General features: G+C 73.0%; 40 protein-coding genes and 1 tRNA gene (1 of these 41 cut by a window edge). 23 read left to right on the top strand and 18 right to left on the bottom strand.

The features are described 5' to 3' along the window. A partial coding sequence (locus ACZ4UB_RS29925) for a homocysteine S-methyltransferase family protein (protein WP_468074903.1) occupies nucleotides 1-593 on the bottom strand: 593 nt, incomplete at its 3' end. A gap of 251 nt (nucleotides 594-844) precedes the next feature. On the opposite strand from ACZ4UB_RS29925, the gene ACZ4UB_RS29920 reads away from it, so the two are divergent. From ACZ4UB_RS29920 to ACZ4UB_RS29900, 5 genes are all read left to right on the top strand, one after another. Beyond that, entirely contained in the window at nucleotides 845-1,612 is a 768-nt protein-coding gene (locus ACZ4UB_RS29920; protein ID WP_354383613.1) for an IclR family transcriptional regulator, read from the top strand. A 320-nt stretch (nucleotides 1,613-1,932) separates the two neighbouring features. Further along, entirely contained in the window at nucleotides 1,933-2,715 is a 783-nt protein-coding gene (locus tag ACZ4UB_RS29915) for an MIP/aquaporin family protein (protein ID WP_354383612.1), read from the top strand. Between the two features lie 77 nt (nucleotides 2,716-2,792). Beyond that, the gene (glpK, locus tag ACZ4UB_RS29910) at nucleotides 2,793-4,319 is read left to right on the top strand and encodes a glycerol kinase GlpK (RefSeq protein ID WP_354383611.1); all 1,527 of its coding nucleotides are present in this window, start codon (nucleotides 2,793-2,795) and stop codon (nucleotides 4,317-4,319) included. Between the two features lie 39 nt (nucleotides 4,320-4,358). Continuing rightward, nucleotides 4,359-5,966 carry a glycerol-3-phosphate dehydrogenase/oxidase gene (locus tag ACZ4UB_RS29905; protein ID WP_468074900.1) on the top strand — a complete coding sequence of 536 codons (1,608 nt, stop codon included), beginning with the start codon at nucleotides 4,359-4,361 and terminating at the stop codon, nucleotides 5,964-5,966. A 123-nt stretch (nucleotides 5,967-6,089) separates the two neighbouring features. Next, nucleotides 6,090-7,091 carry a PAC2 family protein gene (locus ACZ4UB_RS29900; protein WP_354383609.1) on the top strand — a complete coding sequence of 334 codons (1,002 nt, stop codon included), beginning with the start codon at nucleotides 6,090-6,092 and terminating at the stop codon, nucleotides 7,089-7,091. Between the two features lie 344 nt (nucleotides 7,092-7,435). Here the strand turns inward: ACZ4UB_RS29900 and mshC are convergent, their stop codons facing one another. The 4 genes from mshC to ACZ4UB_RS29880 form a co-directional block, all read right to left on the bottom strand. Beyond that, nucleotides 7,436-8,665 carry a cysteine--1-D-myo-inosityl 2-amino-2-deoxy-alpha-D-glucopyranoside ligase gene (mshC, locus tag ACZ4UB_RS29895; protein ID WP_468074898.1) on the bottom strand — a complete coding sequence of 410 codons (1,230 nt, stop codon included), beginning with the start codon at nucleotides 8,663-8,665 and terminating at the stop codon, nucleotides 7,436-7,438. 131 nt (nucleotides 8,666-8,796) lie between these two features. Beyond that, complete coding sequence (locus ACZ4UB_RS29890; protein WP_468074919.1) at nucleotides 8,797-9,705, bottom strand: SCO1664 family protein; 909 nt, start codon at nucleotides 9,703-9,705, stop codon at nucleotides 8,797-8,799. Nucleotides 9,706-9,710: 5 nt separating this feature from the next. Then, nucleotides 9,711-10,301, bottom strand: a complete 591-nt coding sequence (locus ACZ4UB_RS29885) for a DUF3090 domain-containing protein (protein ID WP_354383605.1) — start codon at nucleotides 10,299-10,301, stop codon at nucleotides 9,711-9,713. A gap of 94 nt (nucleotides 10,302-10,395) precedes the next feature. Beyond that, nucleotides 10,396-11,118 (bottom strand): histidine phosphatase family protein, encoded by a 723-nt coding sequence (locus tag ACZ4UB_RS29880; protein WP_468074896.1) that lies wholly within the window; start codon nucleotides 11,116-11,118, stop codon nucleotides 10,396-10,398. A gap of 54 nt (nucleotides 11,119-11,172) precedes the next feature. Here ACZ4UB_RS29880 and corA point away from each other — a divergent pair, with 54 nt between their 5' ends. Next, the gene (gene corA / locus ACZ4UB_RS29875) at nucleotides 11,173-12,165 is read left to right on the top strand and encodes a magnesium/cobalt transporter CorA (protein ID WP_354383603.1); all 993 of its coding nucleotides are present in this window, start codon (nucleotides 11,173-11,175) and stop codon (nucleotides 12,163-12,165) included. Here corA and ACZ4UB_RS29870 read toward each other — a convergent pair. Both ACZ4UB_RS29870 and ACZ4UB_RS29865 read right to left on the bottom strand, forming a co-directional pair. Then, nucleotides 12,143-12,970 carry a ferritin-like domain-containing protein gene (locus ACZ4UB_RS29870; RefSeq protein WP_468074893.1) on the bottom strand — a complete coding sequence of 276 codons (828 nt, stop codon included), beginning with the start codon at nucleotides 12,968-12,970 and terminating at the stop codon, nucleotides 12,143-12,145. The two genes, corA and ACZ4UB_RS29870, sit on opposite strands and share 23 nt — an antisense overlap. A gap of 208 nt (nucleotides 12,971-13,178) precedes the next feature. Then, entirely contained in the window at nucleotides 13,179-14,228 is a 1,050-nt protein-coding gene (locus ACZ4UB_RS29865; RefSeq protein WP_468074891.1) for an LLM class F420-dependent oxidoreductase, read from the bottom strand. A gap of 121 nt (nucleotides 14,229-14,349) precedes the next feature. Here ACZ4UB_RS29865 and ACZ4UB_RS29860 point away from each other — a divergent pair, with 121 nt between their 5' ends. Further along, on the top strand, nucleotides 14,350-15,342 hold the full coding sequence (locus ACZ4UB_RS29860; RefSeq protein ID WP_467962493.1) for an aldo/keto reductase: 993 nt from the start codon (nucleotides 14,350-14,352) through the stop codon (nucleotides 15,340-15,342). Next, the gene (locus tag ACZ4UB_RS29855) at nucleotides 15,339-17,630 is read left to right on the top strand and encodes a helix-hairpin-helix domain-containing protein (protein WP_468074889.1); all 2,292 of its coding nucleotides are present in this window, start codon (nucleotides 15,339-15,341) and stop codon (nucleotides 17,628-17,630) included. The genes ACZ4UB_RS29860 and ACZ4UB_RS29855 overlap by 4 nt, the downstream gene beginning before the upstream one ends. Before the next feature lie 52 nt (nucleotides 17,631-17,682). Here the strand turns inward: ACZ4UB_RS29855 and ACZ4UB_RS29850 are convergent, their stop codons facing one another. Next, complete coding sequence (locus tag ACZ4UB_RS29850; protein ID WP_468074887.1) at nucleotides 17,683-18,348, bottom strand: hypothetical protein; 666 nt, start codon at nucleotides 18,346-18,348, stop codon at nucleotides 17,683-17,685. 47 nt (nucleotides 18,349-18,395) lie between these two features. Here ACZ4UB_RS29850 and ACZ4UB_RS29845 point away from each other — a divergent pair, with 47 nt between their 5' ends. Further along, the gene (locus ACZ4UB_RS29845) at nucleotides 18,396-18,584 is read left to right on the top strand and encodes a DUF5703 family protein (RefSeq protein WP_283452490.1); all 189 of its coding nucleotides are present in this window, start codon (nucleotides 18,396-18,398) and stop codon (nucleotides 18,582-18,584) included. 45 nt (nucleotides 18,585-18,629) lie between these two features. On the opposite strand, the gene ACZ4UB_RS29840 is transcribed toward ACZ4UB_RS29845, so the two are convergent. From ACZ4UB_RS29840 to ACZ4UB_RS29830, 3 genes are all read right to left on the bottom strand, one after another. Continuing rightward, entirely contained in the window at nucleotides 18,630-19,466 is an 837-nt protein-coding gene (locus ACZ4UB_RS29840) for a chaplin (RefSeq protein WP_468074885.1), read from the bottom strand. A gap of 168 nt (nucleotides 19,467-19,634) precedes the next feature. After that, nucleotides 19,635-19,868 carry a chaplin ChpH gene (gene chpH, locus ACZ4UB_RS29835; protein ID WP_354383597.1) on the bottom strand — a complete coding sequence of 78 codons (234 nt, stop codon included), beginning with the start codon at nucleotides 19,866-19,868 and terminating at the stop codon, nucleotides 19,635-19,637. 154 nt (nucleotides 19,869-20,022) lie between these two features. Then, entirely contained in the window at nucleotides 20,023-21,348 is a 1,326-nt protein-coding gene (locus tag ACZ4UB_RS29830; RefSeq protein ID WP_468074883.1) for a M20/M25/M40 family metallo-hydrolase, read from the bottom strand. A gap of 167 nt (nucleotides 21,349-21,515) precedes the next feature. Here ACZ4UB_RS29830 and ACZ4UB_RS29825 point away from each other — a divergent pair. Further along, nucleotides 21,516-21,603: transfer RNA gene (locus tag ACZ4UB_RS29825), tRNA-Leu, on the top strand. 227 nt (nucleotides 21,604-21,830) lie between these two features. On the opposite strand, the gene ACZ4UB_RS29820 is transcribed toward ACZ4UB_RS29825, so the two are convergent. From ACZ4UB_RS29820 to ACZ4UB_RS29810, 3 genes are all read right to left on the bottom strand, one after another. Continuing rightward, nucleotides 21,831-23,318, bottom strand: a complete 1,488-nt coding sequence (locus ACZ4UB_RS29820) for an amino acid permease (RefSeq protein WP_468074881.1) — start codon at nucleotides 23,316-23,318, stop codon at nucleotides 21,831-21,833. A 227-nt stretch (nucleotides 23,319-23,545) separates the two neighbouring features. Further along, on the bottom strand, nucleotides 23,546-25,096 hold the full coding sequence (locus ACZ4UB_RS29815) for an APC family permease (RefSeq protein ID WP_468074879.1): 1,551 nt from the start codon (nucleotides 25,094-25,096) through the stop codon (nucleotides 23,546-23,548). Nucleotides 25,097-25,173: 77 nt separating this feature from the next. Further along, nucleotides 25,174-26,130 carry a hypothetical protein gene (locus tag ACZ4UB_RS29810; RefSeq protein ID WP_468074877.1) on the bottom strand — a complete coding sequence of 319 codons (957 nt, stop codon included), beginning with the start codon at nucleotides 26,128-26,130 and terminating at the stop codon, nucleotides 25,174-25,176. A 202-nt stretch (nucleotides 26,131-26,332) separates the two neighbouring features. Here ACZ4UB_RS29810 and ACZ4UB_RS29805 point away from each other — a divergent pair, with 202 nt between their 5' ends. Further along, on the top strand, nucleotides 26,333-26,758 hold the full coding sequence (locus tag ACZ4UB_RS29805; protein WP_468074875.1) for an ASCH domain-containing protein: 426 nt from the start codon (nucleotides 26,333-26,335) through the stop codon (nucleotides 26,756-26,758). 70 nt (nucleotides 26,759-26,828) lie between these two features. On the opposite strand, the gene ACZ4UB_RS29800 is transcribed toward ACZ4UB_RS29805, so the two are convergent. Further along, nucleotides 26,829-28,484 carry an FAD-binding dehydrogenase gene (locus tag ACZ4UB_RS29800; RefSeq protein WP_468074873.1) on the bottom strand — a complete coding sequence of 552 codons (1,656 nt, stop codon included), beginning with the start codon at nucleotides 28,482-28,484 and terminating at the stop codon, nucleotides 26,829-26,831. Between the two features lie 95 nt (nucleotides 28,485-28,579). Here ACZ4UB_RS29800 and ACZ4UB_RS29795 point away from each other — a divergent pair, with 95 nt between their 5' ends. The 8 genes from ACZ4UB_RS29795 to ACZ4UB_RS29760 all read left to right on the top strand — a co-directional run bounded on the left by ACZ4UB_RS29795 (nucleotide 28,580) and on the right by ACZ4UB_RS29760 (nucleotide 34,663). Further along, nucleotides 28,580-29,107 (top strand): NUDIX hydrolase, encoded by a 528-nt coding sequence (locus ACZ4UB_RS29795; RefSeq protein WP_468074917.1) that lies wholly within the window; start codon nucleotides 28,580-28,582, stop codon nucleotides 29,105-29,107. A 61-nt stretch (nucleotides 29,108-29,168) separates the two neighbouring features. Further along, nucleotides 29,169-29,567: a YidH family protein gene (locus ACZ4UB_RS29790; RefSeq protein ID WP_468074871.1), complete on the top strand. Its 399-nt coding sequence runs from the start codon at nucleotides 29,169-29,171 to the stop codon at nucleotides 29,565-29,567. Next, nucleotides 29,564-29,890: a DUF202 domain-containing protein gene (locus ACZ4UB_RS29785; protein WP_468074869.1), complete on the top strand. Its 327-nt coding sequence runs from the start codon at nucleotides 29,564-29,566 to the stop codon at nucleotides 29,888-29,890. The genes ACZ4UB_RS29790 and ACZ4UB_RS29785 overlap by 4 nt, the downstream gene beginning before the upstream one ends. 118 nt (nucleotides 29,891-30,008) lie before the next feature. After that, nucleotides 30,009-30,305, top strand: coding sequence for a hypothetical protein (locus ACZ4UB_RS29780; RefSeq protein WP_468074867.1), 297 nt, complete (start codon nucleotides 30,009-30,011; stop codon nucleotides 30,303-30,305). Between the two features lie 133 nt (nucleotides 30,306-30,438). Beyond that, a complete protein-coding gene (locus ACZ4UB_RS29775) occupies nucleotides 30,439-31,350 on the top strand; it encodes an MBL fold metallo-hydrolase (RefSeq protein ID WP_354383587.1) in 912 nt (303 codons plus the stop codon). Between the two features lie 183 nt (nucleotides 31,351-31,533). Further along, nucleotides 31,534-32,568, top strand: a complete 1,035-nt coding sequence (locus tag ACZ4UB_RS29770; protein ID WP_468074864.1) for a phosphotransferase family protein — start codon at nucleotides 31,534-31,536, stop codon at nucleotides 32,566-32,568. A gap of 11 nt (nucleotides 32,569-32,579) precedes the next feature. Next, nucleotides 32,580-33,842 (top strand): acyl-CoA dehydrogenase family protein, encoded by a 1,263-nt coding sequence (locus ACZ4UB_RS29765; RefSeq protein ID WP_468074862.1) that lies wholly within the window; start codon nucleotides 32,580-32,582, stop codon nucleotides 33,840-33,842. A gap of 176 nt (nucleotides 33,843-34,018) precedes the next feature. Beyond that, on the top strand, nucleotides 34,019-34,663 hold the full coding sequence (locus ACZ4UB_RS29760; protein WP_468074860.1) for an acetate uptake transporter: 645 nt from the start codon (nucleotides 34,019-34,021) through the stop codon (nucleotides 34,661-34,663). 74 nt (nucleotides 34,664-34,737) lie between these two features. Here ACZ4UB_RS29760 and ACZ4UB_RS29755 read toward each other — a convergent pair whose 3' ends face one another. Genes ACZ4UB_RS29755 through ACZ4UB_RS29745 form a run of 3 tightly spaced genes read right to left on the bottom strand, consistent with a single transcriptional unit; the run spans nucleotide 34,738 to nucleotide 38,128 of the window. After that, nucleotides 34,738-35,412 (bottom strand): TetR/AcrR family transcriptional regulator, encoded by a 675-nt coding sequence (locus tag ACZ4UB_RS29755; RefSeq protein WP_468074858.1) that lies wholly within the window; start codon nucleotides 35,410-35,412, stop codon nucleotides 34,738-34,740. A gap of 56 nt (nucleotides 35,413-35,468) precedes the next feature. Beyond that, nucleotides 35,469-37,175: a class I adenylate-forming enzyme family protein gene (locus ACZ4UB_RS29750; RefSeq protein ID WP_468074915.1), complete on the bottom strand. Its 1,707-nt coding sequence runs from the start codon at nucleotides 37,173-37,175 to the stop codon at nucleotides 35,469-35,471. 29 nt (nucleotides 37,176-37,204) lie between these two features. Further along, a complete protein-coding gene (locus ACZ4UB_RS29745) occupies nucleotides 37,205-38,128 on the bottom strand; it encodes an SDR family oxidoreductase (RefSeq protein ID WP_468074856.1) in 924 nt (307 codons plus the stop codon). Nucleotides 38,129-38,239: 111 nt separating this feature from the next. Between ACZ4UB_RS29745 and ACZ4UB_RS29740 the strand changes: the two genes are divergently transcribed. The 4 genes from ACZ4UB_RS29740 to ACZ4UB_RS29725 all read left to right on the top strand — a co-directional run. Next, nucleotides 38,240-39,493 (top strand): exo-beta-N-acetylmuramidase NamZ family protein, encoded by a 1,254-nt coding sequence (locus tag ACZ4UB_RS29740; RefSeq protein WP_468074854.1) that lies wholly within the window; start codon nucleotides 38,240-38,242, stop codon nucleotides 39,491-39,493. A gap of 153 nt (nucleotides 39,494-39,646) precedes the next feature. Beyond that, entirely contained in the window at nucleotides 39,647-41,011 is a 1,365-nt protein-coding gene (locus ACZ4UB_RS29735) for a serine-threonine protein kinase (RefSeq protein ID WP_468074852.1), read from the top strand. A 139-nt stretch (nucleotides 41,012-41,150) separates the two neighbouring features. Then, complete coding sequence (locus ACZ4UB_RS29730; protein WP_354383579.1) at nucleotides 41,151-41,696, top strand: hypothetical protein; 546 nt, start codon at nucleotides 41,151-41,153, stop codon at nucleotides 41,694-41,696. Nucleotides 41,697-41,784: 88 nt separating this feature from the next. Continuing rightward, nucleotides 41,785-42,055, top strand: partial view of a 3-keto-5-aminohexanoate cleavage protein gene (locus ACZ4UB_RS29725; RefSeq protein ID WP_468074849.1) — the start only. The gene runs 431 nt beyond the window's last position; 271 of the gene's 702 nt are visible here — the first part of the coding sequence; the start codon lies at nucleotides 41,785-41,787; its stop codon lies beyond the right edge, outside the window.

Raw genomic sequence — 42,055 nt, 5'->3', positions numbered from 1 at the left:
GAGACGCCCAACGCCTCCATCGCCCGCCGCGCACCGATGATCGAGGACTTCGTCTGGAGCAGGTCCTGCGTCGTCTCCACCAACAACGCGTCCGCACCGCCGGAGAGGAGGCCCTCGGCGTTGATCTGGTAGGCGTCCCGGATCGCGTCGTAGCGGATGTGGTTCAGGGTCGGGAGCTTGGTGCCGGGGCCCATCGAGCCCAGCACCCAGCGCTGCTGACCCGTGGAGGCCGTGAACTCGTCCGCGACCTCGCGCGCGATCCGCGCGCCCGCCTGCGAGAGCTCGAAGTTGCGCTCCGGGATGTCGTACTCCACCAGGGCGGAGAGGTTGGTGCCGAAGGTGTTGGTCTCGACGCAGTCGACGCCGACGGAGAAGTAGGCCTCGTGGACCGTGCGCACGATGTCGGGGCGCGTCACGTTCAGGACTTCGTTGCAGCCTTCCAGCTGCTGGAAGTCCTCCATCGTCGGGTCCTGGGCCTGGAGCATCGTCCCCATGGCTCCGTCGGCGACCACCACGCGGGTGGCCAGTGCCTGTCGGAGGGCGTCGGCACGGGTCTGCGTGTCGGCGGCGGGCGGGTTCGGCAACGAGGCCATGGTTGAGCTCCCTGGGATGCGACGGCTGTCGGCTTTGCACCCCCTCTGTGTCAAGGGTGCACGCGGTCAGGGTAACCGCGCGGAGGCGGCCCCGGTGAGGGTGTCCCACGTGGCGGACTGCATTCTGTGCGCGGGGATCCACCGGGTCTGGCCGGTTCGCCGTGGCTCGAACATTTTCCCCACCATGCGCGGAGTCGGCATCGACCGATACTGTTCAGCATTGTCGAACCACGTCAGCAGGAGGCAGCCCGATGGCACGGAACATCCAGTCGCTCGAGCGAGCCGCTGCGATGCTGCGACTCCTGGCGGGGGGCGAGCGCCGCTACGGCCTGTCGGACGTGGCCTCCTCGCTGGGGCTGGCCAAGGGCACCGCCCACGGCATCCTGCGCACCCTCCAGGCCGAGGGTTTCGTGGAGCAGGACCCCGTATCGGGCCGCTACCAGCTGGGGGCGGAGCTGCTGCGCCTGGGCAACAGCTATCTGGACGTGCACGAGCTGCGCGCCCGCGCGCTGGTCTGGACGGACGACCTGGCCCGGGCGAGCGGCGAGAGCGTGTACGTGGGGGTGCTCCACAAGAGCGGGGTGCTGATCATGCACCACGTCTTCCGCCCCGACGACAGCCGCCAGGTGCTGGAGGTGGGGGCCATGCAGCCGCTGCACTCCACGGCCCTGGGCAAGGTGCTGTCGGCGTACGACCCGGTGGCGCACAGCCAGGCCGCGGAGGCCGAGCGGGAGCCGTTCACGCCCCGTACGGTCACGGACCCGGCCGGCTTCGAAGAGGTGCTGGACCTGACCCGGGCGCGCGGCTGGGGCTCCGACGTCGAGGAGACCTGGGACGGTCTGGCCTCGGTGGCCGCGCCGATCCACGACCGGCGCCGGATGCCCGTGGGCGCGGTGGCGGTCTCGGGCGCCGTGGAGCGGGTCTGCGGCGAGTCCGGGGAGCCGCGTCCGGCGCTGGTGGCGGCGGTGCGCGACTGCGCGCGTGCGGTTTCGCGCGATCTCGGCGCGGGCCGGTTCTGACCTTCCCTTCTCAGCCGGGAGCCCCTCCCTGGCCGTTCCATGCCCATTTCGGCGCGTTCCTGATCATGGGATGGCTGGATTTGGGCGATCGTACCTACTGGTAACGATCCTGCACTTTGGCCTGGCCAACCCTTGACGCGTTCTCCACCTGGGCGGAAAACTGCCGTTCACCGGTCGGCATTGTCGAACACTTAACGGCAATACGCGTTAAGGTGTGGCAAGGCCAAGGAACCGGTGCAGCACTCACCGAGTGCGTGGGACCACCGGAGGGACCCGGTGTTCCGCCCACCCCATGGACGTTTTTGACAAAGGAGTCGCGGGTGTCCAGCTCCGACATCTTCATCGGCGAGACCATCGGTACCGCCCTGCTCACCCTGCTCGGCGGAGGCGTCTGCGCCGCCGTGACGCTCAAGAGCTCCAAGGCCCGCAACGCGGGCTGGCTGGCGATCACGTTCGGCTGGGGCTTCGCCGTCCTGATCGCCGCCTACGTGTCCGCCCCGCTCTCGGGTGCCCACCTGAACCCGGCGGTCACCGTCGGCCTCGCCATCAAGAGCGGCGACTGGAACGACGTACCGGTGTACTTCGCCGGCCAGCTGCTCGGCGCCATGCTCGGCGCCGTGCTGATGTGGGCGACGTACTACGGCCAGTTCCGCGCCCACCTCGCCGACCCGGAGCACATCCGCGACGCCAAGCTGGGCCCCGAGGACCCGCACCCGCACGACCAGGCCGGTCCGGTGCTCGGAGTCTTCTCGACGGGCCCCGAGATCCGTCATGTCGCGCAGAACCTCATCACCGAGATCATCGGCACGGCCGTCCTGGTCCTGGCCATCTTGACCCAGGGCCTCCAGGACGACGGCAAGGGCCTCGGCGTCATCGGCGTCCTGATCACCTCGTTCGTGGTCGTCGGCATCGGCCTCTCGCTGGGCGGGCCGACCGGCTACGCGATCAACCCTGTGCGCGACCTCGGTCCCCGCATAGTGCACGCCCTGCTTCCGCTGCCCAACAAGGGCGGCTCGGATTGGGGATACTCCTGGATCCCGGTGGTCGGACCGCTCGCCGGTGCCGCCCTCGCCGGCGGTCTGTACAACCTCGCGTTCGCCTGATCAGTACCGGCACGTTGCGCACGATCCGCACCGCCCCCTGATTCCGCCTACTCACAGACCTGCCAGGAGCAGCCACCATGACCAGCAGCACCGGCCCCTTCATCGCCGCGATCGACCAGGGCACCACCTCTTCCCGCTGCATCGTCTTCGACCGCGACGGGCGCATCGTCGCCGTCGACCAGAAGGAGCACGAGCAGATCTTCCCGAAGCCGGGCTGGGTCGAGCACGACGCCACCGAGATCTGGACCAACGTCCAGGAGGTCGTCGCGGGGGCCATCGCCAAGGCCGAGATCACCTCGGCCGACGTGAAGGCCGTCGGCATCACCAACCAGCGCGAGACCACCGTCCTGTGGGACCGCCACACCGGCCAGCCCGTGCACAACGCGCTGGTCTGGCAGGACACCCGCACCGACGCCCTGTGCAAGGAGCTCGGCCGCAACGTCGGCCAGGACCGCTTCCGCCGCGAGACGGGCCTGCCGCTCGCCTCGTACTTCGCCGGCCCCAAGGTCCGCTGGCTGCTCGACAACGTCGAGGGCCTGCGCGAGCGCGCCGAGGCCGGGGACATCCTCTTCGGCACGATGGACTCCTGGGTCATCTGGAACCTCACCGGCGGCGCCGAGGGCGGCGTGCACGTCACCGACGTCACCAACGCCTCGCGCACCATGCTGATGAACCTGCACACCCTGGCGTGGGACGAGCGCATCGCGGAGTCGATGGAGGTCCCCCTCAACGTCCTCCCCGAGATCAAGTCCTCCGCCGAGGTCTACGGCCACGTCAAGGACGGCGTCCTCGCCGGTGTCCCGGTCGCCTCGGCGCTCGGTGACCAGCAGGCCGCCCTCTTCGGCCAGACCTGTTTCGCCGAGGGCGAGGCGAAGTCGACATACGGCACCGGCACGTTCATGCTCATGAACACCGGCGACAAGATCATCAACTCCTACAGCGGCCTGCTGACCACGGTCGGCTACCAGATCGGCGACCAGAAGCCGGTCTACGCGCTGGAGGGCTCCATCGCCGTCACCGGCTCGCTCGTCCAGTGGATGCGCGACCAGATGGGCATGATCAAGACCGCGGCCGAGATCGAGACCCTCGCGTCCTCGGTCGAGGACAACGGCGGCGCCTACTTCGTCCCCGCCTTCTCCGGCCTGTTCGCCCCGTACTGGCGCTCCGACGCCCGCGGTGTGATCGCCGGCCTCACCCGGTACGTCACCAAGGCGCACATCGCCCGTGCCGTCCTGGAGGCCACCGCCTGGCAGACCCGCGAGATCACCGACGCCATGACCAAGGACTCCGGCGTCGAGCTGGCGGCCCTCAAGGTCGACGGCGGCATGACCTCCAACAACCTGCTGATGCAGACCCTCTCCGACTTCGTGGACGCCCCCGTGGTGCGCCCGATGGTCGCCGAGACCACCTGCCTCGGCGCCGCCTACGCCGCCGGCCTGGCCGTCGGTTTCTGGCCCGACACCGACGCCCTGCGCGCCAACTGGCGCCGCGCGGCGGAGTGGACCCCGCGCATGCCCGCCGAACAGCGGGACCGCGAGTACAAGAACTGGCTCAAGGCCGTCGAGCGGTCCATGGGCTGGATCGACGACGAAGACGCCAGCTGACCGCACCAGCTGTCGCATCGACGAGGAGCTAAGAGAGATATGAGCAGCCTGCAGAGCGTTCCCTCGCTGGGATCGCACCCGACCGCCGGTTCGAACGCGAGCCGAGCCGAGACCCGCGAGCAGCTGGCCAAGGCCACGTACGACCTGCTCGTCATCGGCGGTGGAATCCTGGGCACCTCGGTGGCCTGGCACGCCGCGCAGTCGGGTCTGCGGGTCGCCATGGTGGACGCCGGCGACTTCGCCGGCGCCACCTCCTCGGCCTCCTCCAAGCTCGTCCACGGCGGCCTGCGCTACCTGCAGACCGGCGCGGTCAAGCTGGTCGCGGAGAACCACCACGAGCGCCGGGTACTGGCCAAGGACGTGGCCCCGCACCTGGTCAACCCGCTGACCTTCTACCTCCCCGTGTACAAGGGCGGCCCGGTCGGCGCCGCGAAGCTGGGCGCGGGCGTCTTCGCGTACTCGGCCCTCTCGGCCTTCGGTGACGGCATCGGCAAGGTCATATCCCCGGCCCGCGCCGCCGCCGACAACCCGGGTCTGAAGACCGACAACCTGAAGGCCGTCGCGGTCTACTACGACCACCAGATGAACGACTCCCGCGTCGCCGTCATGACGGTCCGCGCGGCCGTCGAGTCGGGCGCGGTCGTCCTCAACCACGCCGAGGTCACCGGCCTGCGCATGACGCAGGGCCGGGTCTCCGGCGCCGAGCTCAAGGACCGTCTCGACGGCACCGAGTTCGGGGTCGACGCGCGCGTCGTGCTCAACGCCACCGGCCCGTGGGTGGACCACCTGCGGCGCATGGAAGACAAGCACTCGATGCCGTCGATCCGCCTCTCCAAGGGCGCGCACATCGTGATGAAGCGCAAGTCGCCGTGGAAGGCCGCCATGGCCACCCCGATCGACAAGTACCGCATCACCTTCGCCCTCCCCTGGGAGGACCAGCTGCTGCTCGGTACGACCGACGAGGCCTACGAGGGCGACCCGGCGGACGTGCGCGCCACCGAGTCCGACATCGAGCAGATCCTCGACGAGGCGGCCTTCTCCGTGAAGGACGCCGACCTCGACCGCTCCCTGATGACGTACGCCTTCGCGGGCCTGCGGGTGCTGCCCGGCGGCCCCGGCGGGGTCGAGAAGGCCAAGCGCGAGACGGTGGTCTCCGAGGGCCGCGCGGGCATGCTGTCGGTGGCCGGCGGCAAGTGGACGACGTACCGGCACATCGGCCGCGTGGTCATGGACAAGCTGGCGAAGCTCCCGGGCAGCCCGCTGACCGACGACATGGAGCCGGTGAAGTCCCTGGTGCGCCGGGTGCCGCTGCCCGGTGTCGCCAACCCCAACGCGGTCGCGCACCGGCTGCTGATCGACCGGGACCCGGGCTCGCGGATGGACCCGCTGACCGCGCGCCACCTGGCCTCCCACTACGGCTCGCTGGCCTTCGACATCGCGCGCCTGGCCAATGAGGACCCGGCGCTCGGCGAGCGGATCCACGAGGACGGCCCGGAGATCTGGGCGCAGGTCGCCTACGCCCGTGACCACGAGTGGGCGGAGACGGTCGACGACGTCCTGCGCCGCCGTACGACGGTCACCGTGCGCGGTCTCGACAACGACGAGGTGCGCGCCCGCGTCGAGGAGATGCTGAGCCGCAAGGCATAGCTTCCGCGCAGGTGGGGAAGAGGGGTGGTCCCGGGGACCACCCCTTTTCCGATGGCTGTGGCAGGCACACCGCCAAGGCTTAGGCTGGCCCCCGTAGGCAAGGAACTTCGGAAGGAGACCTGGGTGATCGAGCTTGAGGGCGTGCCCGAGCTGATCGACCCGGTCATGGTGGCCGCGTTCGAGGGCTGGAACGACGCGGGTGACGCCGCCTCCGGTGCGGTGACGCACCTGGACCGGGAGTGGAAGGGCGAGGTGTTCGCGGCGCTGGACGCCGAGGACTACTACGACTTCCAGGTCAACCGTCCGACGGTGTGGCTGGACAACGGGGTGCGCAAGGTCACCTGGCCGACCACCCGGTTGTCCGTGGTCCGGGTGGGCGGCGCCAAGCCGCGCGACCTGGTCCTGGTGCGGGGCATCGAACCGTCCATGCGGTGGCGGTCGTTCTGCAACGAGATCCTGGGCTTCGCCCACGAACTGGGCGTGGAGATGGTGGTCATCCTGGGCGCGCTGCTCGGGGACACCCCGCACACCCGGCCGGTGCCGGTGAGCGGGGTGACGTCCGATCCGGACCTGGCCCGGACGATGGACCTGGAGGAGACCCGGTACGAGGGCCCCACGGGCATCGTCGGGATCCTCCAGGAGGCCTGCACGCACGCGGGTGTTCCGGCCGTCTCGCTGTGGGCGGCGGTGCCGCACTACGTGTCGCAGCCGCCGAACCCGAAGGCGACGCTGGCCCTCCTGAACCGCCTGGAGGACCTCCTGGACATCCGCATCCCGCTGGGCGAACTGCCGGAGGACGCGCGGGCGTGGCAGGTGGGGGTGGACCAACTGGCCGCCGAGGACAGCGAGGTGGCGGAGTACGTCCAGACGCTGGAGGAGGCGCGGGACACGGCGGACCTCCCGGAGGCCTCCGGGGAGGCCATCGCCCGGGAGTTCGAGCGGTACCTGCGGCGGCGCGACGGTGGGCCGGGTCCCGCCGTGGCGGGCGACCCGGGGGACGGTTCGTACCTGCGCGACCCGTCGAGCGGTCGACCGAAAGGCCCGCGCCGCAAACCGGACGCGGCCGCGGAGGACCCCACCGACCCTCCGCCGGAAGACCCCGCCCCGGACACCCCGGAGGCCTAGACGAGGGTCACGGTCTTCCCTCGGACGCGTCCGCGCCCAGGGGGAGGTCCGTTCGATGCGGGGTGCGTAGCGGCCTCGGTGAGGAGCGCGGGGTCGTTCACCGCGTCGGCCAGGTGGACGCCCGGGCTTCCGGCGATCTCGACGAGGTCCGCGAGGGATTCGGCGGGGCCCGTGCCGTAGGTGGCGGGAAGGGCTTCAAGTCCCTCCGGGACCCACTCCAGCCCCGCCGGCGTTTGAGGCGCCCCCGGAGGGCACGTGGAGCCGCACCCGCCCCCCTGAACGCACCGCGGCCCCCACCCGGAAGGGCAGGGGCCACGGTCACGGCCGGCCGGGACCGGCCAGGGTCAGAGGGCCACGCCCAACAGGGCGTCCACGGTCCGCGAGACCAGCCCGGGCGCGGCCTCGTCGGAGCCGCCGGAGGCGATCTGCGCGTCCGCCCAGCGGTCCACGGCCGCCAGCGCCGCCGGCGCGTCCAGGTCATCGGCGAGGGCCTCCCGGACCTCCTCCACCAGCGCGTCGGCCGCGAGCCCGTCCGGCCGGGACACCGCCGCACGCCACCGCTCCAGCCGCGCCACCGCATCGGCGAGGACGCCGTCCGTCCACTCCCAGTCGGCCCGGTAGTGGTGCGAGAGCAGGGCCAGGCGGATCGCCGCCGGGTCGACCCCGGAGCGCCGCAGCGCCGAGACGAAGACCAGGTTGCCCTTGGACTTCGACATCTTCTCGCCGTTCAGCCCGACCATGCCCGCGTGCACGTACGCCTTGGCCATCGGGAACTCGCCCGTCAGGGCCTGCGCGTGCGAGGCGCCCATCTCGTGGTGCGGGAAGGCGAGGTCGGACCCGCCGCCCTGGATGTCGAAGCCCATGCCCAGGTGGTCCAGGGCGATGGCGACGCACTCGATGTGCCAGCCGGGCCGGCCGCGGCCCAGCGAGCCGCCGTCCCAGCTCGGCTCGCCCGGGCGGGCGGCCATCCACAGCATCGGGTCGAGCGGGTTCTTCTTGCCGGGGCGTTCGGGGTCGCCGCCCCGCTCGGCGGAGAGCAGCCGCATCGCCTCGGCGTCGAGGTGCGAGACCCCGCCGAAGTGCGGGTCGGACTCGACCGAGAAGTAGGTATCGCCGTCGAGTTCGTACGCGGCGCCCGCGTCCCGGAGTCGCTCCACGAGCGGCACGATGCCGGGTATGGCCTCGACGGCGCCGATGTAGTGCTGCGGCGGGAGCATCCGCAGGGCGGTCATGTCCTCGCGGAACAGGGCGGTCTCGCGCTCGGCGAGCTCGGTCCAGTCGTGTCCGTCGCGCAGGGCCCGCTCCAGGAGCGGATCGTCCACGTCGGTCACGTTCTGGACGTAGTGCACCTGCCGCTTGGTGTCGAGCCACACGCGCTGCACGAGGTCGAACGCGTTGTAGGTCGCCGCGTGACCCATGTGGGTCGCGTCGTACGGGGTGATTCCGCAGACGTAGATACGGGCGACGGGACCGGGGGAAAGGGTGACCTTCCCCTGAGTCGAAGTGTCGTGGATCTGGAGGTCGCGGCCCTTGCCAGGCAGGGCGGGGACCTCAGAAGCGGGCCAGGCATGCATGCATCGAGCCTAACCGGACGGGTGTTCCTCAAACGAACCGGACCTGCGCTCTTGGCGTGATCGAATCCCTTGCGGTCCGGCCGGTTGTGTGCGTACGTCCGTACGGGCCCGCGGCCCGGTGGCGGCCGGGGTCAGACGGGCGGCCAGGGGATCGAGGGCCACTCCCCGGAGGGTCGGGGATGCTCCCCGGTCCGCAGCAGGTCCGCCACCCGGCCCCGTACGGCGTCCAGCTCGACCGGTGTGATCAGTTCCGCCAGTCGGGTGGCGAGCGGCGCTCCCTCGGCCAGCAGGGCGGCCAGGGAGGCGAGCACCGCGCGCGCCTCGTCGGTGAGCGGCTCCCCCGCCCAGCCCCAGAGCAGGGTGCGCAGCTTGTCCTCGGTGTGGAAGCTCACGCCGTGGTCGATGCCGTAGAGCCGGCCGTCGGGGGCCGGCAGCAGGTGGCCGCCCTTGCGGTCGCCGTTGTTGATCACGGCGTCGAGGACGGCGAGGCGGCGCAGCCGGGGGTCGTCGGCGTGCACGAGGAGGGCGGTGCGGCCCTCGCCGACGTCGGCGAGGGCGACGGGCTTCCAGCCCTCCCCCGCTTCCTCGCCGTCGACCAGCGCGAGCAGCCTCGCCCCGGCCGGGCCCTCGGCCTCCGCGGCGTCGTCGGCGTCGGCGTCGTCCTCGGCGGGCTCCGCGGCCTCGATCCAGTGCTGGACCATGCCCTCGCCGTAGGGCCCGTCGCGCAGCACGGTCGCCGGGACCAGGCCCCAGCCGGTGGCCTCGGAGACCAGGAAGGCGGCGCGCTCGCGCTGGGCGAGGTTGCCGTCGGGGAAGTCCCACAGCGGCCGCTCGCCCTTGACGGGCTTGTAGACGCAGTCCAGGCTCACCCCGCCGTGGGTCACGGTGCACAGCAGCACGGCGTTGGACGCCTCGCGGATCCGGCCCCGGACGGTCAGCTCACCGCGCGCGAGCACGTCGAGGAGCGCCTCGGTCGGCTGCTGGGGCTGGTCGCCGTGCCCGTCGTCCGGCTGGTGCTCCCGCGTCACGTCGTCCCCCATCGCGTTCACGCCCCGCGCCGGTAGCCGTTCTGGCGCGGACAGACGTGCCCCTCGGGGTCCAGGGGCAGGCTGCACAGCGGGCACGGCGGGCGTCCCGCGTTGACCACGTCGAGGGCCCGCTTGGCGAAGGCGCGGGCCTGCGCCCCGGAGAGCCGCACCCGCAGCATGGGCGGGCCGTTCTCCTCGTCCTGGAGCAGCCGCTCCTCCGCCTCGGCGAGGTCCTCGTCCGAGTCGGCGTCGAGTTCCACCAGGGCCTGCGCCTCGACGATCATGCGCTGTTCCTCGCCGTCCCAGGCCAGGGCCATGGTGCCGACGCGGAACTCCTCCTCGACGGGTACGTCGAGGGGGGCCGTGTCCGCGGCCTCGGTGGAGGCCACGGCGGGGACCGGGGCATTGCCCCCGGTGCGCCGCACGACTTCGTCCAGCAGCTCGTCCATCCGCTCCGCGAGCGCCGCGACCTGGGTCTTCTCCAGGGACACGCTGGTCACGCGGGGGCCGGTGGAAGCCTGGAGGAAGAAGGTTCGGCGTCCGGGCAGGCCGACCGTGCCGGCCACGAAGCGGTCCGGCGGGTCGTAGAGGAACACCTGACGGGGCACGTCCAGTCTCCGGTTTCTCTGCGGCAGGGGGAGGTCTGCGCACGTGTGTCTGTGCTGATGTATCGGGGCCAGTCCACCCTACTGCGCCGTTCGATCACGCAGCGCCCGCGCCGCCTCCCACGACGGCGTTCCCGCCGTCTTCGGCGCCTTTGTCCGCGTGCTCCGGCGCACCCTCCGCCGCGGGTCGAGCGCCGAGGCCGGCGAACTCCCCGGTGTCGCCGAGCCGGAGCAGGAAGGGGCGGGTCGGCGTGTAGCGGATCGCGGTGATCGAACAGGGGTCGACGTGGATGCGTTGGAAGAGGTCGAGGTGCATCCCGAGGGCGTCGGCGACGAGCGACTTGATGATGTCGCCGTGCGAACACATCAGGTACGCGGCGTCGGAGCCGTGCTCCTCGTCGATGCGCGCGTTCCACTCGCGGACGGCGTCCACGGCGCGCGCCTGCATGGCGCGCATGGACTCGCCGCCGGGGAAGGCCGCGGCCGACGGGTGCTGCTGGACGATCCGCATCAGGGGTTCGTCGGACAGTTCGGAGAGTTTGCGCCCGGACCAGTCGCCGTAGTGGCACTCGCCGATCCGCTCGTCCGGGTGCAGCGGCAGGTCCGGCCGGGCTGCGAGCAGCGGTGCCAGGGTCTGGCGGCAGCGCTCCAGCGGGCTGGTGACGGCGGCGGCGAGCGGCAGGTCCGCGAGGCGGCCGGGCAGCGCGGCGGCCTGTTCGGCGCCGCGCTCGTCCAGCTCGACGCCGGGGGTCCATCCGGCGAGCAGCCCTGCGGTGTTGGCGGTGGACCGCCCGTGTCGTACGAGGATCAGCGTGGCCATGGCGACAGGGTAAGCGGTCGGCGTGGTGTGCGGCCGGGGCCGGGTCAGGGAAGAATGCCCCGGGTGATTGTGGACTGTGCGATTTACCGGGACGGCCGCCGTACCGAAGGACCCGAGGACTTCTCGGACGCCCTGGCCGAGGCCAGGGCCGCCGGCGACGCCTTCCTGTGGGTCGGCATGCACGAGCCGTCGGCGAAGGAGTTCGAGCACGTCAGCCGGGAGTTCGGGCTGCACGCGCTCGCCGTCGAGGACGCGCTCACGGCGCACCAGCGGCCGAAGTTGGAGGTCTACGACGACTCGCTCTTCGTCGTCCTCAAGCCGGTCCTGTACGACGACGCCACGGACACGGTGACCACGGGCGAGCTGATGGTCTTCATCGGCGACTCGTTCGTCGTGACGGTGCGGCACGGCGAGGGGGCCGCGCTGACCGCCGTGCGGCGCCGGTTGGAACAGGAACCGGAGGTGCTCAAGCACGGGCCCACGGCGGTGTTGTACGCGGTGGCCGACGCGGTGGTGGACCACTACATCGAGGTGGCGGCGGAGCTCCAGGCGGACCTGGAGGAGCTCGAGGCCGAGGTGTTCGCGCCGAATCCCTCGGACGCGAAGAACACGGCGGCGCGGATCTACGGCTTCAAGCGGCAGGTGCTGGAGTTCCGGCGGGCGACCAGCCCGCTGCTCCAGCCGATGGACCGGCTGGCCTCGGGGAACGTGCCGTTCGTGCACGACCACTCGCGGCCCTTCTTCCGGGACGTCTCCGACCACCTGACGAAGGCGAACGAGTACATCGAGGGCCTGGACCGGCTGCTCTCGGACGCGCTGGCGGCGCACCTGGCGCAGATGGGCGTCCGGCAGAACGACGACATGCGCAAGATCTCGGCGTGGGCGGCGATGGCGGCGGTGCCCACGATGGTCGCGGGGATCTACGGGATGAACTTCGAGCACATGCCGGAGCTGACGCACGCGTGGGGCTATCCGGGCGTGTTGATCGTGATGGCGCTGCTGTGCGTGGGCCTGCACCGCATGTTCAAGCGGCGGGGCTGGCTGTAGGGACCACCACCGGGTGGGTCCGGCCCGCACCTCCCGGGCCGCTGCCGGTGCCGAGGGCGTCGCGGTGCTCCGGCATCCGCAGGTCCACCATGCGGTGCCAGCCGGCGAAGCGCTCGTAGGCGTGGACGGAGCGGATCCCGGCGGCGAGCGCGGCGGACTTGGCCGGGGGCCAGCGCAGCAGGCGGCCCATGTGGGCCATCACGGCGAGGCTGACGTCGCGGTAGACGGTGATCTCGGCCAGGGCGCTCTGGCGCAGTACCCGCTGGATGGTGCGTCCGTGGCCGGCGGCGGCGAGGCGCAGGAGTTCCTCGTGGCAGTAGGCGAGGTGGTTGTCCTCGTCGGCGCTGATCATGCGCACGGCCCGGCCGATCTCGGGGTGGTCGCCGAAGTGGCGCACGAGGAGCTTCATCTGGTCGGCGGCGCGCTGTTCGGTGACCCGGCTGTGGGCGAGGTAGACGACGATGTCGCGCTCGGTCAGGGGTTCGGCGCGGCGCAGCTTCTCGTGGGCGAGCCCGATGCCGAGCCGCTCCAGCTTCATCGTGTAGTCGGTGTCGGCCGGGACGGTGACGGCGTGCAGTCCCCGGTGGCGCAGCAGGGCGTGGAAGATCCGCCCGTGCTTGTCCTCGTCGGCGCCGTGCCGCACGATCCGGGGCGCGAGGGTGCGCATGCCGTCGGGCACCAGCGCCGCGATCCGCGCGTTCTCCCAGCCGCCCTGGGACTCCCCGCTGGCGGCGATGGAACAGAACAGCTGGAAGGAGTCGTCGTGTTCGAGGATCTCCCGGAACAGGCTGCGAGCAGAGAGCATGGGACGGAACACCTCCGGGGAAGCGGGACTTCACTCAAGTCCCGATCCCGGATGCGGGCAACCGTAGGTAGCCCGAAGGGGTAGGCCCGGGGGCGTAACCCACCGGGCCCCCGGCGCGTTGTTCGCTGTGCCGGCCGTGGCGGGGAAGACCCCCCGAGCCCCCACCACGGCCGCAGACTTCCTCCCGGCCCCGCCCCCGGGACGTGCGCTACGCGAGTCCGGCCCGCTCCAGGGCCTCGGTGCCGGCGCGCAGGGCGGTGAGGCGCTCCTCCAGGGTGAAGCCGGCCGGGGCCAGCGTCAGGGTGGTGACCCCGGCCTCGGCGTAGGCCGTCATCTTGTCCGCGATCCGCTCCACGGAGCCGAGCAGGGTGGTCGAGTCGATCAGCGAGTGCGGGATCGCGGCGGCCGCGCCCGTCTTGTCGCCGGCCAGGTACTTGTCCTGGATCTCGGCGGCTTCCTTCTCGTAGCCCATGCGCTGGGCGAGCTGGTTGTAGAAGTTCTGCTTGCGGCTGCCCATGCCGCCGACGTACAGGGCGGTGTAGGGGCGGAACATGTCGGCGAGGGCGTTCACGTCGTCGCCCACGGCGAGCGGGACGGTCGGACAGACGTCGAAGCCGTCCATGGTCAGCCCGACCTTCTCGCGGCCCGCCCGGATGTGGGTGAGGGCGGTGGCCTCCAGGTGCTCGGCGGCCGGGAAGATGAGCAGGGCGCCGTCGGCGATCTCGCCGGTCTGCTCCAGGTTCTTGGGGCCGATGGCCGCGATGTAGAGCGGGATGTGCTCGCGGGTGGGGTGCACGGTGAGCTTGAGCGGCTTGCCGGGGCCACCGGGCAGCGGCAGGGTCCAGTGCTCGCCGTCGTGCGTGAGGCGCTCGCGGCTCATGGCCTTGCGGACGATCTCCACGTACTCGCGGGTGCGGGCCAGCGGCTTGTCGAACTTCACGCCGTACCAGCCCTCGGAGACCTGCGGGCCGGAGACGCCGAGGCCGAGGCGGAAGCGGCCGCCGGAGAGGGAGTCCAGGGTGGCGGCGGTCATCGCGGTCATCGCGGGCTGACGGGCCGGGATCTGGAGGATCGCGGAGCCGATGTCGATGCGCTCGGTCTGGGCGGCGACCCAGGCCAGGACGGTCGGGGCGTCGGAGCCGTAGGCCTCGGCGGCCCAGCAGACGTCGTAGCCGAGGCGGTCCGCCTCCCGGGCGACGGCCAGGTTGTCGGCGTCCATGCCCGCGCCCCAGTAGCCGAGATTGATGCCGAGCCGCATGTCGTCCCCTTTAAGCCGGTACACGTCTGTACTGATGAGTAACGTCGCTGTCCCCGGGACTCTAGCGCGCCGGGCCACCATCCGTCAGTGCCTCAGGCGTCCCGCAGTACGCTCAGCGCTCATGGAGCAGAGGCATCTCGGCCGCACCGGCCTGCGCGTGTCCCGGATCGGCCTCGGCACCCTGACGTGGGGCCGCTCGGCCGGGGGCCAGAGCGAGGAGGTGGCCGCCGAGCAGCTGAAGGCCTTCTGGGACGCGGGCGGCACCCTCGTCGACACCGCCGACGTGTACGGGGACGGCGAGGCGGAGTACCTGCTGGGGCGCCTGTTGGACGGGCTGGTGCCGCGCCGGGACCTGGTGATCGCCACCAAGGCGGGCGGGGTGGCGGATCCGGACCGCCGCTTCGACTGCTCGCGCGGGCACCTGCTGGCGGCGCTGGACGACTCGCTGGCACGTCTGGGCACCGACCACGTCGACCTCTGGCAGGTCCACGCCTTCGACCCCTGGACCCCGTTGGAGGAGACGCTGCACGCGCTGGACCTCGCGGTCAGCAGCGGGCGGGCACGGTACGTGGGGGTGTCGAACTTCTCCGGCTGGCAGTTGGCGAAGGCGGCCACCTGGCAGCGGGCCGCGCCGGGCGTCAGGACACCGCTGGCCTGCACCCAAATGGAGTACTCGCTGCTCCAGCGGGGCCTGGAACGGGAGGTGCTGCCCGCCGCGCTGGACCTGGGCGTCGGGCTCCTGCCGTCGTCCCCGCTGGGGCGCGGGGTGCTGACCGGCAAGTACCGGGAGGGGGTCCCCGCGGACTCCCGGGGGGCCTCGGAGACCCTGGCCGCCTTCGTGGACCCCTACTTGGACGACGCCGCGAGCCGGATCGTGGACGCGGTGGTGACGGCGGCGCACGGGCTGGCCGTGACCCCGCTCCAGGTGGCCCTGGCGTGGATCCGCGACCGCCCGGGGGTCGTGGCCCCGATCGTGGGGGCCCGTACCTCGGCCCAGCTCGCGGCGGCCCTGTCGGTGGAGGCCCTTAGTCTTCCGGAGGAGATCTGCCGCGCGCTGGACGACGTCTCGGCGCCCGTGCACCGCTATCCCGATCCTGACTGGAGCACGCTGTGAGTACGGACCGCACGGACCCGCCGACCGAACCGGTGGCACAGGCCCCCGCCGACGCGGAGCTCGACGCCGGACCGGAAGCGGAGGCTGAAGCGGAACCGGAAGCCGAGGCGGGTTCCGGCGCGGCCGCGGAAGCCGACGGGGCCACGGAAGAAGCGGCCACGGACGACGGCGCGCGCTCCGGCGCGGGCGACGACGGCGACGCCGGAGCCGCGGACGCGGAGCCGGCGGCGGACGCGGAGCCGGCGGACGGTGGCTCGGCGGACGGGGCGGTGCCCGGCCAGGGCGACGGGGTCGACGCGGCCGCCGCGCCGGCGGTCAGCGAGGCCGCGGCCGAGCTGGCCGCGCAGAAGATCGAGCGCGAGCGGATCGCCCGGCGCAAGGCGGAGCGGACCGCGCCGGTCGAGGCCGGGGCCAAGCTCAGCGGCACGGCGGCGGACCTGCTGGCCGCCGTGCGCGCCGTGGAGGGCGGCCAACAGCCCCCGTCCCAGTACTTCGACGACGCCCCGACCGCACCCCGGCGCGTCCCCGCACCCGCACCGGCCCCCGCGGCCGACCGCCCGCGGACCGCGCCGCGGCCCCCCGCCCCCGCGGAGAGCGTCGACGCCGTGCGCGCGCTGCTCGCCCGTACCGGCGGCCCCGAGGCCGTCGCCGTCAAGGCCGCCGAGACCCTCGGCGAGGACGCCGCCGGACGGCTCGCCGAGGACCCCTGGCAGTTGCTGGCCGTACCCGGTGTGCGCCCCACCCAGGCCGACGGCTTCGCCCGCGCCCTGCTCGGTGCGGACTGCGGCCCCGGGGACGAGCGCCGCACGGCCGCGCTGGTGGCCTGGCTGCTGGCCCAGGCGGCCCTGAAGGGCCACACCGCGCTGGAGGCCGCCGTGCTGACCGGCGCCCTCGGCCAGTACGCGGTGCCCGACCCCGCCGGGGCCCTGGAGCAGGCCATCGGCGAGGGCGCCGTGCTCGTCTTCCAGGAGCCCGTGGGCGAGCCCGTCGCCGACGACGAGGAGCAGCCCGTCAAGGTCCTGGTCGGTCTGGAGGGCTGCGCCCTGGCCGAGGAGAGCCTCGCCGACGGCCTGGCGCGCCTGATCAACACCTTCGGCGGGGCCGCCGATCCGCAGCAGTGGGCGAAGGCCGCTGCCGGTCCGACCGGCGCCGAGCTGGTCCGCGCCGTCGCGGGCCACGGCCTGGTCACCCACACGGGCGGCGAGGCGGCCCGCGCGGAGCCGCTGGCCCTGCTGGCGACCGCCCGTGCGCTCGGGCTCCGCGCCTGGCTGGCCTGCCATTCCCCGGCCACCCGTGAGCGCGCGGGCGAGGGCGCCGCGACCGTCGCGGGGCTGCTGGCCGGGACCGAGGGACCGGGCCGGGACCAGGACGGCCAGCTGGCCCTGGACCTGCTCGTCGTCACCGACGCCCCGCAGCTCGACGTGGAGAGCGCCGCCGCGCTCGTGGAGTCCGTGCCCGACGGGGCCCGGCTGGTGCTGTCCGGGGATCCCGGGGTGCTCGGATCCGCGGGCCCCGGGCGGGTCTTCGCGGACCTGCTGGCCGCCCGCGCCTGCCCTCAGCTCGCCTCCCGCGTCCCGGATCCCGGCCCGCTCGGCGAGCTGGTCTCCGGGATCGGCGCCGGGGAGCTGCTCGCTGTCGAGGCCCCCGGCAAGGAGGTCGTCATCGTCCCGGTGCGCGACGCCGGGGAAGCCGTCCACCGCACGGTCCAGTTGGTGGCCGAGTCCGTCCCGCGGGCCTTCGGGATCCCGGCCGAGGGGGTCCAGGTCGTCACCCCGGGCCACGGCGGTTCGGCGGGCACGCGGGCGCTGAACGCCGCGCTCAAGGAGCGGCTGAACCCGGGCCCCGGCCGCTTCGGCGGTTTCGACCCGGGCGACCGGATCGTGTACGTGCCCTCCCCGGGCCGCGCGCTGCCGGGCCGGGTGGTCACGGCCGACGCCGAGGGGCTGCACCTGGACTGTCCCGGCGCGGGCGGGCGGGTCGTCGTACCGAAGGAGGCCGTGGAGTCGGCGGTGCGGCACGGCTGGGCCGTGACGGCGCACCAGGCCGTCGGCGAGCGGTGGCCCGGCGTGGTCGTCGTCCTGCCCGGTGACGCGGCGGACGCGCTGTCGCGGGACTGGGTGTACACGGCCTTCGGGCGGGCCGAGCGGCACCTGTCCGTGGTGCACGGCGTGGACCAGGCGCTGCCGCGCGCGGTGGCGGAGGTCCTGCCGAAGCCCCGTACGACGCGACTGACCGGCCTGCTGCGGGCCCTGACGGCCGCCGCTGCGGCCGGGGAGGCCCGGGAGTGAGCGCGGGCCCCGCCGCGCGCGCTGCGCGACGGGGCCCGGACCGGGAAGCCGGCTAGTGACCCTTGCCGGCTTCCCGCACGGCCGCTTGCAGGTCCGGGTGTTCGGCGTCGTCCTCGTCGAATTCGTCGTCGAAGACGGAGCTCACGTCGAAGCGGTGCAGTACGTGTTCCGGATCGGCGTGGTCGAAGGGCGAGCCGAGCCACTCCCCCGGTTCCGCGGCCTCCTCGGAGGGCACCAGCCAGAGCGTGGAGTCCCCCTCTTCGAGCCCGAACTCCTTGTAGCGGGAGGCGATCTCGTCCGGCTCGTACTCGCCGTAGAGGACGCCGAGCGCGCCCCCGGTCCCGCCGTCGTGGACGCTCTCGGCGTCCCGGTCGTGGGCGGCCACGCGCCCGGCCTGGGCGATCAGCCGCTGCGGTTCGGCGACGACGTAGTCGCGGCGGATCAGCACGCTGAAGGCGGTGGGGTCGGCGGGGCCGGTGTACGGGACGCCGTCCTCGGAGGAAGGGATCTCGAAGGGAGTGACCTCGTCGTAGCGGTCGTAGAGGAGCTCGTCGTACTCCTCGGCGGCGGCGGCGAGTTCGTTGAAAGCGGCGAAGACGGCGGGATCATCGTCTCCGGACCTGCCCTCGACCGCCGCGAGGTGACGGTCCAGCGCGGTCTTGACGGCCTCGGCGGCGGCACGTACCTCGGCAACGGTGGGCAGAGCGGCATCAGACATAGGGCAGACGCTATCCGTAGCGGGGCTCGGTCTGCACAATAGATGCGATGCCGGAATACGAATTTGTCGACGTGTACGTACCGCGCGGGGTGCCACGCAAGGAGGCGACCCGGCTACTGACCGACCATGCCGAGTACGGGAACTGGGAGCTGGACCGGCTCACGCTGCACCGGGACGGGAGTCGCCGGGTGAGACTGCGGCGCCGGATCATCCGTCAGATACGCGCGACCTGGTGACGTGCGGCGCGGGCCCCGCTGCGGGACCCGCGCCGTGATGTCCCGTCAGGCGGCGTTGCGGGCCCGGCGGTAGAGCAGGGCGCCGGCCAGCAGCAGGCCCCCGGCGAGCGGTACGGCCGCGCCGACGGCACCGCCGGTTCCGGTGGCGGCGAGCACGTCGGTTCCGCTCCCGGTCGGGGTTCCGGGCAGGTTGACCGGGGTCCCGGTCACCGGGCCCGCCCCGTGACCGCTCCCGGTGCCGGGGGTGCCCGTACCGGGGGTGCCGGTGCCGGGGGTGCCCGTGTGGCCGCCTGGGGTGCCGGGATTACCGCCGGGGGTGCCGGGGTGGCCGCCAGGAGTTCCGGGGTGGCCGCCCGGGGTACCCGGGTGTCCGCCGGGCGTACCGGGGTTGTCGCCGCCGTGGCCGTCGTGGCCCCCGTGGCCGCCGGGCGTGCCCGGGTTGCCGTCGTGGCCCCCGTGGCCGTCGTGGCCGCCCGGTGTGCCCGGGTTGCCGCCGTGGCCGTCGTGGCCGCCCGGGTGGCCGTCGTGGCCGCCCGGCTCGTCCTCGTCACACGGCTCGTCCGGGTGGTCCTGGCCGGGGTGCTCGTGACCCTGGTGGCCGCTCGGCTTGCCGGAGGTGTTCGCGCAGGCGGTGCCGAAGGCGGGGTTCAGTGCCCCCACCACCGTCACGGTGTTCCCGCAGAGGTTCACCGGTGCGTCGACGGGAGCCTGGAGGGCGTTCCCGGACAGCAGTCCCGGCGAGTTCGCGGCGTGGCCGGAGGCCCCGGCGTCCGCGTGGGCGTATCCGCCGCCCAGGGCGAACATGCCGCCCGCGGCCGCCATGGTGATCAGCGTCTTGCTGGTGGCGGTCTGCCTGCCTCGGATGTGTCGTGCGTGTCGCATGTGTGGCGTGTCCCCAACCCTGGTCTGCTGTGCGCAGCCCTGTACGTTCGTTACGGATCGACGTACTCGGCCGTACCGGCTCCCCCGCCTCGTACGTCGAGAAAGCGCCCGGAAAGCCCTGCGCCCCGGAGCGCTGGAATGCGCTCCGGGGCTGAGGACTTCAGAGCGTCAGTTGTTGACGCAGGTGGTGCCGAAGGCCGGGTTCAGCAGGCCGATCACGGAGATCGTGTTGCCGCACACGTTCACCGGAACGTGGACGGGGACCTGGATGACGTTGCCCGAGGCAACACCGGGGGAACCGATGGCCGCACCCTGGGCACCGGCGTCGGCGACAGCCAGACCCGCACCAGCGAGAACGAGGCCACCCGTGGCAGCCGCAGCGGCGACAACCTTCTTGATCATTGTTCCTCCTAGTAGGCAATGCGGTACCAGCCGCGGACCGCACCACCTGTAACGAGGAGTTCCCACCGGGGCTACGAGCGTATGAGCGCATTCACTCTTCTCAGTGGAATCCGCACATCCTCCCGATTCCCCCGGCGGGTTGGGGCGTTGTCGCTCAGGCGTTGTCGATGAAGCGGTCCAGGACGCGCACGCCGAACTTGAGGCCGTCGACCGGCACCCGCTCGTCCACCCCGTGGAACATCCCGGCGAAGTCGAGCTCGGGCGGCAGCTGGAGCGGCGCGAAGCCGAAGCAGCGGATGCCCAGGTCGTCGAAGGACTTGGCGTCCGTACCGCCGGAGAGCATGTACGGGACGGCGCGCGCGATCGGGTCCTCGGCCCGCAGGGCGCCCTGCATGGCGTCGACGAGCCTGCCGTCGAAGTCGGTCTCCAGCGCCTTGTCCCCGTGGACGTCCTCCCGCTTGACGCGCGGGCCGAGGATCCGGTCGAGGTCGGCGAAGAACTCGTCCTCGTAGCCCGGCAGGAAGCGGCCGTCGACGTGCGCGGTGGCCTGGCCGGGGATGACGTTGACCTTGTAGCCCGCGCCGAGCATGGTCGGGGCCGCCGAGTTGCGCAGGGTCGCGCCGACCATCTTGGCGATGCCGCCGAGCTTGGCGAGCGTCGCGTCCATGTCCTCGGGGTCGAGGGGGGTGCCGAGCGCGTCCGAGAGCTCGTCCAGGAAGGACCGTACGGTCTTGGTCACGCGCACCGGCCACTGGTGGCGGCCGAGGCGGCCCACGGCCTCGCACAGCTCGGTGATGGCGTTGTCGTTGTTCGTCATGGACCCGTGGCCGGCGGTGCCGTCCACCGTGAGGCGCATCCAGTGCATGCCCTTCTGGGCGGTCTCCACCAGGTACAGCCGCAGGTTCTCGTTGACGGTGAAGGAGAAGCCGCCGACCTCGCCGATCGCCTCGGTGACCCCCTCGAAGAGCTCCGGGTGCTTGTCGACGAGGTGCCGGGCCCCGTACGTGCCGCCCGCCTCCTCGTCGGCGAGGAAGGCCAGGACGATGTCCCGGGGGGGCTTGCGACCGCTGCGCATCCGGTCGCGCACGACCGCGAGGGTCATCGCGTCCATGTCCTTCATGTCGACCGCCCCGCGACCCCACAGGCAACCGTCGGCGATCTCGCCCGCGAAGGGGTCGTACGTCCAGTCCGCGGCGTTGGCCGGGACGACGTCGGTGTGGCCGTGGATCAGCAGCGCGGGTCGTGAGGGGTCCTCGCCCTCGATCCGGGCCACGGTGGAGGCCCGCCCCTTGTGCGACTCGAAGATCTTCGGCTCCAGGCCCACCTCGGCGAGCTGCTCGGCGACCCACTCGGCCGCCTTGCGCTCACCGGGACCCGAGTGGTCGCCGTAGTTGCTGGTGTCGATCCGGATGAGGTCCCGGCAGAGGTCGACGACCTCGTCCTCGCCGGATACGGTCCTGCCCGCGCTCGACTGGCTCACGCTGCTTCCTCCCAATGATCGGTACCGCACTGCCCCCATCCTCCCGCCCCGGACGGCTCCGCCCAAGGGCGCTCTCCGGTCACCGGGGGGTGTGATCGGGGCCCCGGAATGTTTGGTAATGTTTTCCCTGTCGGAACGGCCCGCGAGGGCCGCGAGACAGACACCTTGTCCGGGTGGCGGAATGGCAGACGCGCTAGCTTGAGGTGCTAGTGCCCTTTATCGGGCGTGGGGGTTCAAGTCCCCCCTCGGACACCAGCTGGGACCCCACGTTCGCGTGGGGTTTTCTGCTTTTCCGGGTGCCGGCGCGACGGCACCGGGGCCGGCGGTCCAGGTCGTGGCCGAGGTCGGCCACGGTCAGATTGCCGGTCCACAGGTGGTCCCGGTGGGCGTAGGTGGTTTCGAAGCCGACGCGGTCCGGCGGACGTGCGGGAGGGCCCCGCCGGGGTCGGCGGGGCCCTCCTCGTCCGGGTGCTGGGGTGCGGTCAGTCGCGCGGGGGCGCGGCGGCGCGCTCGCGGTCCGTGGCGATCTCGGCGACGCGGCGGCGGACCATGAACCAGCCTCCGACCAGGGCCGCGGCGATGATCGGGAGGAAGAGGATGGTGCGGCGGCCGACGCCGTCGTCGCACCACATCAGGACCAGCACGGCGACCAGGAAGACCAGGGTCACGATCTGCGTGTACGGGGCCCAGGGCAGCCGGTAGGACGGGCGCTCCACGCGGCCCTCGCGGGCCCGGCGCCAGAAGTGCAGGGAACAGAGCATGACCATCGCCCAGGTGCCCAGGATGCCGATGGAGGCGAAGTTCAGGACGATCTCGAAGGCGTCGTCGGGCATGAAGTAGTTCAGGCCCACGCCCATGACGCCGAAGGCCGCGGTGAACAGCACCCCGCCGTAGGGGACCTTGCCCCGGTTCATCCTGGCGGTGAACTTCGGGGCGGAGCCGGACATGGCCATCGAGCGCAGGATGCGGCCGGTGGAGTAGAGGCCGGAGTTCAGGCTGGAGAGGGCCGCGGTCAGGACGACCAGGTTCATGATGCCGGCGGCCCCGGGGACGCCGAGCTTGTCGAAGACCGTGACGAAGGGGCTCTGGTCCGCGGAGTACGCGGTGTACGGCAGGAGGAGCGCCAGCAGGACCACGGAGCCGACGTAGAAGACGCCGACGCGCCACATGATCGAGTTGATCGCCTTCGGCATGATCTTCTCGGGGTTCTCGGTCTCGCCCGCCGCGACGCCGCACAGCTCGACGGAGGCGTACGCGAAGACGACGCCCTGGATCACCAGGAGCATGGGGAGCATGCCCGCGGGGAAGATCCCGCCGTTGTCGGTGATGGAGCCGAGGCCGGGGGTGTGGCCGTCGATGGGGTGGCTCGTGGCGACGAGGTAGATGCCGACCAGGAGGAAGGCGACGAGGGCGCCGACCTTGACGATCGAGAACCAGAACTCCATCTCGCCGAAGTACTTCACCGAGATCAGGTTCACGGTGAGGACCACGGAGAGGGCGATGAGCGCGAGGATCCACGACGGGATGTCGCTGAACATCGACCAGAAGTGGGCGTAGGTGGCGGCCGCGGTGATGTCGGCCACGGTGGTGGTGGACCAGTTCAGGAAGTACAGCCAGCCCGCGGTGTACGCGCCCTTCTCCCCCATGAACTCGCGCGCGTAGGAGACGAAGGCGCCCGAGGACGGCCGGTAGAGGACCAGCTCGCCCAGGGCGCGGACGACGAAGAAGGCGAAGACGCCGCACACGGCGTAGGCGATCGCGAGCGAGGGCCCGGCGTTCGCGAGGCGACCGCCCGCGCCGAGGAACAGGCCGGTGCCTATCGCTCCGCCGATCGCGATCATGTTGATGTGGCGGGACTTCAGGTCCTTGCTGTAACCCTCGTCACCGGCGTCCACGTGAACGGGCTGGGCGGACGCCTTCGGTGCGGCAGGGGCGCGGGACGCGGCCTCTTCCAGGGTGCGGTCACTCATCTATGACTTCGCCTTCGTGGGGTGGACAGGCAGGTCCGGGCCGCCGCGCAGGAGGGTTGGGTGGTCTCGCCTGTGCCCGCGGTCCGGATTTGATCGCCCCAGGAGACCATGTCTGTCGCGCTCCGGCCAAAACCGCCGCTTTACCTTCCAAGGCCCCCGGCTCCCCTCGAAAGGGGTACCGGGGGCCTTGACGGGTCGTGTCGGGCGTACGTCGCCGGGCGGGCGGGTCAGGCGTGCGGGGTGGCCTCCGCGGCCTGGTCGAGGCGGAAGGCCTCGTTGCCCAGGCCGATCCGGGCGTGCACCTCGGGGCGCCGGGAGCGCAGGACCGAGCCGTACGCCAGGCCGCCCACGGCGGCGATCCCGATGATCGCGGGCAGCGCCCAGCTGAGCGCGGAGCCCTCGTCGGCGCTGACCAGGACGGCGAAGTCCTTGACGGTGTAGCCGGCGATGCCGAGCAGGGCGAGGCCGGCGGCGCCCGCCGCGACGAGTCGCCAGACCTGGGCGGAGGCGGTGCCGCGGCGGACGAAGAAGGCGATGACGGCGAAGGAGGCGGCGGCCATCAGGAGGGTGATGCCGAGGGCGCCGACGCTGCCCATCCAGGTGAACAGGTGCAGGACGGGGGCGGTGGGGTCACCGGCCGGGCCGTCGTCGGTGAGGGCGAAGGCGAGGATGACCACGGCCGAGATGACGGTCTGCAGCAGGGACCCGGTGCCGGGAGCGCCGGTGCCCGCGTTGGTTCGGCCGAAGGCGGCCGGGAGCAGGCCCTCGCGGCCCATGGCGAAGGCGTAGCGGGCGACGACGTTGTGGAAGCTGAGCATGGCCGCGAACATGCCGGTGACGAAGAGCACGTGCAGGACGTCGGTGAAGGCGGTGCCGAGGCGGGCCTCGGTGAGCTGGAAGAGCAGGCCGGGGCCGGCGTCGGCGGAGGTCTTGACGACCTCGGAGGGGCCGGTGGCGACGGTGAGGGCCCAGGCGCTGAGCGCGAAGAAGAGGGCGACGAAGCCGACGGCGAGGAACATGACGCGGGAGACGACGATGTGCGGCTTGCTGGTCTCCTCCGCGTAGACCGGGGACTGCTCGAAGCCGACGAAGGCGGCGATGCAGAAGCACAGGGCGGTGCCCAGGCCCGGGCCGCTGAGGGTGGCCGGGTTGAAGGCGTGCAGCGAGAGGCCCTCGGCGCCGGGCTTGCCGAGGGCGGCGAGGTCGAAGATGACGACGAGGGCGCACTCGATGAGGATGAGGACGCCGATCACCCGGGCGTTGAGGTCGATCTTGAGCCAGCCGAGGGCGCCGGTGGCGGCGACCGCGAGGAGGGCCGGTATCCACCAGGCCACCTGGAGGTCGAGGTAGGTGGTGAGGAGGCCGGAGACCTCGAAGCCGAGGATCCCGTACACGCCGACCTGCATCGCGCTGTAGGCGACGAGGGCGACCATCGAGGCGCCGGCGCCCGCGGTGGCCCCGAGGCCGCGCGCGATGTAGGCGTAGAAGGCTCCGGCGTTGTGGACGTGCCGGCTCATCTCGGCGTAGCCGATGCTGAACAGCGCGAGGACGACGCCGAGGATGACGAAGAGCAGCGGCTGGCCGACGATCCCCATGACGCCGAAGGTGGTCGGCATCACGCCGGCCACCACCATCAGGGGGGCGCTGGCCGCCAGTACGGAGAGCAGCAGTCCCGCGGTACCGAGGCGGTCCGCGCGCAGGGCCCGGTCCTGGCCCTTGTACGTGCGGATCTCGGCCGCGCTGCTGCGCGGGGACGTGGTGGAACTGCCCGTCGCCATGGCGGGGGTCCTTTCGGAGAGGGAAGTTCGGGGAGGGGGACGTGCGCGGAGCGGAGGGTTAGGGCTGAGCGGAGGGTTCAGGCGGAGCCGAGCGCGGCACTGCGCGCGGCGAGGAAGGCCTTGTGCGGGTCGAGGTCCGGATAGGACCAGGGGGCCCGGGTCGCATGGCTCCCGATCCGCTGGAAGAGCGCGGCGGCCTCGGCGGGGCGGCCCTCGCAGAGCTTGGCGTGGGCCAGGAAGTTGAGGTCGACGCGGTTGCGCGGGTGGTCCTCGCGTTCCCATTCGAGCCACCAGTCGAAGGCGGAGCGCAGGACCTGGCGGGCCCGGCGGCCGGACCAGTGTGCGGCGGCCGCGGCCGCCGCCGGCCCGCCGCCGCCGTGGCCGGCGGCCAGGACGCGGTAGCGCTCGGCGTGGGCGATGACGGGGAGGACGGCGAGCGGCGAGTCGGCCGGCGACTCCTCGGCGGCCCAGGCGGCGAAGTCGTAGACCTCGTGGAGCGGGTCGTGGCCGGTGCCGGGGAGGCGTTCGGCGAGCCGGGCGACCATGACGTGGTGGGCGTGGTGGTGTTCCCGGTGCCGGGCGCGGACCTGGTCGAAGTGGCGGCTGAACTCCTCCTCGGTGCCGAAGGCGCGGGAGAGCAGCAGCAGGCCGAGCCAGGGGGTGGGGTCGGCGGGGAACAGGGCGGCGGCCCGGCGGCACGCCTCGTCCGCCGCTTCGGGGCTGCCCTTGCGGCGCAGGGCGGTGAAGACGGCGGCGCAGGCGAGCAGGGTGGCGGCGTCGGCGCTCTCCGGTTCGGCGAGCAGCCACTCCCGGGCCCAGGCGGTGGCGGCCGGGGTCTCGGCGAGGACGACGACGCGGTGGCCGCGGCGGTCCCAGTCGTCGGCGGTGGCCGCGAGCAGGCTCCGGGCGGTGGCCCACCGACCCTGGGTGAACTGGGTGCGCACGTCGACCAGTTCCATGTCGCACAGGGCCGGATCGAAGAGCTGGGCGGCTCGTTTGCGAGCGCGGCCGAGGGGCGGCGGAGGCGGAGACATCCGCGGTTTCCCTCCAGAACGCGAGCGCGGGTCGACGAGCGGTGGATGATCACGCACAGCAAACCGGTAGGCACAGCTCCGCGTCAAGGTCCAGTCCACTGGGTGGCGGGTTTCAACTGGTCCTCACCTTGGCGGAGTTGGGGCGGTTGTGGCGATTCGGTGCCCGCGCGTGCCCGCGCGCGAGGGCACTTAGGGTGTCCGTATGACGAACTCCGAAGACGTGCCGCCCTACTTGCTGGGCTTTCCCGGACCCTTGCGCGACCGCTTGGTCGCCGCGGTGCTGAGTGGCGCGAAGACCACGACGACCGGGTTGTTGGCCGGATATGAAGCAGCGGGCGAGACGCTGCCGCGGCCCGGTGACCGCAGGATGCTGATCGATTCGGCGGAGCGGGCGGTCGCGCTGGTGGAGGTGGTCGACGTACGGGTCGTGCGCCTGGGCGAGGTGGACCTGCGGCACGCCGTGGACGAGGGCGAGGGGGACTCCTCGGTGGCCGAATGGCGCGCCACGCACGAGGAGTTCTGGCACAGCGCGCCCGTGCGGGAGGAGCTCGGCGACCCGGGGTTCACCGTGGACGAGGACACGCTGGTCGTCGCCGAACGGTTCCGGGTCGTCGAGCTCCGCGACTGAGACCCCGGGCCGGGTCGCCGGTCGCCGGTCGCCGGTCGCGGGTCGCCGGTCGCGGGTCAGGGGCCGCGGGTCAGGCCACCGCCCGCGCCGCCGCGCGGCCCGCCGCCCGGCCCGAGAAGATGCAGCCGCCGAGGAAGGTGCCCTCCAGAGCGCGGTAGCCGTGCACCCCGCCACCGCCGAAGCCCGCGGCCTCGCCCGCCGCGTAGACGCCGGGCAGCGGTTCGCCGTCCGCGCCGAGCACGCGCGAGGAGAGGTCGGTCTCCAGGCCGCCGAGGGACTTGCGGGTCAGGATGGAGAGCCGGACGGCGATCAGCGGCCCCGCCTTGGGGTCCAGGATCCGGTGCGGGGCGGCGGTACGGATCAGCTTGTCGCCGAGGTACTTGCGGGCCCCGTGGATGGACATGACCTGGAGGTCCTTGGTGAAGGGGTTGGCGATCTCGCGGTCGCGGGCGGTGATCTCGCGGCGCAGCGCCTCCTCCTCGATCAGGCCCTCCTTGGTGATCGCGTTCATGCCGCGGACCAGGGCGCCGAGGTCGCGTTCGACGACGAAGTCGACGCCGTTGTCCATGAAGGCCTTGACCGGCCCGGGGACGTCCTGGCGGGCCCGGTTGATGACCTCGCGGACGGACTTGCCGGTGAGGTCGGGGTTCTGCTCGGAGCCGGAGAGCCCGAACTCCTTGCCGATGATGCGCTGGTTGAGCACGAACCAGGTGTGGTCGTGGCCGGTCCTCATGATGTGGTCGAGGGTGCCGAGGGTGTCGAAGCCGGGGAAGAGCGGTACGGGCAGCCGCTTGCCGGTGGCGTCCAACCACAGCGAGGAGGGGCCGGGCAGGATCCGGATGCCGTGCCGGGCCCAGATCGGGTTCCAGTTCTCGATGCCCTCGGTGTAGTGCCACATCCGGTCCTTGTTGATGTGGCTGGCGCCGGCCCGCTCCGCGATGCCCAGCATCAGGCCGTCCACGTGGGCGGGGACCCCGGACAGCAGCCGCTCGGGCGGGGTGCCGAGCCGCTCGGGCCACTGGGCGCGGACCAGGTCGTGGTTGCCGCCGATGCCGCCGGAGGTGACGATGACGGCCTGGGCGCGCAGCGAGAAGGAGCCGGTGGCCTCGCGGCCGCTCGCGGTGCCGCGCTCGGCGTCGGAGGGCTCCAGGACCTCGCCGGTGACGGTGTCCAGGGTCCCGGCGGTGCGGGAGAGGCCGGTGACCCGGTGGCGGAAGCGCAGCTGGACCAGCCCGCGGGCCACCCCGGCCCGGACCCGCCGCTCGAAGGGTTCGACCAGCCCGGGGCCGGTGCCCCAGGTGATGTGGAAGCGGGGTACGGAGTTGCCGTGGCCGGTGGCGTCGTAGCCGCCGCGCTCGGCCCAGCCGACCACGGGGAAGAAGCGGACGCCGCGCTGGTGGAGCCAGGGGCGCTTCTCCCCCGCCGCGAAGTCGACGTAGGCCTCGGCCCAGCGGCGCGGCCAGGCGTCCTCGGGGCGGTCGAAGCCGGCGGTGCCGAACCAGTCCTGGAGGGCCAGGGCGTGGCTGTCCTTGATGCGCATGCGGCGCTGCTCGGGGGAGTTCACGAAGAACAGGCCGCCGAAGGACCAGTGGGCCTGGCCGCCGATCGACCGCTCGGGCTCCTGGTCGAGCAGGATGACATTGCGGCCCGCGTCCACCAGCTCGGCGGTGGCCACGAGGCCCGCCAGTCCGGCGCCGATCACGATCACGTCTGCGTCGTACCCCATGCGTTTTCCGTCCTGACCTCGGTGGATGGGACAGATCCTTGGCTACCTCGCGGTAACCCGTCAACACCGGTGCTTGGATGGGACGCATGAACGCGATGGATCCGGCGGACGAGGTACTGGACGTGGTGGACCGCGAGGACCGGGTCACCGGGCGGGCCCGGCGGGGCGAGGTCTACGCCCGGGGGCTGCTGCACCGCTGCGTGTTCGTGCGGGTCAGGGACGCCGAGGGGCGGATCTTCGTGCACCGGCGGACGGCGTCGAAGCTGGTGTTCCCGTCCCGCTACGACATGTTCGTGGGCGGGGTGCTGGGCGCGGGCGAGGACTACGCGTCGGCCGCGCTGCGGGAGGCCGAGGAGGAGCTGGGGGTGAGCGGGCTGGCGCGGCCGACGCCGGTGCTGAAGTTCCTGTACGAGGGCGAGGGCGGGGCCTGGTGGTCGTACGTGTACGAGGTCCGGTGCGACCTGCCGGTGCGTCCGCAGGTCTCCGAGGTGGACTGGTACGCCTTCGTGGACGGGGCGGAGGTGGCGCGGCGGGCCGCCGACGGGTCCTGGCCGTGGGTGCCGGACGGGCTGGAGGCGTACCGGCGGCTGGAGGCGCACCACGGGGAGCGGGGGCGGGCGTAGGGGTGGCGGATCCTTCGGGGCGCTCCCCCGATCATCGGACGTCGGACAGTAGATTGGTCGGATGATCGACTTCGTGCGGGACGTGCGCCTGTGGTTCGCGCCGCGGCGGCTCCGGGAGGAGGGTGCGACGCCCGACTACCGGTTCTCCCTGGCCAACGAGCGGACCTTCCTCGCCTGGATCCGCACCGCGCTGGCCCTGGTGGGCGGCGGTTTCGCGGTGGACCAGTTCCTGCCGGACCTGCGCTGGGCGGTGCGCGTCGGGGTGGCCTTCGCGCTGCTGGCGGTGGGCGCGGCCTGTGCGCTGCGGGCGGTGAACCACTGGGTGCGCTGCGAGCGGGCGATGCGGCGCGGCGAGGACCTGCCGCTGTCGCCGTTCCCGGTGGCGCTGAGCCTGGGGGTGGGGCTGGTCGCGGTGGCGATGGTGGTGGTCATGCTGATGGGTTGGACGACCGGGCGGTGAGCGGGTCCGGGGCCCCCGCGCCCGTACGGGATCCCGGGTTGCAGCCCGAGCGCACCCGGATGGCGTGGCGGCGTACGACGCTCAGCGCGTCGGTGGCCGCGGTGCTGGGGGTGCGGCAGGTGCTGCACGGGCCGGGGACGCCGGTCGCGGTCGCCGCGACCGTGCTGATCGTGCTGGTCTGGCTGGCGTTCCTGCGGGGGGCGCACCGCAGGATGGCGGAGCTGGCCACCGGGCGGCCGCCGGGGCTGGCGCCGCGGGCCGCGCTCGCCGTCACCCTGTGGACCGTGGCCCTGGCGGTCTTCGCGATGGCCTTGATCGTCTGAAGGGCCCGCGGCCGGCGGGCGCGCGCCCGCCGGTGCGATGATCCGGCTTCTCCGCGGCGCGGTGACACAGGGGTGACAGAACGGGAGATACCACCCGATCCCCACTAGCCTCGGCGCCATGACGACCCTGCACCACGAGCACGCGACGCACGACCACTCCCACGGCCCCGGCTGCGGGCACCCCCCGGTCGAACACGGCGACCACGTCGACTACGCGCACGACGGCCACCTGCACCGGGAGCACTCCGGGCACTGGGACGAGTGCGAACCGGCGGGCCACGTGCCGCACACCGGGCACGACCACGCGCACGGCGCGGACTGCGGCCACGAGTCGGTCGCGCACGGCGACCACGTGGACTACGTGCACGACGGCCACCGGCACGCGGAGCACGACGACCACTATGACGACCAGTGACGACCAGTGACGACCAGTGACGACCAGTGACGACCGCTGAGGCTCCCGTTCCGCGGTGACCCCGCCCTCCCCCGGGTCCGCGCGGGCTGGCAGGATGCTGCCCGCCCGTCAAAGCGACCCGGGGAGAGCGCAGATGACCGCAGAGAAGCCCTACCTCGTCCAGCCGGCGCCCGGCGTCTTCGCCTACATACAGCCGGACGGCGGTTGGTGCCTGAACAACGCCGGCTTCGTGACCGGCGGCGGCCGGAGCCTGCTCGTCGACACCGCGGCGACCGAACGCCGGGCCCTGGCCCTGCGGGACGCCATCACCTCGACCGGGTCTCCGCTGCCGCGCACCGTGGTCAACACCCACCACCACGGCGACCACACCTACGGCAACGCCGTGTTCACCCCCGAGGCGCTCGTCCTCGGCCACGACCGCTGCCGCTCGGAGCAGTTGGACGCGGGGCGCCAGCTCGAACTGATCTGGCCGGAGACCGACTTCGGCGCCCTGCCCATCACCGCGCCCGACCTCACCTACAGCGAGCGTGCCACGGTGCACGTGGGCGACACCGAGGTGGAGGTGATCCACCCGGGCGTCGCGCACACCGTCGGCGACTCGGTGGTGTGGCTGCCGCGGCAGCGGACCGTCTTCACCGGGGACCTGGTCTTCGCCGAGGGCACGCCCTTCCTGGCCATGGGTTCGCTGGCCGGCTCGCTGCGGGCGCTGGAGCTGCTGCGCGCCCTGGACGCGGAGACCGTCGTACCGGGCCACGGGCCGCTGACGGACCCGTCGGCGTACGAGGCCACCGAGCGCTACCTGCGTTACGTCGACCAGCTCGCCCGCGAGGGCAAGGAGCGGGGCGACACCCCGCTGGAGGTCGCGCGGCGGGCGGACCTCGGGGAGTTCGCGCTCTGGCGGGAGAGCGAGCGGCTGGTGGCCAACCTGCACCGGGCCTACGCGGAGCTGGACGGGGGCGTCCTCGGGGAGCCGCTGGACATCATGGCGGTGCTGCGGGACATGACGGTGATGAACGGCGGGGTGCCGATCGCCTGCCACGCCTGACGGCGGGGCCCGGCCGGCTCCGGCTCCGGCTCCGGCTCCGGCTCCGGCTCCGGGGCGAAGTTTCGGTCCGCACTCTGGACGGCATACCGACCGGTCGGCATGATGGCTGCGAGACACGCGAGACACCTGACCGCGCACCCGACCCCGGGCACCTCCCGCCCCTTCCGTACGGAGGTCCGCACCATGACCACACCACCGGCCGCCGACCCCCGGGGCCTCGACCTGGAGCGGCTGCGCGCCCGCCTCGACCGCGAGCGCCCCGGCCTGGTGTCCGGGCCGCTGAGCGGCCGGCTGATCGAGGGCGGCCGGTCGAACCTCACCTACGAGATCACCGACGGCGCCGCGCGCTGGGTGGTCCGCCGGCCGCCGCTCGGGCACGTCCTGGCCACCGCGCACGACATGCGCCGCGAACACCGGGTGATCGCCGCGCTCCACGGCACGGCGGTGCCGGTGCCCGGGGCGCTGCTGCTCTGCGAGGACGAGTCGGTGCTCGGCGCGCCCTTCTACGTCATGGAGTACGTGGAGGGGGTCCCCTACCGCACGGCCGGGCAGCTGGCCGCCCTCGGCCCCGAGCGGACCCGGCGGGCGGTGCTCGGCCTGGTGGACACCCTGGTCGAGCTGCACGCGGTGGACCCGCGGGCCGTCGGCCTGGACGACTTCGGCCGCCCCGAGGGCTTCCTCGACCGGCAGCTGCGGCGCTGGGGCAAGCAGCTGGCGGCCTCCCGGGGGCGCGAGCTGGCCGGCATCGACGAGCTGCACGGCGCGCTCGGCCGGGCCCTGCCCGACTCCCCCGCCCCCACCGTGGTCCACGGGGACTTCCGGCTCGACAACGTGTTGATCGGCGGGCCGGACGACACCATCCGGGCGGTGCTGGACTGGGAGATGTCCACCCTCGGCGATCCTCTGACCGACCTCGGGCTGCTGGTGATGTACAGCTCCGACCTGGGGCTGACCGAGTCGCCGGTGAGCACGACGAGCGGGGCTCCGGGTCATCCGGCGCCGGCCGAGCTGATCGAGCGGTACGCCGCCCGTTCGGGCCGGGACGCCGGGGCGATCGCCTGGTACACGGCCTTCGCCTGGTTCAAGCTCGCGGTCATCCTCGAAGGCATCCACTACCGCTTCACCCTCGGCCAGACCGTGGGAGCGGGTTTCGACCGGATCGGCGAGCTGGTCCCGGTCTTCATCGAACACGGTCTGACCACCCTCCAGGAAGGCTGAGGCACGCGCCCATGGACTTCGCATTCGACGCCCGGACCGAGGAACTCCGCGAGCGGTTGCTCGCGTTCATGCACGAGTACGTCTACCCCGCGGAGTCGGTGGCGGCCGAGCAGCGGGCCCGGCTGGCCTCGCCCTGGGACACCCCGGCGGTCTTCGGCGACCTCAAGGCCGAGGCCCGCCGCCAGGGCCTGTGGAACCTCTTCTTCGTGGAGGGGCAGGTCAGGGACGGGCACGCCGGGCACGGTGCGCCGGGCGAGCGCTACGGCGCCGGGCTGACCAACCTCCAGTACGCGCCGCTCGCCGAGATCACCGGCCGCAGTCCGCACCTGGCCCCGATGGCCACCAACTGCGCGGCGCCGGACACCGGGAACATGGAGCTGCTGGCCCAGTTCGGGGACGACGAGCAGAAGAAGCGGTGGCTGGAGCCGCTGCTGGCCGGGGAGATCCGGTCCGCCTTCGCCATGACCGAGCCCGAGGTGGCCTCCTCGGACGCCACGAACGTCGAGACCCGCATCGAGCGCTCCGCGGACGGCGGGAGCTATGTGGTCACCGGGCGCAAGTGGTACATCTCCGGGGCGATGAACCCGGACTGCAAGGTCTTCATCGTGATGGGCAAGACGGACCCGGACCACGCCGATCCGCGCCGCCAGCAGTCGATGATCCTGGTGCCGCGGGACACCCCGGGCGTCGAGGTCCGGCGCGCGATGAGCGTGTACGGCTACCAGGACCACGACCACGGCGGGCACGCCGAGGTGGTCTTCGACGGCGTGCGGGTCCCGGCCTCCCACCTGATCGGGGACGAGGGCAGCGGCTTCGCCATCGCCCAGGCCCGGCTCGGACCCGGTCGCATCCACCACTGCATGCGGCTGATCGGGATGGCGGAGCGGGCCATCGAGCTGATGTGCCGGCGCGCGCTGGGCCGCAGCGCCTTCGGCAAGGAGCTGGCCGCGCAGGGTGTGGTGCAGAACTGGATCGCGGACGCCCGGGTGACCGTGGAGCAGCTGCGGCTGCTGGTGCTGAAGACGGCCTGGCTGATGGACACGGTGGGCAACCGGGGGGCGCACACCGAGATCCAGGCCATCAAGATCGCGACCCCGCGCGCGGTGGTCGGGATCCTGGACCAGGCGGTGCAGTTGCACGGAGCCGGCGGGGTCAGCCAGGACTTCCCGCTCGCGGAGCTGTGGGCGGCCGCGCGGACGCTGCGGCTGGCGGACGGCCCCGACGAGGTGCACCAGCGGTCGCTGGCGCGGCGGGAGCTGAAGCGGTACCGCTGAGCACCGGGTGTCGCGGTGGGCCGTCCTCGCGGCCCGCCGCGGGGACGGCCCACCGGTGGACGGCCAGCGGGTGGTGAGGGGCCGACCTGCGGTGGTGAGGGGGACTTTCGACTGGTCTGGACCACCATAAAGGTCCGATATATTCGGTATACCCCCCACCGAAAGTGCTCCTCGTCATGCCTAGCTCCACTCTGGCCCCGGCTCCGGTGGCTCCCGCCGCCGCGTCCGCCGCCGAAGCCTCCGCCGCGCCTTCCGCCCCGGCCGGTCGGGTCGCCAACCCCGGACCGCTCGGTCTGGCCGCCTTCGCACTGACCACCTTCGTGCTCAGCCTCTTCAACTCGGGCCTGATCTCGAACGCGGCGCTCAGCGCCGTCGTGCTCCCGCTGGCGCTGTTCTACGGCGGTCTCGCGCAGTTCGTCGCGGGCATCATGGAGTTCCGCCGCGGCAACACCTTCGGGACCACGGCGTTCGTCTCGTACGGCGCCTTCTGGATGTCCTTCGCGGGCTACGTGAAGTTCGTCGTCCCGACCCTGCCGGCCGACCAGGCGCACGTCGCCACCGGCTGGTTCCTCGTGGCCTGGTTCGTCTTCACCGCCTACATGTCCGTCGCCGCGCTGAAGCTGGACGTGGCGCACCGCGCGCTCTTCATCTCGCTGGCGCTGACCTTCCTCTTCCTCGCGCTGGGCGACCTGACCGAGGTCACCGCGCTCGGCCACACCGGCGGCTTCCTCGGCCTGCTGACCGCGGGCATCGCCTGGTACATCTCCTTCGCCGTGGTGGCCGAGGACACGTGGGGCCGCAAGGTCCTCCCGCTGGGCTGATCCCGGCGGCGGGCGCCACGACCGGGTCGCCCCTTTCGGATCTTGTCGGGCCGACAAGATCCGAAAGAGACGGCCTAGGGGCGCAGCGAGCGCAGCAGCAGGTCGGCGAGGTGATCGGCGACCTGCTGCGGCGTGAGCGGGCCGTCCTCGCGGTACCAGGTGGACAGGTGGTGGACGGACCCGAAGTGGTAGTCCACGATCAGGTCGGCGGGGGTGACGGCGGCGAAGACCCCGCTCAGCTGGCCCTCCTCGACCAGGGCCCGGAAGCGCTCGTGGTAGCGCCGCCGCTCGGCCCGCACCTGCTTGTACTTCTCCGGGCTGAGCTGGTGCATCGAGCGGAAGAAGATCATCGCGTCGTCGAGGTTCTCGATCGTGGTGACCACCACGTCGGCCGCGGCCGCCCGCAGCCGTTCCTCGACGGGTGCCGCGGAATCGGCGATGGCGTCGAGCCGCTGCTGCTGCAGGCGCAGCATCCGCGCGTACACCTCGTGCAGCAGGTCGTCCTTGGATCCGAAGTAGTGGTAGAGGGCGCCCTTGGTGACCCCTGCCGCCTCGACGATCTCCTGCACGGAGGTGCGGTCGTAGCCGCGCTCGGCGAAGAGCCGGGTCGCGACGGCCAGCAGCCGCTGCGGGACCGGCACGTCCGGCGCCGCGGCGGCGTCCTTGGACCGCGCGGACTCCCCCGGCGGGCGCGTGGACTCCTGCGGGCGCGTGGACCCCTGCCGCCGCGCCGGCTCCGTGGTTTCCATGGCCTTCGCCTTCCCTTCGCCTTCACCGTCGAACGCGACGCGCCCACCGCTGGTTTTCAGCCGCGCTCGCGCAGTTCCCGTCGCAGGATCTTGCCACTGGTCGTCTTCGGCAGAACAGGCAGTATCTCGACCTGGCGCGGGTATTTGTACGCGGCGATGCGCTCGGCGCAGTACGCGGACAGTTCGGCGGGCTCCACGGACATACCGGGGCGAAGACTGACGTACGCCTTCACACTCTCCCCCCGATAGGGGTCCGGAACGCCCACGACGGCGGCTTCGCGGACGGCCGGGTGCGTGTAGAGGAGGTCCTCGACCTCGCGCGGCCAGACCTTGAAACCGGACGCGTTGATCATGTCCTTCTTGCGGTCGACCACATAGAGCCAGCCATCCGCGTCCATGAAGCCGATGTCCCCGGTGCGCAGTTCGCCGCCCGGGAAGGCCTTGGCCGTGTCGGCGGGCAACCGCCAGTAGCCGGGCACCACCTGGGGTCCGCGGACGGCGATCTCCCCGCTCTCGCCGAGCGGCACCTCGGCGCCGCGCTCGTCGAGGATGCGTACGACCGTGTCCGCGCCCGGGACGCCGACGGAGAGGGTGCCGGAGGCCGGGTCGACCGGCGCTTCGAGGTGCGGGGGCACGGAGGCGCAGGGGGCGGTGCATTCGGTGAGCCCGTAGCCGTTGCGGAGGTAGAAGCCGAAGGTGGCGCGCAACCGCTCGACCAGCGCGGGCGGCAGCGGGGCCCCGCCCGAGGAGATCACCCGGAACGAGGCGAAGTGGTCCCGGGTGGCGCCCGGGTGGGCGGCGAGCGCCATGAAGGCGGTGGCCGGGCCGACGGTGTAGGCCGGGCGGTGTTCGAGGAAGGCGTCCAGGACCACGCCGGCGTCGAAGCGGTGGGTGAGGGCGAGGGTGCCCGCGTTGCGGAAGCAGGCGGCGAGTTCGCAGACCAGGCCGGTGATGTGGAAGAGCGGGGCGAGGGCGAAGTAGGTGGCGCCCTCGGGGACCGGGTGGGCGCTCACCTGGCGCTCCGCGTTGTGGGTGATCGCGCCGTGCGGGTTCAGGGCGCCCTTGGGGGTGCCGCTGGTGCCGGAGGTGTAGCTGATCAGCGCGGTGTCGGCGGGGCCGGTGTCCGGGAAGGCGGGGGCGCGGTGGCCGTGGCGGGCCACCGCGAGGAAGTCCTCGGCGATGCCGTCTGACAGCGGCCGACCCGGGTCCGGGTCCAGGTCCAGGACCCGGGTGTCGCCGCGGGTCTGGAAGTCCAGGTCGCGGGCGGTGAGCACGGTGCGCACGTCCGTGCCCTCGACGGTCCCCTCCAGGTACGCCGCCCAGGCGCGGCGGTCGCAGACCAGCGCGGTGGCCCCGGAGTCGCGCAGGACGTGCGCCACCTCGGCGGACTTGTACATGGGGTTGAGCGGGACCACGACGGCCCCGGCCTTCCAGGCGGCGAGGACGGCGAGCGCGAAGTGGGGCGTGTTCTGGAGCATGACCGCGACCCGGTCCCCCGCCCGCACCCCGCGCCCGGCGAGGTACCCGGCGACGGAGTCGGAGAGCGCGTCCGCCCCGGCGTAGTCGATCCGCCCGTCGAAGTAGGCGAGCGCGGTCCGGCCCGGGGCCCGGGCCACGGCGTCGCGGAAGGCGTGCAGCACGGTGGGCGGCGGGCTCACCGGGGCCCGCTGGACGGCGGTGAGCCGGCCGAGCCAGGGGCGCGCGGCGTAGGGCGAGCCGGGCGGCGCCGGGTGGGGGGCCCGGTGCGCGGGCGGCTCCTCCAGGGGCCGGGGATCCTGGTGCGCGGGCCGGGTCACCGGGTCTCCCACTTCTGCTGGAGGTGGTTCATCCCGCTGAGCCAGCGGTCGGGGTCGGCGGCGCGGGCCGCGGCGTATCCGGCGACCTCGGGGTGCGGGAGGATCAGGAACCGGCCCCGCGCCATGCCGTCGAAGAGGGCGTCCACGACCGCGGCGGGCTCGATGGCGGTCGGCGCGAGCACCAGCTCGCCGGCGGAACCCGCGGCCGTCAGCATGTCGGTGCGCACTCCTTGCGGGCAGATGGCGTGGACCTGGATCCCGCGGTGGCGGTAGGTCAGCGACAGCCATTCGGCGAAGGCGAGTGCACCGTGCTTGGTGACACTGTACGGCGCGGCTCCGATCATGGTCAGGAGCCCGGCGGCCGAGACGGTGGAGACGAACCGGCCGCTGCCCCGCTCCAGCCAGTGCGGCAGCAGCGCGCGGGCCGCCCGGACGTGGGCCATCACGTTCGTCTGCCAGGCGGCGTCCCAGACGGCCTCGTCGGCGAAGGCGTCACCGCCCGAGGCGAGCCCGGCGTTGGCGCAGTAGACGTCGACCGTGCCGCCCAGGGCCTCGCGGGCCTCGGCCACGACGGTCGAGGCGTCGCCGGGCAGCGCGATCGCCGACGGGCCGATCTCCCCCGCCACGCTCTCGGCCTTCGCGGGGTCGAGGTCGTTGACCACGACGGTCGCGCCCTCGGCGGCGAACCGGTGCGCGAGGGCGGCGCCGATCCCGCCGCCCGCGCCGGTGACGACGACGCGCGCGCCCTCGTGCCCGAGCCGGTCGCCGAGCCGGGCGTCGAGCCGGGCGTCGAGCCGGGCGTCGAGCCGGGCGTCGAGCCGGGCGTCGAGCCGGGCGTCGAGCCGGGCGTCGAGCGTGCCGTCCTGCGGGCCCGGGTCGGATTCGTGCCGCTCCTGCTGGCCGTGCTGCTCCGTGCCCACTGGATCCGCCCCTCGTCGCCTGCCGTCGCCCGCGCCGGATCGCGCCGGTCGACGGCAGACTAACCAGTCGGTATGCCGGGGTGGAAGGGTGCCGACGCCTAGCGTGGGCCGATGGATCTGTCGCGACGGGGACTGCTGGGAGTGGCGGGGGCGCTGGGGGCCGCGGGCGCGGTGGGCGCCGCCGCGCCGGGGCCGGGCCGCGGCCGGACACCGGGGCGGGTGGTGACCGGGCTGGAGCGGCTGATGGCCGAGGGTTACGGGGAGCTCGCCGGTCAGCGGGTCGGGGTGGTGACCAACCCCACCGGGATCACCGCCGACGCGCGCCACCTGGTCGACGTACTGCACGCGGACGAACGGGTGCGCCTGGTGGCGGTGTTCGGGCCGGAGCACGGTTTCCGCGGGACCGCCCAGGCGGGCGGGTCGGAGGGGACCTCCCGCGACCCGGCGACGGGACTGCCCGTGTACGACGTCTACGACAAGAGCGGGCAGGCGCTCGCGGACGTCTTCACGGCGGCCGGCGTGGACACCGTGGTCTTCGACGTCCAGGACGTGGGCGCGCGGTTCTACACCTACATCTGGACGCTGTACGACTGCATGCGGGCGGCCGCGCTGGCGGACAAGGCCCTGGTGGTCCTGGACCGGCCCAATCCGGTGGGCGGGGCCCGGGCCGCCGGTCCGGTGCTGGAGCGGGCGTACGCCAGCGGCGTGGGCCGGGAGCCGATCGCGCTCGCGCACGGGATGACGGCGGCCGAGCTGGCGCTGCTGTTCAACGGCGAGTTCCTGGCGGCGCGGCCGGTGCGGTTGCGCACGGTCCGGATGTCCGGGTGGCGGCGCCGGGACCGGTTCGGGGCGACGGGGTTGCCGTGGGTGCCGCCGAGCCCGAACGTGCCGACCCCGGAAACGGCCCTCGCGTACGCCGGGACCTGCCTGTTCGAGGGGACGAACCTGTCCGAGGGGCGGGGCACCACCACCCCCTTCCAGGTGCTGGGCGCGGAGGGCGTCGACCGGCGCTGGGCGCGGGAGGCGGATGCGCTGGGGCTGCCGGGCGTGTGGTTCCGGGAGGCGTACTTCACCCCGTCCTTCTCCAAGCACGCCGGGCGGGTGTGCGGCGGGGTGCGGCTGCTGGTGCACGACCCGGAGGTCTTCGACCCGGTGCGGACCGGGATCGGGCTGCTGGTGAGCGCGCGGAGCAGTTGGAGCGGCTTCGCGTGGCGCGCGGACCACTGGATCGACCGGCTGACCGGCTCGGACCGGGTCCGGCTGATGGTGGACGCCGGGGCGGGGGTCGCGGAGATCGTGGCGGACTGGGAGGCGGGGCTGGCGCGGTTCGCCGCGGTCCGGGAGAAGTACCTGCTCTATCCCTGAGGCGCGTGCCGGGGGGACGTGCGCGTGGGACCTGCCCGTGGGATCTGCCGCCGCGGTCGGTGCGGTCGTGGGGCTGGCCGGTCGGGGGTGCCCGCAGGATGCTGTCGGCACGGCCGCGCCGCGGCCCGGCGGTGCGACGCGGAGGGGGACGACATGGCGGGTGCGGGAGTGCCGGGTGCGGGAGTGCCGGGCGCGGCTGCTGGGGCCGCCGGGGCCTCTGGTGTGGGCGTACGGCCGTACGCGGAGCTGGTCTTCGACGCGGACGGGGACGTGGATCCGGCGTCCCGGGACGCGGTGGCCCGGCTGGACGCGACGGACCTGTTCGTCTTCGCGCACGGCTGGAACAGCGACCGGGCCACCTCCACCCAGCTCTACGACCACTTCTTCGCGCCCTTCCCCGGACTGCTGGGGCCGGGGGTGCGGCCCGGGTACGTGGGGGTGTTCTGGCCGTCGATGGTCTTCGCCGACGATCCGCCGCCGGACTTCGAACACCTGGGCGCGGTCGCGGACACCGGATACGCGGTGCGGTTGGATCCGCGGACGCGCTCCGCGCTCGGGGAGTTCTGGCCGGGCCGGGAGGCCGAGTTGGACCGGCTGGCGCAGCTGCTCGAAGAACAGCCGGAGTCGGCCGGCTCGCTCATCGAATTCGGCGCACTGATACGCGAGTTGAGCGGTACGGACGCCCCGGCGGGCCCGGGAGCGACCGCGCCCGCCCGGGTGCCGCTGATGTTCACCGAGGACGTGCTGGAGGTGTGCCGGGCCTTCACGGAGGCGCTGGCGCAGACCGGGGCGCTGGACGGCGCACCGCCGGTGGCGGGGGCGCAGGGCCTCTCGGCGGGATCCGCCGCGCACTCCCTCTGGAACGGCGCCAAGGAGCTGCTGCGGCAGGCCACTTACTACCGGATGAAGCACCGCGCCGGGGTCGTCGGCGAGCACGGCCTCGGCCCGGTGCTGGCGGGGCTGGCACGGACGCCGGGCGGCGCGAGCGGCCCCCGGGTCCACCTGATCGGGCACAGCTTCGGGGCGCGGGTGGTCTCGTTCGCGCTGCGCGGGCTGCCGGCGGCCGGACCGCGCTCCGTACACTCGGTGACCCTGCTCCAGGGGGCCTTCTCCCACTACGCCTTCGCCGCCCGACTGCCGTTCGGCCGGGGCTCCGGCGACCTGCACGGGCTCCAGACGAGGGTGGACGGACCGGTGGTCGCCTGCCATTCGGGCTTCGACACCGCCTTGAAGGTGTTCTATCCGCTGGCCTCCCGGATGGCCGGGGACGCGACCGGTTTCGCGGGTTTCGACGCCCGGTGGGGTGCGCTCGGGCACGACGGCATCCAGGAGGTGCCCGGCTCGGCACGGCTGACCTTGGACGCGGCGCTGCGCGGCGGGCTGCCGACCGGCGGGTGCGTGAGCGTGGACGCGGCGTCCGTGGTGCGGCGCGGAGGGGCGCCTTCCGGGGCGCACAGCGACGTCTGCCACGAGGAATTGGCCCGTCTGGTCACACTGGCGGGGCGCGTGGGGCGCTGACTTCCGGCCATGTGCCACCCGCACGCCTCGACCGCCCCCGCATGCGCCCGCGCCCGGGCGGGCATGTTGGGCACATCAAGGACATGTGACGTCACTCGATGCCGTGGGCGGGGACGGGCGCGACGGAGGTGCAGGTGTGATGGCGGGTTTCCGTAGTCTGGCGTACCAGGTGCGCGACGCGGGCAACGACCGGGCCCTGCGGCGCCATTCACTGCGCCGCTGTCTGGAGCGTTTCGCCCCGTACGGGCACCGGGCGACCTGGTGGCACCTGTGCGACCGGCACGGGATAGGCCCTGACGACCGGGGCGCGGACCCGCTCAGGCTGGTCGCCGCACTGGAGGAGCTGGAGGACGCGCGGGCGGTGTGGCTGGAGTACGAGCGCCACTTCGCCGAGCGTCGGCGCCGCGAGAAGCACGACGGGCTGCGGCGCCCGGAGTGGACGTGGAGCGGCGGCGAGGCGGTCGTGCGGTGCGCGGACCCGGACGTCCGCCCGGAGGGCGCCCTGGGCGAGGTGCTGCGGCGGCTGGTGAAGGCGCTGGAGTCGGAGCCGGGCACGGGGTGCCCGGTGTGCGGGGACCAGGAGCTGCGTTGGAACGCCCCGGCCGGGCCCGGCCACTGGGTGGGCCCGGTGTGCGCGGGCTGCGGGATCGTGGTGCCCAGACCGGCGCTCGCGGACTCTGCGTGACGGGCGCGGGTGCGTGGGCGGATACGGGGCGGACGTGGGTGCGGGAACGGGGGCCGGGGGTGTGCGGCCCGGCCGGGTGCGGTTGCAGGTGTCGCTGAACGGGTCGCGGACCGCGGCGGACGGGGCCGCGGTCCCGATGTCCCCGCGGGCGCTGGTGGAGTCGGCGCTGCGGTCGGTGGCCGCCGGGGCCGCGGAGGTGCTGGTGCACCCGCGGACCCCGTGCGGGCGCGAGAGCCTGTCGCCGCGGGTGGTCGGGCCGGTGCTCCGGGCGCTGCGGGAGGGCGGGGTCGCGGTGCCACTGGTGGTGTGCGCGAGCGTGGGCACGGAACCGGACCCCGGGGCGCGGGTGGCCCGGGTGC

The organism is Streptomyces sp. NPDC028419 (assembly GCF_055565515.1).
Note: the sequence above shows the minus strand (reverse complement) of the source record. Positions and strands in the feature narration are given on the sequence as shown.

Bases quoted from the DNA above. Each gene is read 5' to 3' on its own strand.
- ACZ4UB_RS29730 (WP_354383579.1), top strand. From the start codon at position 41,151: ATGGCGGGTTTCCGTAGTCTGGCGTACCAGGTGCGCGACGCGGGCAAC.
- ACZ4UB_RS29920 (WP_354383613.1), top strand. From the start codon at position 845: ATGGCACGGAACATCCAGTCGCTCGAGCGAGCCGCTGCGATGCTGCGA.
- ACZ4UB_RS29795 (WP_468074917.1), top strand. From the start codon at position 28,580: ATGGATCCGGCGGACGAGGTACTGGACGTGGTGGACCGCGAGGACCGG.
- ACZ4UB_RS29840 (WP_468074885.1), bottom strand. From the start codon at position 19,466: ATGCGACACGCACGACACATCCGAGGCAGGCAGACCGCCACCAGCAAG.
- ACZ4UB_RS29765 (WP_468074862.1), top strand. From the start codon at position 32,580: ATGGACTTCGCATTCGACGCCCGGACCGAGGAACTCCGCGAGCGGTTG.
- glpK (WP_354383611.1), top strand. From the start codon at position 2,793: ATGACCAGCAGCACCGGCCCCTTCATCGCCGCGATCGACCAGGGCACC.
- ACZ4UB_RS29755 (WP_468074858.1), bottom strand. From the start codon at position 35,412: ATGGAAACCACGGAGCCGGCGCGGCGGCAGGGGTCCACGCGCCCGCAG.
- ACZ4UB_RS29860 (WP_467962493.1), top strand. From the start codon at position 14,350: ATGGAGCAGAGGCATCTCGGCCGCACCGGCCTGCGCGTGTCCCGGATC.
- ACZ4UB_RS29870 (WP_468074893.1), bottom strand. From the start codon at position 12,970: ATGCTCTCTGCTCGCAGCCTGTTCCGGGAGATCCTCGAACACGACGAC.
- ACZ4UB_RS29760 (WP_468074860.1), top strand. From the start codon at position 34,019: ATGCCTAGCTCCACTCTGGCCCCGGCTCCGGTGGCTCCCGCCGCCGCG.
- ACZ4UB_RS29905 (WP_468074900.1), top strand. From the start codon at position 4,359: ATGAGCAGCCTGCAGAGCGTTCCCTCGCTGGGATCGCACCCGACCGCC.
- corA (WP_354383603.1), top strand. From the start codon at position 11,173: ATGCCCCGGGTGATTGTGGACTGTGCGATTTACCGGGACGGCCGCCGT.
- ACZ4UB_RS29805 (WP_468074875.1), top strand. From the start codon at position 26,333: ATGACGAACTCCGAAGACGTGCCGCCCTACTTGCTGGGCTTTCCCGGA.
- ACZ4UB_RS29850 (WP_468074887.1), bottom strand. From the start codon at position 18,348: ATGTCTGATGCCGCTCTGCCCACCGTTGCCGAGGTACGTGCCGCCGCC.
- ACZ4UB_RS29820 (WP_468074881.1), bottom strand. From the start codon at position 23,318: ATGAGTGACCGCACCCTGGAAGAGGCCGCGTCCCGCGCCCCTGCCGCA.
- ACZ4UB_RS29735 (WP_468074852.1), top strand. From the start codon at position 39,647: ATGGCGGGTGCGGGAGTGCCGGGTGCGGGAGTGCCGGGCGCGGCTGCT.
- ACZ4UB_RS29740 (WP_468074854.1), top strand. From the start codon at position 38,240: ATGGATCTGTCGCGACGGGGACTGCTGGGAGTGGCGGGGGCGCTGGGG.
- ACZ4UB_RS29810 (WP_468074877.1), bottom strand. From the start codon at position 26,130: ATGTCTCCGCCTCCGCCGCCCCTCGGCCGCGCTCGCAAACGAGCCGCC.
- ACZ4UB_RS29780 (WP_468074867.1), top strand. From the start codon at position 30,009: ATGACGACCCTGCACCACGAGCACGCGACGCACGACCACTCCCACGGC.
- ACZ4UB_RS29845 (WP_283452490.1), top strand. From the start codon at position 18,396: ATGCCGGAATACGAATTTGTCGACGTGTACGTACCGCGCGGGGTGCCA.
- ACZ4UB_RS29865 (WP_468074891.1), bottom strand. From the start codon at position 14,228: ATGCGGCTCGGCATCAATCTCGGCTACTGGGGCGCGGGCATGGACGCC.
- chpH (WP_354383597.1), bottom strand. From the start codon at position 19,868: ATGATCAAGAAGGTTGTCGCCGCTGCGGCTGCCACGGGTGGCCTCGTT.
- mshC (WP_468074898.1), bottom strand. From the start codon at position 8,665: ATGCATGCCTGGCCCGCTTCTGAGGTCCCCGCCCTGCCTGGCAAGGGC.
- ACZ4UB_RS29880 (WP_468074896.1), bottom strand. From the start codon at position 11,118: ATGGCCACGCTGATCCTCGTACGACACGGGCGGTCCACCGCCAACACC.
- ACZ4UB_RS29775 (WP_354383587.1), top strand. From the start codon at position 30,439: ATGACCGCAGAGAAGCCCTACCTCGTCCAGCCGGCGCCCGGCGTCTTC.
- ACZ4UB_RS29790 (WP_468074871.1), top strand. From the start codon at position 29,169: ATGATCGACTTCGTGCGGGACGTGCGCCTGTGGTTCGCGCCGCGGCGG.
- ACZ4UB_RS29770 (WP_468074864.1), top strand. From the start codon at position 31,534: ATGACCACACCACCGGCCGCCGACCCCCGGGGCCTCGACCTGGAGCGG.
- ACZ4UB_RS29800 (WP_468074873.1), bottom strand. From the start codon at position 28,484: ATGGGGTACGACGCAGACGTGATCGTGATCGGCGCCGGACTGGCGGGC.
- ACZ4UB_RS29815 (WP_468074879.1), bottom strand. From the start codon at position 25,096: ATGGCGACGGGCAGTTCCACCACGTCCCCGCGCAGCAGCGCGGCCGAG.
- ACZ4UB_RS29890 (WP_468074919.1), bottom strand. From the start codon at position 9,705: ATGGGGGACGACGTGACGCGGGAGCACCAGCCGGACGACGGGCACGGC.